Consider the following 57,671-nt stretch of genomic DNA (forward strand, 5'->3'; position numbering starts at 1 on the left):
AACCTGCAAATCATTGTTAGCCAGCTGTATGCAGACGTGTCCCAGGGTAGCGTGCGCTATAACATCGCCACCAAGGCAGACATCGCCATCATTGCGACTGCTGCTAACGGCAACAAGATGACCAAAAACTACCGCGCAAGCTATTCTGTTGAAGGCGCATTGCAGGCCTCTAACAAAAATATCGCTGACGCCGTTAACAGCGTGCTGACCGATACCATCGCTGATATGTCTCAGGACACCAGCGTTCACGATTTCATCAAGCAGAACGCTCGTTAATTTCTGCCCATATGGCCCGGCGTTCGTCGGGCCTATAGAAGCCCATGTCCAGTCATTACTTACGTATTTTTCAGCAGCCACGTTCAGCTATCCTGCTCATACTGGGATTCGCCTCCGGTTTACCGCTCGCATTGACCTCGGGTACGCTTCAGGCATGGATGACGGTCGAGAATATCGATCTTAAAACCATCGGTTTCTTTTCTCTGGTCGGTCAGGCCTACGTGTTTAAGTTCCTCTGGTCTCCGCTAATGGACCGCTACACGCCGCCGTTTTTAGGTCGACGCCGTGGTTGGTTGCTGGCAACTCAGGTGCTGTTACTGATTTCTATCGCCGCGATGGGCTTTCTGGAGCCAGGCACGCAGCTACGCTGGATGGCCGCGCTTGCGGTGGTGATCGCGTTTTGCTCGGCATCGCAGGATATCGTCTTTGACGCATGGAAAACCGACGTGCTACCCGCCGAAGAACGCGGCACCGGCGCGGCTATCAGCGTGCTGGGCTATCGTTTAGGGATGCTGGTTTCCGGTGGGCTGGCTCTGTGGATGGCCGACCGCTGGCTGGGCTGGCAAGGAATGTACTGGCTGATGGCGGCGCTGCTGATACCTTGCATCATCGCTACCCTGCTAGCGCCCGAACCGACTGATGCCATTCCGGTGCCCAAAACGCTGGAGCAAGCGGTTGTGGCCCCGCTGCGCGATTTCTTTGGTCGTAACAACGCCTGGCTAATTCTGCTGCTTATCGTTCTGTATAAGCTCGGGGATGCCTTTGCCATGAGCCTGACTACAACCTTTTTAATCCGCGGCGTCGGATTTGATGCGGGTGAAGTTGGCGTGGTGAATAAAACGCTTGGACTGCTGGCAACCATCGTTGGCGCGCTGTACGGCGGGATCCTGATGCAACGCCTTTCGCTGTTTCGCGCATTGCTGATTTTCGGCATCCTGCAGGGGGCGTCGAATGCGGGCTACTGGTTATTGTCCATCACTGACAAACACATGTTCAGTATGGCCGCCGCCGTCTTCTTTGAAAACCTGTGTGGTGGTATGGGTACGGCAGCGTTTGTCGCCTTATTAATGACGCTGTGCAATAAGTCCTTTTCAGCGACCCAGTTCGCTCTGCTCTCCGCGCTTTCAGCCGTTGGTCGCGTTTACGTTGGCCCGGTAGCAGGTTGGTTTGTTGAAGCGCACGGGTGGCCAACGTTTTATTTGTTCTCTGTGTTTGCCGCTATCCCCGGCCTCATACTGCTGCTGGTTTGTCGTCAGACTCTGGAACATAGCTGGCAAAATGAGAGCTTCATTCCGCGCACGGAATTTCGTGGCGCGTACAGCCTGGCATTAATGACGTTGGTTGCGGGCTGCTGTCTGCTGGTAGTTTGGCTGCTGCTGTTAACCATGAACGCGCTGGATTACACCCACTTCTCCTTCCTGCCGGAACTGCTGGAAATCTCGGTGGTGGTCGCGGTCTGCGGGGTCGTTTTTGGTGGATTGCTGGATTACCTGGCACTGCGCAAAACCCGCCTGGCGTAAAAACCCACATTAATATCGCCGTTGTAATCACCCTGCGTAATTATAACGGCTAAATAAACAACAATTATTAAAAATATTATTTGTTATTTTGTGCGCCAAAGAATTTGGAAATTATTGACGCCTTTTATATATACTATTTCCCTTACTCGATTCAGCCACTACAGATTTATTTTTTGTTCTGCAATTGTCTTTTTATTGATAATCAATTGTTAAACAATTGTTTTATTTTCGTATTGGTTATACCAATTGCCCTCAGCACGTCTCCCGCTTGCCCGCTTTCGTTATAACGTGATGTTGCAACAGGTTCTTAAAGTCAAAACGACATATATTGCAACATATGTGACATGCACGGCAGAACCCAGTAACACAGATCCAAGGATGTTTACAGTAATGTAACCTTCCCGTAAAATGCCCTCACACTTTAAACGCCACCCGGTCCCGTGGAATTGAGGTCGTTAAATGAGACTCAGGAAATACAATAAAAGTTTGGGATGGTTGTCATTAATTGCAGGCACTGCATTACTCAGTGGCTGTAATTCTGCGCTGCTTGACCCTAAAGGACAGATTGGACTGGAACAACGTTCTCTGATACTGACGGCATTTGGCCTGATGTTGATTGTCGTTATTCCTGCCATCTTGATGGCTGTTGGTTTCGCCTGGAAGTATCGTGCAAGCAATAAAGATGCGAAGTACAGCCCGAACTGGTCACACTCCAATAAAGTGGAAGCTGTGGTCTGGACGGTGCCGATCTTAATCATCATTTTCCTTGCCGTACTGACCTGGAAAACCACTCACGCTCTTGAGCCAAGCAAACCGCTGGCGCATGACGAGAAGCCCATTACCATTGAAGTGGTTTCCATGGACTGGAAATGGTTCTTCATCTATCCGGAACAAGGTATCGCTACCGTGAATGAAATCGCCTTCCCGGCGAATACTCCGGTTGAGTTCAAAGTGACGTCCAACTCCGTGATGAACTCCTTCTTTATCCCGCGTCTGGGTAGCCAGATTTATGCCATGGCCGGTATGCAGACTCGACTGCATCTGATCGCCAACGAAGTCGGTACTTATGATGGTATCTCCGCAAGCTATAGCGGACCAGGCTTCTCCGGTATGAAGTTCAAGGCTATCGCAACAAAGGACCGCGCCGAATTCGACCAATGGGTTGCTAAAGCTAAACAGTCCACGAACACCATGAGCGACATGGCTGCGTTCGAAAAAGTGGCTGTGCCAAGCGAATACAACCAGGTGGAATACTTCTCCAACGTGAAACCAGATTTGTTTAAAGACGTTATTAACAAATTTATGGCTCACGGTAAGAGCATGGACATGACCCAACCCGAAGGTGAGCACAGCGCACACGAAGGAATGGAAGGCATGGACATGAGCCACGCGGAATCCGCTCACTAAGGGGCCGAGGAAGAATACGATGTTCGGAAAATTGACGCTGGATGCAGTGCCGTTCCATGAACCAATTGTCATGGTTACGATCGCTGCCATTATCATCGGTGGTGCGGCCTTACTGGGCCTAATCACTTACTTCGGTAAGTGGACCTACCTGTGGAAAGAGTGGCTAACTTCGGTTGACCACAAACGCCTTGGCATTATGTATGTCATTGTCGCAATCGTCATGTTGATTCGTGGCTTTGCCGACGCCATCATGATGCGTAGTCAGCAAGCGCTGGCTTCTGCAGGTGAAGCGGGCTTCCTGCCACCTCACCACTACGACCAGATCTTCACGGCTCACGGCGTGATTATGATCTTCTTCGTGGCAATGCCATTTGTTATCGGTCTGATGAACCTGGTGGTTCCGCTGCAGATCGGCGCACGTGACGTTGCATTCCCGTTCCTGAACAACCTGAGCTTCTGGTTCACCGTTGTCGGCGTAATCCTGGTTAACCTGTCTCTGGGCGTGGGTGAATTCGCACAGACCGGTTGGCTGGCGTACCCGCCACTCTCGGGAATAGAGTACAGTCCAAGCGTCGGGGTCGATTATTGGATATGGGCAGTCCAGTTGTCCGGTATTGGTACAACCCTAACCGGGATCAACTTCTTTGTGACCATCATTAAGATGCGTGCGCCAGGAATGACCATGTTCAAGATGCCGGTATTTAGCTGGGCATCGCTGTGTGCGAACATCCTGATTATCGCGTCTTTCCCAATCCTGACGGTTACCGTCGCGTTGCTGACCCTGGATCGCTATCTGGGCACCCATTTCTTTACCAACGATATGGGCGGCAACATGATGATGTACATCAACCTGATTTGGGCCTGGGGCCATCCGGAAGTGTACATTCTGGTTCTGCCGGTCTTCGGTGTGTTCTCCGAAATCGCTGCAACCTTCTCACGTAAACGTCTGTTTGGTTACACCTCACTGGTGTGGGCAACCGTGTGTATCACCGTTCTGTCGTTCGTTGTTTGGCTGCACCACTTCTTCACCATGGGTGCAGGCGCTAACGTAAACGCCTTCTTCGGTATTACCACCATGATTATCGCCATCCCGACCGGGGTGAAGATCTTCAACTGGCTGTTCACCATGTACCAGGGTCGTATCGTATTCCACTCAGCGATGCTGTGGACGATTGGCTTTATCGTTACCTTCTCAGTCGGCGGCATGACCGGCGTACTGCTGGCGGTTCCGGGTGCGGACTTCGTGCTGCACAACAGTCTGTTCCTGATTGCGCACTTCCATAACGTTATCATCGGCGGCGTCGTATTTGGATGCTTCGCAGGTATGACCTACTGGTGGCCAAAAGCGTTTGGCTTCACGCTGAACGAAACCTGGGGTAAACGCGCATTCTGGTTCTGGATCATCGGCTTCTTCGTGGCGTTTATGCCGCTGTATGTGCTGGGCTTTATGGGGATGACCCGTCGCCTCAGCCAGCAGATTGACCCGCAGTTCCATCCGATGCTGGTCGTTGCCGCCTGCGGTGCCGCGCTGATTGCATTGGGTATCCTGTGCCAGCTGATTCAGATCTTCGTTTCTATTCGCGACCGCGAGCAGAACCGCGACCTGACCGGTGACCCATGGGGTGGTCGTACGCTGGAGTGGGCAACCTCTTCCCCGCCTCCGTTCTACAACTTTGCCGTTGTGCCGCACGTTCACGAGCGTGATGCCTTCTGGGAAATGAAAGAAAAAGGTGAAGCGTACAAGCAGCCTGCGCACTATGAAGAAATTCATATGCCGAAAAACAGCGGTGCCGGTATCGTCATTACCGCTTTCGCAACACTGTTTGGTTTCGCCATGATCTGGCATATCTGGTGGCTGGCGATTGCAAGCTTCGCAGGCATGATCATCAGCTGGATTGTGAAAAGCTTTGATGAAGACGTGGATTACTACGTGCCGGTCCCGGAAGTCGAAAAACTGGAAAACCAGCATTTCGATGAGATTACTAAGGCAGGGCTGAAAAATGGCAACTGATACTTTAACGCACGCGACTGCCCACGCGCACGAACACGGGCACCACGATGCAGGCCAGACCAAGATCTTCGGATTTTGGGTCTACCTGATGAGCGACTGCATTCTGTTCTCTATTCTGTTTGCAACCTATGCCGTTCTGGTGAACGGCACCGCAGGTGGCCCAACAGGTAAGGACATTTTTGAACTGCCGTTCGTTCTGGTTGAAACATTCCTGCTGTTATTCAGCTCTATTACTTACGGCATGGCCGCGATCGCCATGTACAAGAACAACAAGAGCCAGGTTATCTCCTGGCTGGCGTTGACCTTCTTGTTCGGTGCCGGATTCATCGGGATGGAACTCTATGAATTCCATCACCTGATTGTTAACGGTATGGGTCCGGATCGCAGCGGCTTCCTGTCTGCGTTCTTCGCGCTGGTCGGCACGCACGGTCTGCACGTCACCTCCGGTCTTATCTGGATGGCGGTGCTGATGGTGCAAGTTGCTCGTCGCGGCCTGACCAGTACTAACCGTACCCGCATCATGTGCCTGAGCCTGTTCTGGCACTTCCTGGATGTGGTGTGGATCTGTGTGTTCACTGTTGTTTATCTGATGGGGGCGATGTAATGAGTCATTCTAACGAGAGCGGCGGCGCATCCCATGGCAGCGTAAAAACCTACATGACAGGTTTTATCCTGTCGATAATCCTGACGGTTATTCCGTTCTGGATGGTCATGACAGGTTCTGCCTCTCCTGCCGTCATTCTGGGAACTATTCTGGCAATGGCAGTGGTACAGATTCTGGTGCACCTGGTGTGCTTCCTGCACATGAATAGCAAATCTGATGAAGGTTGGAACATGACAGCCTTTGTCTTTACTGTGCTAATCATCGCCATCCTGGTTGTGGGCTCCATCTGGATTATGTGGAACCTTAACTACAACATGATGATGCACTAAGAGCGGCGATTATGATGTTTAAGCAATACCTGCAAGTAACAAAACCAGGCATCATCTTTGGCAACCTGATCTCGGTGATTGGGGGATTCCTGCTGGCCTCGAAAGGCAGCATTGATTATCCCCTGTTTATCTACACGTTGGTTGGGGTGTCACTGGTTGTGGCGTCGGGTTGTGTATTTAACAACTACATCGACAGGGATATCGACAGGAAGATGGAGAGGACCAAAAACCGCGTGCTGGTTAAAGGTCTGATTTCCCCTGCGGTCTCGCTGGTATACGCCACCCTGCTGGGTATTGCTGGCTTTATGCTGCTGTGGTTTGGCGCGAACCCTCTGGCCTGCTGGCTGGGGGTAATGGGCTTCGTGGTCTATGTGGGCGTCTATAGCCTGTACATGAAGCGCCATTCCGTTTATGGCACGCTGATTGGCTCACTCTCCGGCGCTGCGCCGCCGGTGATTGGCTACTGCGCCGTAACCGGTGAGTTCGATAGCGGTGCGCTGATTCTGCTGGCTATTTTCAGTCTGTGGCAGATGCCGCACTCTTACGCGATTGCGATTTTCCGCTTTAAGGATTATCAGGCAGCCAACATCCCGGTACTGCCGGTGGTGAAAGGTATTTCGGTCGCGAAGAACCATATCACGCTGTACATCGTGGCGTTTGCTATCGCCACGCTGATGCTAACCCTGGGCGGCTATGCTGGTTATAAATACCTGATTGTTGCTGCGGCGGTGAGTGTCTGGTGGTTGGGCATGGCGCTGCGCGGTTATAAAGTGGAAGATGACAGGGTCTGGGCGCGCAAGCTCTTCGGTTTCTCCATCATCGCCATTACCGCGCTTTCCGTGATGATGTCCGTTGACTTTATGGTGCCAAACTCGCAGAACCTGCTGACTTACGTCTGGTAACGATCTGCTGATACGAAAAGGGTGCCTCCGGCACCCTTTTTTATTGGCAGGGATGTTATTCAGTCATAAAGCCATTTCCCCGCTTCAGCCGACTCAGCAAACATCCTTACGGTTAGCGGTATGCGTGTTGCTTCCACTTCTTCCCGGTTAGCTTTGAACCATCTAGTGAATAGTGGCAGATTGTGCCATGGATAATAAGGTTTCCAGTTCACACATGATAAATCGACTTTGAACTCTTTCTCATATCGATCCAGAGCACTGTGAAGATCATCACCGGGGGCATCAAACAAATCTGAGTCGAGTTCTAAAGGAACCTCTTTCCAGTTTTCATCCAAATACCCAGGTATTTCTTCCCTGAAAAGCTTTAACACATCGTCTTGAATACTCATTAGAATGATGTCCACTGAATGCGATCTTTAGAGCGAGCAATTAAGTTGTATTTTATCTGAGTCTTTCTGGATACTTGCACAAGTGCATTTACAAGACCAATCCACCCAAGCCAGGGTACATAACGAGCAATCACAGCAGCGAGTTTGTTAGTGCTTTGTATCCTTAACCCCACCGGAGTGGGGACTTTAATACCAAATGGTACCCGCGCATCTTTCAGAAGCATTCTCCCGTATTTGGAAACAACACTTGTTCCTTCAATAGCCCCGGAAGGTTTTTGTCTCGTCTTCAACCAGGGTTGACCAGCCAGAATAGCGGCTCCCGATTCAATACCAATACCTAACTCATCACAAAACTGTTCCAGAAAGATGAGATCGAACAATTCGCCAGCGGACAGATTGCTGTGACCATGATACCAATAGGTTCCATTCGCCTCTTCAGTTGTGTCCATTCAATCCCCCATTATGCCGTCTGCCGGTCATTCCATGCGTCGGTATAGATAATGTTCCCGTCGCAATGCTTCCAGGTGATTTTTTCGTAGCGTAATTCTATGGTTTCAAGATGGTTATTATTCATGTCTTCTGGACCAGCCATCGAGGGAGAAACGGAGACAATCCGCACCCCTTCCAGAAACATATTGAAGTATTCAACTTCCTGACCGGCATCATTGATTTTGTACCAACGAATCTCTGCAGACTTAAGATTCTGACCAGAAGCGACAGCTTTGTATAAATACGGGCTAGAGTAGTCAAACTCTTTGACGATCATCATCGGTGAATGTTGGCGTGTGCCAGTTGGCTTGCCTGTACCGTTATCAGTGGGAATAGACAAATTGTGATGAAAGCCTTTAAATTCAATACTTTATTATCTTCCCTCTACATCACACCCGCCCTTAATCAGCGCACCACCATCGTCATAAATCCACATATTGCCCGGAATCGCCATTTTCCTTTTCCCTCTTTCCATTAGAAATAACCACAAAAAGACTACACCTGTAATTATCGCAAGTAAATTAGTTGCAGTTGTAATTATTTCAATTTTCCCACTACACAATTCCACATATCGTAGAGGTTTACCGCACTCCTTCCCCGCTTTACACTAGGCGCGAAATTAATACAGAGGTGGGAATGAACGATTACAAAATGACGCCCGGTGAGTTGCGCGCCACCTGGGGTTTAGGGACCGTATTCTCGTTGCGCATGCTTGGCATGTTTATGGTTCTGCCGGTTCTGACCACGTACGGTATGGCGCTACAGGGTGCCAGTGAAGCGCTGATTGGCCTTGCCATTGGCATTTATGGTCTGGCGCAAGCCGTTTTCCAGATCCCCTTTGGTCTGCTTTCAGACCGCATCGGTCGTAAGCCGCTTATCGTCGGCGGGCTGGCGGTATTCGTTCTCGGCAGCGTGATTGCCGCCCTCTCCGATTCAATCTGGGGCATTATTCTCGGTCGCGCTTTGCAAGGCTCTGGCGCGATTGCCGCCGCCGTGATGGCGCTGCTTTCCGACTTAACCCGTGAGCAAAACCGTACTAAAGCGATGGCGTTTATCGGCGTCAGCTTTGGTATCACCTTCGCCATTGCGATGGTGCTAGGACCGATCGTTACCCATGCGCTGGGACTACACGCGCTGTTCTGGATGATTGCAGCTCTTGCAACCACCGGCATCGTGCTAACCATTTGGGTCGTTCCCAATAGCACCAGCCACGTGCTGAACCGCGAATCTGGCATGGTAAAAGGCAGCTTCAGCAAGGTGCTGGCGGAGCCCAAACTGCTCAAGCTCAACTTTGGCATCATGTGTTTGCACATTTTGTTGATGTCCACTTTCGTCGCCTTACCGGGCCAACTGGCGAAAGCCGGTTTCCCCGCCGCAGAGCACTGGAAAATTTATCTGGTGACGATGCTGCTGTCTTTTGTTTCCGTGGTGCCGTTCATCATCTACGCAGAAGTGAAGCGGCGGATGAAGCGCGTATTCCTCGCCTGCGTGTTACTGATCCTTATCGCAGAGATTGTATTATGGAGCGCTAACGTGCGTTTTTGGGGGCTGATTGCGGGCGTTCAGATATTCTTCCTCGCCTTCAACCTGATGGAGGCCCTCCTCCCCTCGCTTATCAGCAAAGAGTCTCCGGCTGGCTATAAAGGCACGGCGATGGGCGTTTACTCCACCAGCCAGTTTCTTGGCGTGGCGATTGGCGGTTCGCTCGGCGGTTGGGTGGTCGAAATGTTTGATGGTCAGGCGGTATTCCTGGCCGGCGCGCTTCTGGCGGCAGTTTGGTTGTTGGTGGCAAGCACAATGAAAGAGCCGCCATATGTCAGTAGCCTGCGAGTGGAAATCCCACCTGAGATTGCCGCAGATGACACCCTTAAGCAGCGTCTGCTGGCTAAAGAAGGGATAAGCGAAGTGTTAATTGTAGCGAAAGAGCATTCGGCTTACGTGAAAATCGACAGCAAAGTGACGAATCGATTTGAGGTTGAACAGGCCATCAGCCAGGCGTGAAGAGTGCCAGATGGCGACTATCGTTTGACCCGGCCTACAAATAGCGTGTGAAACCTGTAGGCCGGATAAGCGTAGCGCCATCAGGCATTACGACTTAATCGCGGAAGTTCTTAAACTGGAACGGCTGGCCGAGATCGCCGCCGCGAACCAGCGCCATAACGGATTGCAGATCGTCACGCGCCTTGCCGGTCACGCGGATTTCTTCGCCCTGAATCTGCGCCTGCACCTTCAGTTTGCTGTCTTTGATCAGCTTAACGATTTTCTTTTGCACCGCGCTTTCAATACCCTGTTTCAGCTTAGCTTCAACAAACCAGGTTTTACCGCTGTGCACGAAGGTTTCTGGTACGTCCAACGAAGTGCCTTCAATACCACGTTTCAGCAGCTTGGCACGTAAAATATCCAGCAACTGATTGACCTGGAAATCAGACTCGCTTAGCACCTTAATCGTCTTATTCGACTCGTTCAGCTCAAAAGTCGCTTCAACGCCACGAAAATCAAAGCGTGACTCCACTTCGCGGCTGGCGTTATCTACCGCGTTACGGGCTTCCTGAAGATCAACTTCAGAAACAATATCGAAAGATGGCATCTTTTCCTCTCCCTTCATTTTTGATGCGAAGCATAATACCTGCAAAGTTACACAACAGACAGCGCTATACTAGGCTGTATCCTTTAATTGTACGTGGTACTGATACCTGCGAACAATAATGGGGTACGGCCGATATGGATTAACACCTGGTGATGTTGCAGGTGAGGAGGAAGAATGAAAATTACCGTACTGGGATGTGGAGCGTTAGGACAGCTTTGGCTAACCACGCTGTGCAAACATGGACATGAGGTTCAGGGGTGGCTACGCGTACCGCAACCCTATTGCAGCGTTAACCTGATCGACACGGATGGGTCAGTATTCAATGAATCCCTGACGGCAAACGACCCCGATTTTTTGGCGAAAAGCGACCTGCTGCTTGTCACTCTGAAAGCCTGGCAGGTTTCTGATGCGGTCAAAGGCCTGGCCGCCATTCTGCCTGACACCACTCCCATTCTGCTGATTCACAACGGTATGGGGACGATTGAAGAGTTGCATAACATTAAGCAACCTCTATTGATGGGCACCACAACCCACGCGGCACGCCGTGACGGGAACGTGATCATTCATGTCGCTCAGGGAACAACAAGGATTGGTCCGGCGCGTGAACAAGACGGTGATTTCAGTTATCTGGCTGAAGTCCTGCAAGAGGTGCTGCCGGACGTCGCCTGGCACAACAATATTCGCGCTGAGTTGTGGCGCAAGCTGGCCGTCAACTGCGTCATTAACCCGCTGACCGCATTATGGGATTGCTCGAATGGAGAGTTACGCCATCATCCTGAAAAAATAGCGCTCATCTGCGAGGAGGTGGCGGCGGTCATTGAACGCGAAGGCCACCACACATCAGCAGATGATTTACGCTATTATGTTGAGCAAGTGATTGACAGTACGGCGGAAAATATCTCATCAATGCTGCAAGACATACATGCCCTGCGCCATACTGAGATCGACTACATTACTGGTTATTTGTTAAAACGCGCCCGCGCGCACGGCATCGCCGTACCGGAAAATGCCCGCCTGTTTGAAATGGTTAAGAGAAAGGAAAGTGAGTATGAGCGCTCAAGCACTGGTATGTCTCGCCCCTGGTAGTGAAGAGACCGAAGCGGTCACCACTATCGATCTGCTGGTTCGCGGCGGAATTAAGGTCACGACCGCAAGCGTTGCCAGCGATGGCGGCCTGACGATCGTGTGCTCACGCGGAGTAAAACTACTGGCGGATGCACCATTAGTGGAAGTTGCTGACGGGGATTTCGACATTATCGTGCTGCCCGGCGGTATTAAAGGCGCCGAGTGTTTTCGCGACAGCCCTCTGCTTGTCGAAACCGTGAAACAGTTTCATCGCTCCGGGCGCATTGTCGCGGCAATTTGCGCCGCTGCCGCCACAGTCCTCGTCCCACACGATATTTTTCCCATCGGTAACATGACCGGTTTTCCGGCGCTGAAAGACAATATTCCCACTGACCAGTGGCAGGATAAGCGCGTCGTATGGGATCCGCGCGTCAATCTGTTAACCAGCCAGGGCCCGGGAACCTCAATCGATTTCGGTTTAAAAATCATTGATCTCCTGGTGAGTCGCGAAAAAGCTTACGAAGTGGCATCACAACTGGTGATGGCTGCGGGTATTTATAACTACTACGAGTAATCTTCAGGCCACTCGCATTCAAGGAATTATGATGAAAGGATATCTGAGCGGAGTGGCTTTACTGCTCCTTTCCGGCTACGCCAGTGCGACTCAACTTGAAATTGAGAGCCTTGAGTATCGCTATCCCGCAAGCACTGAGATGCAATATCGCGTGCCGTGGTTTACCTCAACGGATAACCCACAGGTTGCAAAACGCATTAACGATTATATTTTCACAAGCTTTATCAATCAGCTACCGGGAAATAATCCACGAGCGACCGTGAATCAGTTTGCGAAATCAGAGATGAATCCCACCGCAAACCTTGACTACACGGTTGAGTATCGCGACGCCAAAGTGTTGACCCTCAACATGTTTGTCGAAGGCTGCGGGGCGTATTGCGAGTCGTACAATGTACCGATCAGCTTCGATTTAGCCAACGGCGCGACAATTACCCTTAACGACCTCTTTTCCCGCTCCACGATGACCGAATTAAACACCCGCATCAGAAAAGATATCCGCAGCCAAATTGATACCTTTGTTGCCGCACAGAAATCACAAAAGCCGGAGCAAATAAAAGAAGACGGTGGAGATTCTGGCTTTGCCGAATTCTACGCATCATGTGCAACCTACACCGACGGTCTGTACTACATCGACAAATTCTCCCTGCAAAAAGACCATCTGGCTTTCCTGAATGGACGTTGTAGCAACCACGCCAATCGCGCGGGTGACGAACTGGGCGATTTCACCACGAAAATCCCGACCGTTGAACTGCATGATCAGCTCACGCCTTACGGCCAGTATCTGACTACCGCAAAGAGATCTACACCGGTTTCGCCAGCGCCCGGCATTGACGGCAAGGTCATGTACGGCACGTTGGGAAAAAGCATGCGTATTGTGTTGAAGGTCGACTGCAAATACGGTGATTTTTTTGAAGGGGCTTACTTTTACCAGAAGTTTGGCGCACCGATTGAATTAAACGGTAAATGCGACACAGCCGACAATCAACATTATGTACTGAAGACCTCTGCCGCTGAACAATCGGAAGAGAAGATAACGCTGGAGTTAAAAGACGGCGTCTATCAGGGTGTCTGGGAGTCGAACGGGAAAAAGCTCCCCATCCGTTTTGAATAATATTGTTATATTGCCGGATGGCAGCGTAAACAATTTATCAGGCCTACAAAACATACCGCTTGCAGGCCTGATAAGCGCAGCACCCTCAGGCAAAAGTCACTACGGGCGATATACCTTCACGTTTTCAAAGCCCTGCTCGCGCAGATACAGCGCCTGCAGACGGCTCATCACCCCGCGTTCACACCACAGCAGCCAGGTTTTACTCTGGTCCAGATCGCCGAATTTGGTGCTCAGTTTGTAGAACGGCAGAGAAACGACGTCCACACCGTCAACTTTCAGCGGTTTGTCATCCTGTTCATCCACAGAGCGGATATCCAGAATCACATCGTTCGGGCCGAAGCCGCTCACGGTTTCCACTTCCACCACGGTCTGCTGCGTCTGCTGGGCGATATCACGAATATCGATATTGTTCGCTTCTTCAACCACTTTATCGAGGATAGAGAAATCGAAGTTTTCTTCTTCGGCCTCAATCTTCGCTTTAATCGCTTTCACCGTCGGGCTTTTTGAAATCACACCGCAGTATTCCGGCATGGTACGGGCAAAGTCCTCAGTACCAATTTCACGCGCCAGATTAATGATGTGCTCCTTATCATGGGAGATAAGCGGGCGCAGGATCAGGGTGTCAGAAACGTTATCGATCAGGCGCAGGTTGGTCAGCGTCTGGCTGGACACCTGGCCCAGCGCTTCACCGGTTACCAGCGCCTGTACGCCGTAGCGCTCAGCGACTTTCGACGCTGCACGAACCATCATACGTTTAAGGACCACGCCCATCTGACCGTCGTCGACTTTCTCCAGGATCTCGCCAACCACCGGCTCAAAGTTGATCGCGACAAAACGCACGCGATGCGAGCTACCAAAGCGGTTCCACAGATAATGCGCCACCTGACGAACGCCGATTTCATGCGCTGCGCCGCCGAGATTAAAGAAGCAGTAGTGCACACGGCAGCCACGACGCATCAGCATATAGCTGGACACGCCGGAGTCGAAACCACCGGAAATCAGCGACAGTACATCTTCCTGCGTCCCGATCGGGAAACCGCCAATACCTTCATAGCGGCCTTTAACCAGCAGCAGACGGTCGTTTTCGATTTCAAGATTAACCGTCACGTCCGGCTTCGTCAGCTTCACGCGCGCGGATTCAATATGCTGGTTCAGTCCACCGCCAACATAGCGTTCCACCTCAATAGAGCTAAACTCATGCTTACCGCGACGCTTAACGCGTACGCAGAAGGTTTTGCCTTCCAGTTGATCGCGATACTGCACCAGCGCTTTCTCGAAAATATCGTGCATATCGGTAAACGGCACGTCTTCAACTTCGAGAATATGGTGGATCCCCGGAATACGGGTCAGCGCGTCGCGAATATCCAGGCGCTGGCTTTCATCTTTAGCGCGAACCTCAACGTGATCCCAGTGGCGGACAACGGCAAGGTCTTCATCATAGTGCTTTAAAACGTTACGAATGTTCCCTGTCAGAATTTTTATAAAGCGCAAACGCACAGATTGGCTTTTGATGGTGATTTCTGGGAACAATTTAATGATAAACTTCATGGCGGCAATGGTTCTTTGGCAAGTCTGAATGACTTGTAATGGAAAAAAATACAGCAGCCCATACCCTGCGGCTGCATCCAGGCGCGCAAGTATACCACCATCATGGTCATCCTGTGCACATCGCCTTACCATTGTGCGTTATTTGCTTATCAGTGCGAGTCCGTTACCATAGCCTTGTGCTGCCAATACAGAGAGTCAGACATTCATTATGCCGAAGAAAAATGAAGCGCCAGCCAGTTTTGAAACAGCGCTGAGCGACCTGGAACAGATTGTTACCCGTCTGGAAAGCGGCGACCTGCCGCTGGAAGAAGCGTTGAACGAATTTGAACGTGGCGTACAGTTAGCACGTCAGGGACAGGTCAAGTTGCAACAGGCTGAACAGCGCGTACAAATCCTGCTGTCAGATACTGAAGACGCCGCCCTTACGCCTTTCACACCGGATAATGAGTAAATGGATTTTACGCAGCAGCTACAGGCTTGCGTTGAGCAGGCCAACCAGGCACTGAGCCGTTTTATCGCGCCATTGCCCTTTCAGAACACTCCCGTGGTCGAAACCATGCAATATGGCGCATTATTAGGCGGTAAACGTCTGCGCCCGTTTCTGGTGTATGCGACCGGTCAGATGTTTGGCGTCAGCCTGAGTACGCTTGATGCTCCCGCTGCCGCCGTCGAGTGTATCCATGCCTATTCGCTGATGCACGATGACTTACCCGCGATGGACGACGATGACCTGCGCCGCGGTCTGCCGACCTGCCACGTAAAATTTGGCGAGGCTAATGCGATCCTGGCTGGAGATGCGCTACAGACGCTGGCGTTCTCCATTATCAGCGACGCCCCGATGCCGGAAGTTTCTGATCGTGACCGCATCGCGATGATCTCTGAACTGGCCCAGGCCAGCGGTATCGCCGGTATGTGCGGCGGTCAGGCGTTGGATCTGGACGCTGAAGGCCATCAGGTAGAATTGGATGCGCTGGAGCGTATTCACCGCCATAAAACCGGGGCATTGATTCGCGCCGCCGTGCGTCTGGGTGCGTTAAGCGCAGGCGATAAAGGGCGAGAATGCCTGGCAATACTCGACAAGTACGCAGAAAGCATCGGTCTGGCCTTCCAGGTTCAGGATGACATCCTGGATGTGGTAGGCGATACTGCAACATTGGGTAAACGTCAGGGTGCTGACCAGCAGCTTGGCAAAAGTACCTATCCTGCACTTCTGGGTCTTGAGCAAGCCCAGAATAAAGCCCGGGATTTAATTGAGGATGCCCGCCAGTCGCTAAGTTTGCTGGCCGCACAGTCACTCGATACCTCGGCACTGGAAGCGCTAGCGGACTACATAATCCAGCGTGATAAATAAACCAACATATCCCATGAGCTTGCGATGAGTTTTGATATAGCCAAATACCCGACCCTGGCGCTGGTCGACTCCACTCAGGAGTTACGCCTGCTGCCAAAAGAGAGCCTGCCAAAGCTTTGCGACGAACTGCGCCGCTATTTGCTCGACAGCGTAAGCCGTTCCAGCGGGCACTTCGCCTCTGGTCTGGGCACGGTGGAACTCACCGTAGCGCTGCACTACGTCTACAACACCCCGTTTGACCAGTTAATCTGGGATGTGGGACATCAGGCTTACCCGCACAAAATTCTGACCGGCCGCCGCGATAAAATCGGCACCATTCGGCAGAAAGGCGGTTTGCATCCATTCCCATGGCGCGGTGAGAGCGAATATGACGTACTGAGCGTTGGGCACTCCTCAACCTCCATCAGCGCAGGTATCGGTATTGCGGTTGCCGCCGAGAAAGAAGGCAAGGAACGCCGTACCGTTTGTGTGATTGGGGACGGTGCAATCACCGCAGGCATGGCATTTGAAGCGATGAACCACGCGGGTGATATTAAGCCCGACATGCTGGTTATCCTCAACGACAACGAAATGTCGATTTCAGAGAACGTCGGCGCGCTGAACAATCACCTGGCGCAACTGCTCTCTGGCAAACTCTACTCCTCGCTGCGCGAAGGCGGGAAGAAAGTGTTCTCCGGTGTACCACCGATTAAAGAACTGCTCAAACGTACCGAAGAGCACATCAAAGGCATGGTTGTGCCGGGTACGCTGTTTGAAGAGCTGGGCTTTAACTATATTGGTCCGGTGGACGGTCACGACGTGCTGGGGCTTATCACCACGCTTAAGAACATGCGCGATCTCAAAGGTCCACAGTTCCTGCACATCATGACCAAAAAAGGTCGTGGCTACGAGCCTGCGGAAAAAGATCCGATTACGTTCCACGCGGTACCCAAATTCGATCCATCCAGCGGATGCCTGCCGAAAAGCAGCGGCGGCCTGCCGAGCTATTCAAAGATCTTCGGTGACTGGCTGTGCGAGACCGCGGCGAAAGACAATAAGCTGATGGCGATCACCCCGGCGATGCGCGAAGGCTCCGGTATGGTGGAGTTCTCACGTAAGTTCCCGGATCGCTACTTTGATGTGGCGATTGCCGAGCAGCACGCGGTGACGTTTGCGGCCGGTCTGGCGATTGGCGGTTATAAGCCGGTCGTGGCTATTTACTCCACCTTCCTGCAACGCGCTTACGATCAGGTACTGCATGATGTCGCCATCCAGAAACTGCCGGTCCTGTTCGCCGTCGACCGGGCAGGTATCGTTGGCGCAGATGGACAAACCCACCAAGGGGCGTTCGACCTCTCTTTCCTGCGCTGTATCCCGGAAATGGTCATTATGACCCCAAGCGATGAGAACGAATGTCGCCAGATGCTGTTCACCGGCTATCACTACAACGACGGTCCAACGGTCGTACGTTATCCGCGCGGTAACGCGGTGGGCGTTGAGCTGGCGCCGCTGGAACATCTGCCAATCGGCAAAGGCATCGTGAAGCGTCACGGTGAGAAAGTGGCGATCCTCAACTTCGGCACCCTAATGCCGGAAGCCGATCAGGTCGCAGAATCACTGAACGCCACGCTGGTTGATATGCGCTTTGTGAAACCGTTGGATGAAACGTTGATCCTCGAAATGGCAGCCCAACACGAGGTGCTGGTCACCCTCGAAGAGAATGCCATTATGGGCGGCGCTGGTAGCGGCGTAAACGAAGTGCTGATGGCCCATCGCAAGCCTGTTCCGGTGCTGAACATTGGCCTGCCTGACTTCTTCATCCCGCAGGGGACTCAGGACGAGGCTCGCGCCGAACTGGGACTTAATGCCGCCGGAATTGAGGCCAAAATCAAGGCATGGCTGGCATAATCCCCTCCCCGCTCCTGCTATGCTTAACTCATCACGAGCATAGCAGGAGTGGATTAATGAAATATAACACCTTAGGAAAAACCGACCTACGGGTCTCCCGCCTTTGCCTGGGTTGCATGACGTTTGGCGAGCCCAATCGCGGCAATCACGCCTGGACGCTACCTGAAGAAAGCAGCCGCCCGATAATCAAACACGCTCTTGAAGGCGGCATTAACTTTTTTGATACCGCCAACAGCTACTCCGCTGGCAGCAGCGAAGAGATTGTCGGCCGCGCGCTGCGTGATTTCGCCCGCCGCGAAGATGTCGTGGTCGCCACCAAGGTTTTTCACCAGGTTGATGATTTAGCGGAAGGATTATCCCGCGCACAAATCTTGCGCTCAATCGACGATAGCCTCAGACGCCTGGGTATGGACTATGTGGACATCCTGCAAATTCACCGCTGGGATTACAATACGCCTATCGAAGAAACGCTGGAAGCCCTTAACGACGTAGTGAAAGCCGGTAAAGCTCGCTATATTGGCGCCTCATCCATGCACGCATCTCAGTTTGCTCAGGCGCTGGCCTTACAGAAACAACACGGCTGGGCGCAGTTCGTTAGCATGCAGGATCACTACAACCTGATCTACCGTGAGGAAGAACGCGAAATGCTGCCGCTTTGCTATCAGGAAGGCGTCGCGGTGATCCCATGGAGTCCGCTAGCGCGTGGTCGCCTGACGCGCCCCTGGGGAGAAACGACCGCACGTCTGGTTTCTGATGAAGTCGGTAAAAATTTATACTCTGAGAGCGATGAAAACGACGCGCAAATTGCCGCGCGGCTGACCGGTGTCAGTGAGGAATTAGGCGTAACGCGTGCGCAGGTTGCGCTGGCCTGGCTGCTAAGCAAACCGGGTGTGGCAGCGCCGATTATCGGCACTTCGCGCGAGGAACAGCTGGATGAGTTACTTAATGCGGTGGATTTGACGCTGAAGCCGGAGCAGATTGCCGAGCTGGAAACGCCGTACAAACAGCATCCGGTGGTCGGATTTAAATAATCTGGCATTGCCCGATGGCGCTGCGCTTATCGGGCCTACGAAACCGCCATCGTGTTTCCAGGCCGGATAAGGCGTTTACGCTGCCATCCGGCAAACCTATTTAAATGATCCCTACCGGCCAGTGATGGCCGATAAAATACAAAATTCCGGCGGAGAGTATTCCGGCCACAATATCATCAATCATGATCCCCGTACCGCCATGCACGTTGCGATCGAACCAACGGATCGGCCACGGCTTCCACATATCCAGAATACGGAAAATCACAAATCCGGCGGCGACCCACTGCCAGTCGTGGGTCGGCAGCGCCATCAGGGTTATCCACATCCCGACAAACTCGTCCCAGACAATGCTACCGTGATCGTGCACGCCCATATCTTTCGCCGTTTGATGGCACAGATAAACGCCGATACAGATAGACAACATGACCACCAGTGAATACAGCTGCCACGGCAGAAACGTCATTAAATACCAAAAAGGGATCGCCGCCAGCGATCCCATCGTGCCTGGAACAATTGGGCTCAGCCCGCTGCCAAAACCGGTGGCCAACAGGTGCCACGGATTGCGCATACTCAGGCGGCTTTTGGCGACATCTTTTTTAAGGCGCGGCAAAATGGTCATATCCTTTCCAGTCGAACGTGACGGGTTTTCCGTCGCGCGTAAAGTGAATGCCTTCCACGTCCGCGCTCATCTGCCCAATGCAGGTAAACGATGCGCCGAGATTTCCCAGCGCCACGTCCAGTGCGCCACGGTTAATTTCCGGTACGGTAAAGCATAACTCATAATCTTCACCACCCGAGAGCGCCCAGCGCAGGGCTTGTTCCGGCTCAACGTGTTGGGCAAATGCCGTGGAGTATGGCAACGCATCGACGTTAACCCGCGCCCCACAGCCGCAGGCATTGACGATATGCCCCAGATCGGAAATCAGGCCGTCGGAAATATCGATAGCCGCACTGGCCAGATCGCGCAGGGCTTGTCCCTGCAAAATACGCGGCGTTGGACGCAGATGACGTTTAAGCAGATAGTCTGCGTCTTTTGCATCTGCCACCTGCAAGCGATCCTGCAAAATCGCCAGCCCGGCCGCGCTGTCGCCCGGCGTACCGGTCACATAAATCCAGTCCCCCGGTTTCGCACCGGAGCGTTTTAAGGCCCGTCCAACAGGGACGTAGCCGTGGATACCCAGCGTCATCGACAGTGGCCCACGCGTGGTGTCACCACCTATCAGCTGCATATCATAGTAATTGAGGAGTTCAAACAGGCCATCGCTGAAGGCTTCAAGCCAGACTTCATCGACGTCAGGCAGTGTGAGCGCCAGCGTCAGCCACGCAGGATCGGCTCCCATCGCCGCCAGATCGCTCAAATTCACCGCCAGCGCTTTCCAGGCGAGATCGGTGGGATCAATGTCGGGGAGGAAGTGGTTGCCTGCCACCAGCGTATCGGTGCTGATCGCCAGCGTCTGTTTTTCAGGGATGTTCAGAAGTGCGCAATCGTCACCAATACCGGTTTCGACATCAAGACGAGACGTTCTTACGCGGTCAAAATAACGGGCAATCAGGGAAAATTCGCCGCATGCCATACGTTATGCCTCAGCAGAAAAAAAAGAAAAAGCCGGGGGCAGCGGAAACAAGTTCCACCATCCAGCCGGCCTCGGGATTACTTTTTGTTGGGGCGAATCACAGGTGCTGCTTTATCCAGTACGCCGTTCACGAATTTATGGCTGTCTTCAGCGCCGAAGGTTTTCGCCAGTTCAATCGCTTCGTTGATGGCCACTTTGTACGGCACATCACTACGTTTAGACAGTTCAAACAGCGCAATACGCAGCACGGCTTTTTCTACCTGACCCAGCTCTTCCAACAGACGAGACAGATAAGGCTTCATTAATCCATCCAGGTACGCGCTGTTAGTCGCCACCCCGGACAGCAGTTCACGGAAATACAGAACGTCGACATCTTTTACGTCCTGTTCCGCCAGGAACTGGTATTCAACATCAGCGATGTCGTTCTGGGACAACTGCCAGGAGTAGAGCGCCTGGACGGCACACTCACGGGCGCGGCGACGAGCAGCAGGTTTCACGGATTTCCCCTTACAAAAATCAGGCCTTGATGGCTTTCAATACATTAATCATTTCAAGTGCAGTCAGTGCAGCTTCTGCGCCTTTGTTGCCAGCTTTAGTGCCAGCACGTTCGATGGCTTGTTCAATACTTTCGGTGGTCAGAACACCGAAGGCTACCGGAATGCCACTGTCCTGAGCGACATGCGCCAGGCCATTGCTTGCACCGCCAGCCACATATTCGAAGTGCGCGGTACCACCACGAATCACCGTACCTAACGCAATCACCGCGTCGTATTTACCGGATTTTGCAAGTACTGAGGCTGCCAACGGCAGCTCATACGCGCCCGGAACCCAAACGACGGTAATGTTTTCATCTTTAACCTGACCAATACGTTTCAGGGCGTCGATCGCACCTTCCAGCAGGCTGTCATTGATAAAGTTGTTGAAACGCGCAATGGTGATGGCGACGCGAGCGTCCGGGGTAGCAACGTTAGCTTCAATAATGTTCATATTCTTCCTTCGGATTCACTAGACCCCGCAGGGGGGCGGATTTTATCATAATAATCTGTGCGCTGCTTCCCTTTCGAACCGGGAGATCATGCGCCCACTAAATGCAGGCAAAGGTCCGGACCTACATGGCGTATTTCGTTGAATTTGAAATGGGGGGCGTCAGCCAGTTTCTCAAGGCCAGGAAGCACACATAATCCTCGTGCATCGCTGCCTAACAGTTTAGGCGCAACATACACGATTAGCTCATCGACCAGACCGGCCTGTAATAACGCGCCCGCAAGCGTTGGACCTGCTTCAACCCAAATGCTGTTAATTTGCTGCTTGCCCAGTTGCATCATCAGCACCACCAGATCCAGATGCCCGTTATGTTCCGGCACCTTCAGGCTGCATACCGTCTCCGGCCAACTACGAGGATCATCTTTTGTCCGGGCAATCCAGGTTTCTCCAGGCTGTTGCACAATACGGTGTTCCGGCGTGACCTGATTCTGGCTATCAACAACAATGCGGATAGGCTGGCGCAGATTTTCCTGCGGGTAACTCGCCTGGGTTGACTCCCCAAGTTCCGACCAACGCACGGTAAGCTGAGGGTCGTCAGCCAACACCGTAGCGCTGCTGGTTAAGATGGCGTGGCTTTGCGCCCGTAATCGTTGCACATCGCGACGCGCCTGTGGCGAGGTTATCCACTGGCTTTCACCACTGGCCATCGCCGTACGCCCATCAAGCGACGCACCAAGTTTAAGCTGCACGTAGGGGAATCCCGTACGCATACGCTTGAGAAAGCCTTTATTAAGCTGCTCAACCTCGCTCATCATCAGCCCGTGACTGACGTCAATGCCCGCCTGCTGCAAACGGTAGAGACCACGACCTGCTACCTGCGGATTGGGATCCTGCATCGCTGCAACCACACGTGACACGCCTGCAGCAATCAGCGCATCGCAGCACGGGGGAGTACGACCATGATGGCTGCAGGGTTCAAGCGTTACATAGGCAGTCGCCCCTTGCGCTTTTTCTCCAGCCATGCGCAGAGCGTGGACTTCGGCATGCGGTTCGCCCGCGCGGTGATGATACCCTTCACCGACGATCTCCCCATCTTTGACAATCACGCAGCCCACGTTGGGATTGGGGTGAGTGGTAAAACGTCCGCGCGCAGCAAGCTTCAGCGCGCGCGCCATGTACAATTCATCCTGCATGGCTTAGTCCTGTAGGCGAGCAATCTCTTCGCCAAATTCTTTGATATCTTCGAAACTCCGGTAAACCGAGGCAAAGCGGATGTAGGCGACTTTATCGAGTTTTTTCAACTGCTCCATCACCAGGTTGCCGATCATTTTGCTCGGCACCTCACGCTCGCCAGTCGCACGCAGTTGTGATTTGATATGGTTCAACGCCATTTCGACGTCATCTGAGCTGACCGGACGTTTCTCAAGCGCTCTGAGCATGCCGCTGCGCAGCTTATCTTCATTAAAGGGTTCACGCACATCGTTGCTTTTCACAACGCGCGGCATGACAAGTTCAGCCACTTCAAAAGTGGTGAAACGTTCGTTACAGACCAGACACTGCCGACGGCGGCGTACTGAGGAGCCCTCGCCTACAAGACGAGAGTCAATTACCTTAGTGTCTACGGCGAAACAGAATGGGCAATGCATACGGCGTCCTGTCCTCAGTGGTTAACAGAAATCTATTTTACCCTGAACTGGCGTGACAACAAAGGCGCAGCGCTTTTGAGACAAAGGATCGATGCCTTCGTGCTCGGTGCGCACTACCATTATGCTATCGCGACAATGAAGGAAGTAATCACAATGACAAGACGTTACCTAAGAATTCTCCTGGTGGGAAGTCTCTTTAGTCTTAGCGCATGCGCACAGCAAAGCGAAGTACGCCAGATGCATCAAAGCGTTAGCACGTTGAATAAAGAGATGACACAGCTAAATCAGGAAACGGTAAAAATTACACAACAAAATATGTTGAATGCCAAATCAACCAGCGGAGCCTATCTGCTGCCGGGTTCCAATACACCAGCCCGACTGGACAGCCAGATTGGCATGTTACGGATGTCACTTGTCAATATTGCGCCGAACGCCGACGGCACGCGGCTTACATTACGTATTCAGGGTGAATCCACTACGCCTTTACCCGCCTTTAGCGCCACCGTCGAGTATGGACAAATTCAGGGCACCACGGATAACTATCAGGAAACGAACGTTCAGAACCAATTGGTAACGGCCCCGGCAAGTATCCTTGCTCCCAGCGACGTAGACATTCCGCTGCAGATAAATGGCCTCTCTCCGGACCAGTTAGGATTTGTTCGTATCCACGACATCCAGCCTGTTAATCAATAAACTTTTTTGCGGGACGTTTTGTGCGTTCCGCAACATCACTCCGGCCCGTTTTGTTACTCACCTGACATAACCGATATTTCTGGTAAAACTTGGCAACATTCATGGGAGCCAGTACAATTCGCCGCCTAAAGTAAGCAAACGTGAACGCAATCGATTACGTAAATGATAGAACTGTGAAACAACACATATTTTTGTGAACAATGATTTTTATAATAGGCTCCGAAGAAACACGAAATATTTAGAAACGCAATTTGCGCCTTTTTCACTCCCGAAAGGGATTTCAAACAGTGGCATACATATGAAAAAAACATTACTTGCAGCCGGTGCAGTGCTGGCGCTCTCCTCGTCTTTTACTGCCAACGCTGCAGAAAATGACAAACCGCAATATCTGTCCGACTGGTGGCACCAGAGCGTCAACGTAGTGGGAAGCTACCACACCCGTTTCTCCCCGAAACTGAACAACGACGTTTATCTGGAATACGAAGCGTTTGCCAAAAAAGACTGGTTTGACTTCTATGGCTACATCGATATTCCGAAAACCTTCGACTGGGGTAACGGCAACGATAAAGGCATCTGGTCTGACGGTTCCCCGCTGTTTATGGAAATCGAACCGCGTTTCTCCATCGATAAACTGACCGGTGCTGACCTGAGCTTTGGTCCGTTCAAAGAGTGGTATTTCGCCAACAACTACATCTACGATATGGGTGATAACAAAGCCAGCCGCCAGAGCACCTGGTATATGGGTCTGGGTACCGATATCGATACCGGTCTGCCGATGGGTCTGTCCCTGAACGTGTATGCTAAATACCAGTGGCAGAACTATGGCGCATCCAACGAAAACGAGTGGGATGGCTACCGTTTCAAAGTGAAATACTTCGTGCCGATCACCCAGGTTTGGGGCGGCCAACTGACCTACATCGGCTTCACCAACTTCGACTGGGGCTCCGATTTGGGTGATGATCCGAACCGCACCAGCAACTCTATCGCTTCCAGCCACGTCCTGGCGCTGAACTACGATCACTGGCACTACTCCGTAGTAGCGCGTTACTTCCATAACGGCGGCCAGTGGAAAGGTGGAGATACTCTGAACTGGGGCGAAGGCGACTTCAGCGCGAAATCTACCGGTTGGGGTGGTTACCTGGTCGTAGGTTACAACTTCTAATCCTGCCAATTTATCGCAGACAAGCCAGCTTAACCGCTGGCTTTTTTATGGCTGGTCTTCACAGCGTACTTTACGTAAAAAGTCACTTAGCGAGCGATCTGCAGATTCACGAAAATGCCTGTCGAGCGGCGTGATCTTCAGACACCGATCAACGCGAAAGCAGCGATAATCGTCACGTTTCTCGCACCAGGCAACCAGCAACCAGTGCTCACCCCAGAAAAATAACCCCAGCGGCTGAACGTCGCGCCAGGAGAGATTCCCGGACTCGTCGCGATAATGCAGCGCCAACACATGCTGCGCCGAAACCGCGCGATGTATGAGATCAAAAGCACTGCGTGAATGCGGCTGATTGCCAAAATCTGGCGCGAAAACCCGCGTTTGCTCGGCTCTGCGCCGACACTCTGGCGGCAATATCGCCAGCACTTTTTCCTGCGCGGATTCCAGCGCCTGTGAGAGTGAATCCCCGCCCCATGTTTTCAGCAACCGAATCGCTACCATTAACGCTTCTGATTCGCGATGCGTTAACATCAACGGCGGCAGATCAAACCCCGCCATTAAGCGGTATCCACTGCCCACTTCTCCTTCAATGGGCACGCCGGATAAAGAGAGATCACGGATATCGCGATAAATCGTCCGTTCAGAAACCTCAAGACGTTCTGCCAGCAGCGCCGCCGTTGTCACTCGCCTGCCACGCAGGATTTGTACAATCTGAAACAAGCGGTCGGCGCGTCTGGTCATTTTAATCCTCAGTCCTGAAAATATTACGCGGGTTGATGTAAACCAACGCGATTGCCTTCGCTGTCAGTAAACAGCGCAATAGTGCCAATATCCTGCCCCAGTTCGAGCGGACCAAACACGCACTGACCGCCAGCGGTGGCGACGCGTTTAAGCGTTGCAGCCAAATCATCCGTATGCAGATAAATAATAGCGCCCTGCGCTGAAGGCGTAATACCGTCAAATTTAGCCAGCGCCCCGCCGGGAGCGGGATCCTGATGTGGAAATACGGCCAGCTCCGCGCTGTCCATATTCTCACGACGCAAAGAAACCTGCATCACTGGCTCATAAAAAGCAATGGCGCGCTCCATTTGTGCCACGGGGATTTCAAACCAGCTAATTACGTTATTCATACTTCCTCCTGCCTGTGTGGGTAATCTCAGAAGGACTATAAGACAGGGCTACTGACAGCATACTGTCAGTAGTATGGCGACCGGAAAAGATAATGGACTGCTAGCAAATCGCAGGCAAAAAAAATCCCGACCTTGCGATCGGGATTCCAGTGTCTTCACTCTTAATAGTTTAAGGCAGAATTGACGGTTGATCCGCCCCTTCTTTCTCAACCTTCTGCTGCAGCATGTGCTCACGCTTCATACCCAGCTTCAGCGCCAGCGCCGATGCTACGTAGATAGAAGATGCAGTACCGATGGAAACACCGATCAGCATCGTCAGCGAGAAGCCTTCCAGTACCGGACCACCGAACAGGAACAGCATCAGAATAACCATCAACGTCGTACCGGACGTAATCAACGTACGGTGCAGCGTCTGAGTCAATGACACGTTAAAGATTTCGTAAGGCGTCCCGCGACGAATTTTGCGGAAGTTTTCACGAATACGGTCAGATACGACGATACTGTCGTTCAGCGAGTAACCGATTACCGACATCAACGATGCGACGATAGTCAGATCAATCTCGATATGGAACAACGACAGGATCCCAAGTGTGATAATCACGTCGTGCGCCAGAGCGATAACTACCCCTGCCGCCAGTCGCCACTCAAAGCGGAAACCGACGTACACCAGGATAGATATCAACGCTGCCATCAGCGCCATTGCACCGGTTTGCGCCAGGTCTGCCCCCACGCTCGGACCTACGAATTCAATTCGCTTCACCGCGGCGTTTTGGTTGGTGGATTCGTTAATCACACTCAACACTTTGCTGCCCAGTACCTGACCGCCGTCTGCGCCTTCAGTTGGCGGCATACGCACCATAATGTCGTGGCTGCTGCCGAAGTTCTGCAGAAGCGGATCAACAAAGCCCGCTTTCTCCAGCGCATCGCGCATCACGTCCATATCGGCCGGTTTTTCCAGCGTGATTTCAATTACCGTACCACCGGTGAAATCGAGACCCCAGTTAAATCCGCGTACGCCCATCACCACGATGGCCGCAATCAGCAGGAAACCTGAAATGCCGAAAGCCCAGTAGTCCCAGCGCATAAAGTCCCAGACTTTACGGCCGTGGTTCAATTGTTCAACAGTATATTCCTGTGCCACTTCGCACTCCTCAGATTGACAGCTTTTTGACGCGCTTGCCGCCATACAACAGGTTTACGATGGCACGTGTACCGACAATCGCGGTAAACATCGACGTCGCCACACCAATACCGGTAGTAATCGCGAACCCTTTAATTGCCCCGGTGCCAACTGCGTACAGGATAATGACCTTAATCAGCGTCGTAATGTTCGCATCAAAGATGGAGCTAAATGCACCCGCATAACCTTCATTGATGGCCTGCTGCACCGAACGCCCGTTACTCAACTCTTCTTTGATACGTTCGTTAATCAGTACGTTCGCATCGACCGCGACGGCAAGGGTTAAGACGATCCCCGCAATCCCTGGCATACTCAGCGTAGCGCCCGGCAGCAGCGACATAATACCGACAATCAGTACCAGGTTAGCAATCAGCGCACTGGTCGCGATCAGACCGAACTTCTTATAGAAGAAGATCATGAACAGGATAGACACCACCAGACCGGCCAGACACGCTTCCAGACCCTGTTTAATGTTCTGCATACCCAGGGTAGGACCGATGGTACGTTCTTCAACAATCTGAATCGGCGCAATCAACGCACCGGCACGTAACAGCAGAGAAAGCTGACGCGCTTCGTTCGGGTTGTTAATACCGGTGATACGGAAGCTGTTGCCCAGGCGAGACTGGATGTTGGCGATGTTAATCACCTCTTCCTGTTTCACCAGCACTGCGCGACCATTGGCATCTTTTTTACCGCTGTCTTTGTACTCCACGAACAGGGTCGCCATCGGCTTACCGATGTTGTCCTTGGTGAAGTTGGACATGATGTTACCACCCGCGCTATCCAGCGAGATGTTAACCTGCGGCTGATTGTATTCGTCCTGGCTGGAAGTGGAGTCGGTGATATGATCACCGGTCAGGATCACGCGTTTGTACAGCACAACCGGCTGACCTTCACGAGACTGTTTCACTTCCGAATCACCCGGTACACGCCCGGATGCCGCAGCAGACTGGTCAACGTTGGTATTCACCAGACGGAATTCCAGCGTCGCGGTAGCGCCCAGAATTTCTTTCGCACGCGCGGTATCCTGAATGCCTGGCAGTTCGACCACAATGCGGTCAGCACCCTGACGTTGGACCACCGGCTCAGCAACACCCAGTTGGTTAACACGATTACGCAGAATGTTGATGTTCTGCTGTACCGCGTATTCACGGGCTTCGCTCAGGCGCGCATCGGTCATCACCGCACGCAGAGCATTGCTGCCCTGGCTGGAAATAACCAGATCCTGGTGACGCTTGCTCAGGTAAGAGATAGCTTCATCACGGGCGCTGCTATCACGGAAGGTGATGCTCAGACCGTAGTTATCTTCTTTGCGAACGGTAGTATAAGGAATGCCTTTTTCACGCAGATCGCTGCGCAGGCTATCGATATTTTGTTCCTGCAACTTACTCAGCGCGGTGTCCATATCCACTTCCATCAGGAAGTGAACGCCGCCACGCAGGTCAAGACCGAGTTTCATCGGTTCTGCGTGAATGGCTGCCAGCCAGCGTGGAGTTGCCGGTGCAAGGTTAAGCGCCACGACGTATTGATCGCCCAATACGCCCATTAACACTTCACGTGCGCGCAGTTGGGTATCAGTGGAGTCGAAGCGCGCAAGAATAGCACCCTCTTCCAGAGCCACAGACTTAGGTGTGATTTTATCTTCTTGTAACGTTTTCTGGACCTGGATCAGCGTTTGCTCACTGGCGGCGGCACCGCGCACGCCAGTGATTTGAACAGCCGGATCCTCACCATACAGGTTGGGAAGCGCATAGAGCAGACCGACGACAATAACGACGATCAGCATGACATACTTCCACAAAGGATAACGGTTTAACACGGCAGTTCCCTTTGGGAAAACAATAAATTACAGCGCCTTCATGGTGCCTTTCGGCAGAACGGCAGCTACGAAATCACGTTTAATAACCACTTCAGTGGTGTCGTTCAGCGCGATAGCGATGTAGCCAGATTCTGCTACTTTGGTCACGCGACCCACCAGACCACCGTTAGTCAGCACTTCATCGCCTTTCGCAATGGAGTTCATCAGATTTTTGTGTTCTTTGGTGCGCTTTTGCTGCGGGCGCAGGATCATGAAGTAGAAAATCAGACCAAACACCACCAGCATCAGAATCAGAGACATCGGGCTGCCCTGCGCCGGAGCACCTGTTGCCGCTACCGCATCAGAAATAAAAAAGCTCATTCAAATTCCCTCATTATTAAAATTAATCAACGTTCACAGGTGGAACTGGTCTACCCTGACGTTGGTAAAAATCGGTCACGAAGCTCTCTAATTTACCCTCTTCAATAGCCTTGCGTAAACCCGCCATCAAACGCTGGTAGTAGCGAAGGTTATGAATCGTGTTGAGTCGCGCGCCCAATATTTCGTTGCAACGGTCGAGATGATGCAAGTAAGCGCGCGAATAATTGCGACAGGTGTAGCAATCACACTCAGCATCGAGCGGACTGGTGTCGCTTTTATGTTTCGCGTTACGAATTTTTACCACGCCGTCAGTCACAAACAAATGACCATTACGGGCATTTCGCGTTGGCATCACGCAGTCAAACATATCGATACCGCGACGTACGCCTTCAACCAGATCTTCTGGTTTGCCGACGCCCATCAGGTAACGAGGTTTATCTGCCGGAATCTGTGGGCATACATGCTCCAGGATGCGGTGCATATCTTCCTTCGGCTCACCGACAGCCAAACCGCCGACAGCGTAGCCATCAAAACCGATGTCTACCAGACCTTTAACGGAGATATCACGTAAATCTTCGTAAACACTGCCCTGAATGATGCCAAAAAGCGCATTTTTGTTGCCGAGGCTATCAAAACGATCCCGACTGCGCTTCGCCCAACGCAGAGACATCTCCATCGAGCGTTTAGCATAGTCCCAGTCGGCCGGATACGGTGTACATTCGTCGAAGATCATGACGATATCGGAACCGAGATCGTATTGAATCTCCATCGACTTCTCGGGATCGAGGAAAATCGGATCGCCGTTGATTGGGTTACGGAAATGCACGCCCTGCTCGGTAATCTTACGGATATCACCCAGGCTGAAAACCTGGAAGCCGCCGGAATCGGTGAGGATTGGCCCTTTCCACTGCATAAAATCGTGCAGATCGCCATGCAGTTTCATGATTTCCTGCCCCGGGCGCAGCCACAGGTGGAAGGTGTTACCGAGGATAATCTGCGCGCCAGTTGCTTCAACTTCTTCCGGCGTCATGCCTTTCACGGTGCCGTAAGTACCGACCGGCATAAAAGCAGGTGTTTCTACTACGCCACGATCAAAAACCAGGCGGCCGCGGCGAGCGCGACCGTCTGTGGTATCCAGTTCAAATTTCATCTTAACTCCTGCGTCAGAAAAACAGTCCGACGTTTTAAATACTCATATCGCGGATTTATTCCCCGACACGCTCAGAAATAGCCTGCGGATTGTACGTGATAAACATCGCATCACCGTAACTAAAAAAGCGATATTCCGCTTTTACCGCTTCATGATAGGCGTGCATGGTGTTTTTATAACCAGCAAACGCGGAAACCAGCATGATCAGCGTTGATTCCGGCAGGTGGAAGTTGGTTACCAGGGCATCAATCACCTGATATTTATAGCCAGGATAAATGAATATTTGCGTATCGCCGAAAAACGGCTCGATAAGGTCGTTTTTGGCCGCCTGCGCCGCGCTTTCCAGTGAACGTACGGAGGTCGTGCCCACCGCAATCACGCGGTTGCCGCGCGCTTTCGCCGCCAGCACAGCATCAACGACATCCTGCGGCACTTCCGCATATTCGGAGTGCATGATGTGATCTTCGATGGTGTCTACGCGCACCGGCTGGAAAGTCCCCGCGCCCACGTGCAGCGTGACGAACGCCATTTCAATGCCTTTATCGCGCAGCTTAGCCAGCAGCGGATCGTCAAAGTGCAGACCCGCAGTCGGCGCGGCGACCGCACCGGGTTTTTCGCTATACACGGTCTGATACAGCTCGCGATCGGCGTCTTCATCCGGACGGTCAATATACGGTGGCAGCGGCATATGGCCGATGGCGTTAAGGATATCCAGCACGCTGCGCTCGTCGTTAAACTCGACTTCAAACAGCGCGTCATGGCGTGCCACCATCGTTGCTTTAATACTTTCGTCATCGCCCAGCAGCAGCTCGGCCCCCGGCTTCGGCGCTTTCGAGGCGCGAATATGCGCCAGAATACGTTTGTCATCCAGCATACGCTCGACCAGCACTTCAATCTTGCCGCCGCTGGCTTTACGGCCAAACAGACGCGCCGGAATAACGCGGGTGTTGTTAAAGACCAGCAAATCGCCAGGGTTGAGCTTATCGAGCAAATCGGTGAAAGTACCGTGCGTCAGCGCGCCCGTCGGCCCGTCCAAAGACAGCAAGCGGCAACTACTGCGCTCAGCTTGCGGATAGTGGGCAATCAGGGATTCGGGTAGTTCAAAGGTGAAATCGGTAACGCGCATGACACTGACTCAGACTAAAATAAGAGGCGGGTAGTCTAGTGCCGGGGCGTCCTCCCTGCAACCTTTACCCCTCAAGTTAAAAGACATAATCTATACACAAAATCATTCAAGATGCATCGAGGCGGCAACTGAATGAGTCCCCGGGAGCTTACTCAAGTAAGTGACTGGGGTGAGTGAAGGCAGCCAACAAAGAGGCAGTTTGAAGGATGAAGTGGATATGAATTTTCTTGCACATTTGCATCTGGCTCACCTCGCCGACAGCTCGCTTTCCGGCAATTTGTTGGCCGACTTTGTCCGGGGCAATCCGGAAACGCACTATTCGCCTGACGTGGTGGAAGGCATCTTCATGCACCGTCGTATCGACGTGATGACCGATAACCTGCCGCAGGTGCGTGAAGCCAAAGAGTGGTTTCGCAACGAAACGCGCCGTGTCGCGCCGATTACGCTGGACGTAATGTGGGATCATTTTCTGTCGCGCCACTGGTCGGAAATATCCCCCGACTTCCCGCTGGCGGACTTTGTCCGCTATGCTCGCACCCAGGTGACCACTATTTTGCCTGAATCGCCACCGCGCTTTATCAATTTAAACAACTATATATGGTCAGAGAAATGGCTTGAGCGCTATCGGGACATGGATTTTATCCAGAACGTCCTGAATGGCATGGCCAGCCGCCGCCCACGACTCGATGCCTTGCGTGACTCATGGTATGACCTGGATACGCATTACGATGCGTTAGAGGAACGGTTCTGGCAGTTTTATCCGCAAATGATGGAACAGGCGCAGCGTAAAACCCTTTGACTACAGCCCGTATTAGCCGCCGGATAAGCAGTAGCCGCCATCCGGCAAAAGATTGATAGACAAAACCTGTCTCATTGATTGCCAGCGCCTCTTTGTCTTATTCGCGAACACTCTCTATACTGGCCCGCGTTGCGTTCCAAAAACCCCTTAACATTGCAGGAGAATTATATGGTACTGGTAACTCGTCAGGCTCCGGATTTCACAGCAGCTGCGGTACTGGGTAGCGGTGAGATCGTTGAAAACTTCAACTTCAAACAGCATACCAACGGTAAAACTACCGTTCTGTTCTTCTGGCCGATGGACTTCACCTTCGTTTGCCCGTCTGAACTGATCGCTTTCGACAAACGTTACGAAGAATTCCAGAAGCGCGGCGTGGAAGTTGTTGGCGTTTCCTTCGACTCTGAATTTGTCCACAACGCATGGCGTAACACCCCTGTCGACAAAGGCGGCATCGGTGCAGTGAAATACGCAATGGTTGCTGACATCAAACGCGAAATCCAGAAAGCCTACGGCATCGAGCACCCGGAAGCGGGCGTTGCTCTGCGCGGTTCTTTCCTGATCGACGCTAACGGCGTTGTTCGCCACCAGGTGGTTAACGATCTGCCGCTGGGTCGTAACATCGACGAAATGCTGCGCATGGTTGACGCGCTGCAGTTCCACGAAGAGCACGGCGACGTTTGCCCGGCACAGTGGGAAAAAGGTAAAGAAGGTATGAACGCGTCTCCGGACGGCGTGGCAAAATACCTGACCGAGAACGTTTCCAGCCTGTAATTGGCATGAATCGTAAGAGGCCCGCAAATGCGGGCCTTTTTTATTGGTTTATGTCGGATTACCCTTTTTCACTTCACGCCAGATTCGCCACGCCATAAGCGCCAGTACGGCGACCCCAAGAATTAACGCCCCCCACACCAACAGCGTTTTCCACTGGCTTTGTTGCTCAGCTACTGACGTTGCCGTCAATCGCGCTTCACCACCAAGCGCCACGCTCTCCTGAAGAGTCGCCCACGGTAGATAATCTATCTCCTGCGATTTACGCAGCGACGCCGGGATCAGCATATCGAGACCAACATCAGCCTTTTTCGCCGCCCGGTTTCCCCACGCCAGCATATAAGGCCCTTTGCCCTGCGTATTAAACACCAGTTGATAACTGTCGCGCATGCCGCTCAACTCAGGCAGCCTCTCTGGCAACCGGGCGTTAATGGTCGTCATCCGGACGGCCTCAACCAACTGACCGGAAAGACGAATATCTTCCGCACTCCTCCAGTCCAGATTGTAAAGCATGGTTTTTGTCAGCGGCTGCCAGGGCTCTTTTTCAGCGCTGCGCCAGGCCAGTTCCACCGGTAAAACACCTTCACTTTCCAGATCGATGCGAAGCGAGGTCAGCGGCTGGGGCTGCGCCCATCGCCAGACGGCTTCGTCATCCGAAACCTTAATCCCCTGGGCTTCAATCACGATACGCTCGGATTCCGGCTCGCTGCTGGCCGCTATCGCGCTCACGCTGTTTAACGTCAGCGCCGGACTTTGCGAGTCGAGGATCACAAGCAGGTAGCGAGTCGCCTCCACAGAAAGCGTGAGGCTGGCGCTGATGGTGTCCATTTTCAGGCGATCGTTATCACGCGTCAGATCCATTAACGGCGCATCTTCCTGCACGGGTCGCCAGTAGCGCAAATCACTGCTTGCATAAACCGAGGCTTTCCCCTGCCAGTTGCCCGCCTGCGAGTCCCAGTTCAGGCGTAACTGCGCCAGTGAAAAGGCACCTTTCGTCTCTTCCGGGAGCGTCAGTAAATAGCTCTGGCCGAGCGCTTTGACATCATCACTTTGCAAATGAATTTCAATGCCGCTCTTCGAGCGTAAAACAATAGCGTCTCCGCCTCGTTGCCCCTCCTCACGCGGCGTAACCGGTGACATATCAAGCGGGAAAAAACGCAGCGCCACTGCCTCTGGCGTAACGGGCTGGGTTTTCTGCGCCACCAGAGTAAACGGCACCGTCTCCCCCAGATGGTTAAAGACCCGGACATCGCGCAAATCCGCCCAGGCGGTACCCGGATACACCGCCGGAGGTAGCGAAAGGCGATACCACGGCGATGTGCCCGTAGTTTCCAGCGTCACCCCCGTTACGTAGTCCGCCGGAGACTCTTTCACTTCATCGCTGCTTACCGCCGCGCCTGTCACGCCCAGCAGTACGCTGCATAACACCGCTTTCATCCATTTCATTTTTCTTCTCCAGCTTTGGGCGGTAATGGTGAAAAATACCCGATAATCAACACCAGAATGGCCACACCGATAAACGCAACCGCGCGCGCCAGGCCGCCTCCTCCTGCGCTGTCCACCAGCATCAGTTTCACAATGACTATCCCCAGCAATACCGCGCCACACAGCCATTCCCGACGCGAGCGGCGCCGGGTCGCCCGCAGCATCACCACCAATGCCGCCAGCATCCAGAACAGAGCAAAACAGGTTTGAATCAGCCGTGAATCCCATAGTGTGTCTACACGCCACGCAACCTCGCCATACCAGGACAATGCGCGCAGCAGCACACCATTGAGCCACCAAAAGCTGAGCGCCATCAGCGCCACAACCGGCCATGGGCGACATACCGAAAGCTGCGCCGGGAAATAGCGTTCAGACGCGCGATAAAACACCACCAAGCCCAGCAGGGCAAAAGCTGCGCCCTCTTCCAGCGGGTTGAGCAACGGCAGATAAGTCTGACGATAAACCACGCCATCTTGTAAATTGGTCAGCACGAGCAGACCGACCAGCACCAGCACAACGGGAACCATCGCCTGAACAGAATAGAGGGTAGGCCAGATGCGAAACGGCCAGATTTGTCGATGAACAGACTGATAAATCAGGAAAATAAGCAGCCCGCCAGCCGCCATCATCAGGCCGCTACCCCACGCGGCCCTTCCCCACGGCAGCCCCTGCGCGAACCAGAACAGCTCAACCGCGAGCGCCAGTAAAATCATCCAGAAGAACGATAAATGCGCCAGTCTGGAAAGCATTGGCGGTAATATTTGTGCGTCACGCCAGAGCAGCGCTACCGCAACAATTAGCGCCGCGCACCAGGCCAGATTCAGCCAGCCCGCCGCAAAAATCTGCTGTACAGCGATCTGATACATCAGCATCACCAGCATCATCGGCCACAGCAGCCATTTACTGGCATCCAGCTCCCGCCACGCCAGGCGACCCGCAATACTCCGCCAGCCCCAGCTCGATACCGCCATTAACGCCAGCACGCCAGACAGTACCCACCGCTCCTGTTTCAGAACGAGTTGCGATGCCGCAACGAGCGCAACAATCCAGAAAACCAAACCACCAGCGAGTAGCGCCCAACTGCCCGGCATCCAAATGTTGCGCCATAGCCATGCAGCAACCAGCCAACTGAGGCTGAGCACGGCAAAAATCAGGATGACTGAGAGCGCGGTTGTTCCGTTCGCCAGCGCCCATAGCGCGCTGCCCACGGCCAACACGAGCAGCGCCGAACCGCTATAACTCATGCGTCGTTGCTGTTGTTGCACGCCCAGCCAGAGGATCCCAAGCCCCTCCAGCGACCAGGCCATCGACGTCCAACGGGCTGAAAGCGCCAACGGGATAGCAAGAGTGGTAAACGCACCACCGAGCGCCAGGGCGGACAATACCAAAGGTCTCCCCAGAGAAGAGGAACGGCGCAACGCAAACTTTGCTAACACCAGATAGAAACCACCGTAGCCCAGCGCACTAAGCGCCGGACCATAAGCCATATGCCGCGCAATGGCATACTGCATTCCAAAACCGATCAGCGGTGGGGCAAACAGCAGTACGCCGTCAATAATCTGTTTGCCTTTTTCCTGCGCCCGGAGCGACAACGCCACGCTCAGCACGCCAAAAATAATCGTGTTGGCGATCAGGAACAGTTGGCAACTCAGGTAATACTCTGGTCGATAGCCCTCCAGGCCCCACACCCCGCCAACGCCGAAGGTGAACAACAGGCCGAGCAGATTAAGCTCCCGCCAGTGCTGCCAGATGCTGATGGCGAGAATACCGACCGAGAGCAGAAGATAGAATGAGAAGAGCGCGACATGACTGCCGCCGCCTGTGGAAAGCAACAGCGGCGCGAGATAACCGCCAAGACTTGCCAGCATCGCCAGGCTGAGCGCCTTTTGCAGAATAGCCAGCCCCACACTCGCCGCACAAATCGCCACCAGCAGCGCAAATGCCAGCGTCATTGGCAGCATTTGCCACAGCCGGAACGCGCCAAAGACGGTGAGATAGAGTGCTCCGGTAGCTCCCCCCTGTAATATCAGCGCATAGATCGGTTGCTTATGCCGCAACCGCCAGCCCAACGCCAACAGCACAATAGCGAACAGCGCGGCCGCCACCAGACGCAGCTCCAGCGGAAACAGAGAATGTTCGACCGTATAACGCAGCAGGAAAGAAAGCCCCAAAAACAGGAGCAAAATACCGAGCTTTGCCAACGGGTTACCCTGCATAAACCAGCGCACCAGCGATGACATTACCCCGCCAAAAGTAGAAGGCCGCTCGACGTCGGGCGTAGATACCGCCGCATTATCCGGCTTCGGCTGTGAAGCCCACGGGTTAACGGGCTCTGGCGGCGGCTCAGTTACAGGCTCCGGCGATACGCTGCTCATCGCAGCCGTTGGCGCATCGGCAGGAACAATATCTTTTGCTGCCGTTGGCTCAACGGCGCTGGTCTGCGCCACACCGCGCAGCTCCAGCTCCTCTACCCGACGGCGCAAGACCATCAGCTCAGAACGTACAGCCGCACTGCGTCTGAATGCCACAATCGCGAGGCCAGGAACCACTACCAGCGCGAAGAATAATACAATGCAGCCAAGGGTTAGCAGCTCATCCATGTTTCCACCTTCACTGTATAAAGACAGACCAGAATGACACAAATTGTTGCAGTTGCGCCATATCGGTTAACACGATGAACCGCTTTTCAGAATAGACAATCAGCCCCTGGGTTTGGCCAGGGGCTGTGATCAGGGATTAAAACGCGAAGCAGGAGCAGCCAAGCGCGCCCCAGAAAGCCCGGTCATCTGACACCGGAATTGCCGATTTACGCGCTATATCATGCTGATGACCGTGTACGCCGCAGCTGCCGCAGCACTGGTGCATCTGCACCATTGCGCCAATTTTCGCCGCAGCAGGCGGCGCTGAGCGATAGTGCCCCGGCACTTTTACCACCGGCGACCAGTCAGGTACAACTGGGATGGCTGGCGGCGCCAGCGGAGTGAAATGCCCGGCCGCATACACCACTTTGCCATCGACAATGGTCATCACCGACTCTATGCCTTTGATCTCCTCTTCCGGCACACTGAAGTAATCTTTAGACAGCACCACCAGGTCGGCCAGTTGGTCTTTCTCGATGCGCCCTTTCTTACCCTGTTCGCTGGAGAACCAGGCGCTACCGGCCGTCCACAGTTCCAGCGCCACATCGCGCGGCAGGCGATTGTTATCATCGTACATCGCCATCCCTCCCACAGTACGGCCCGAAACCAGCCAGTAGAGCGCTGTCCACGGGTTGTAGCTGGCCACGCGGGTGGCATCAGTCCCCAGCCCTACCGGAACTTCAGCCGCCAGCATTTTCGCCACCGGCGGGGTATGTTTGACCGCATCTTTGCCGTAGCGATCGACAAAATATTCGCCCTGGAACGCCATACGGTGCTGAACAGCGATCCCGCCCCCCAGCGCTTTTACGCGCTCGATATTCCGTTCGGTAATCGTTTCAGCGTGATCGAAGAACCAGTGCAGGCCATTGAACGGGATATCGCGATTCACCTTCTCGAATACGTCGAGCATTCGGCTGATGGATTCATCGTAGGTGGCGTGCAGGCGGAACGGCCAGCGGTGCTCCACGAGGTGACGCACCACGCGCTCCAGCTCATCTTCCATACCTTCCGGCAGATCCGGGCGTGGCTGGAGGAAGTCTTCAAAATCCGCGGCCGAGAAGACCAGCATTTCCCCTGCCCCATTGGCACGGTAGAAGTCGGTCCCCTGCCCTGGTTTGAGCATATCGGTCCAGCGTTCAAAGTCTTCCAGTTCCTGCTGCGGACGCTGGGTAAACAAGTTGTAGGCGATGCGCACCGTCATCTGTTTGTTGGCGTGTAGCTGCTCAATTATCTCGTAATCTTCCGGGTAGTTCTGAAAACCACCGCCTGCATCGATGGCGCTGGTCAGCCCGAGACGGTTCAGCTCGCGCATAAACTGCCGGGTCGAGTTGACCTGCATTTCCAGCGGCAGTTTTGGTCCTTTTGCCAGCGTCGAATAAAGGATCATGGCGTTGGGTTTGGCGATCAGCATCCCGGTTGGGTTACCGTTGCTATCACGCACAATCTCACCACCCGCCGGGTCCGGCGTCGCTTTGGTGTAGCCGACTGCTTTCAATGCGGCACGGTTCAGCAAAGCTCTGTCGTAGAGGTGCAGAACAAAAACTGGGGTATCCGGGGCAGCTTCATTCAGTTCTTCGAGGGTTGGCATGCGACGTTCGGCAAACTGGAATTCGCTCCAGCCGCCCACCACGCGCACCCATTGCGGCGATGGCGTTCTGTCAGCCTGCTCTTTGAGCATGCGCAGCGCGTCCGCCAGCGACGGAACGCCTTCCCAACGCAATTCCAGGTTGTAATTCAGACCGCCGCGAATGAGGTGCAGGTGCGAATCGTTCAGGCCCGGGATCACCGTATGCCCTTGCAGATCGACAACCTGCGTCCCGTCGGTGGCAAAACTCATGATGCGATCGTGGCTACCGGTCGCCAGGATCTTACCATTGGCGATCGCCACCGCCTCGACCTGCGGGTTTTGTCTTTCGAGAGTATGAATTTTTCCGTGAGTCAGAATCAGTGTGGCAGTTTGAGACATAACAATCTCCTGAGAAACCGGTCAGGCTTTTTTCAGCCATCCGGCAAACAGACCGGTTACGATGGGCATCCAGAACCAGACCACCAGCGCAACCACACAGGCATCATTGATCAGATGCAGGAGTAACGAGCCCTTCATGGCAGGCAGCACAATGCCGGTCAACCACGGCACCAAATTGGTGCTGGGAAAAATCACCAGCAGAGTTATCAGAAACTGTTTCCAGCGCCTGGGCTGACGTACATGGGGCGCGGGCGGCGTAAACCAGAACGCTGCTTCGGTGCGGATTTCGGTTTTATCCCCCTCCGCCAGCAGCGGGGCAATCTCTTCGACCAGCACGCGGCGCGTATCGGACTGGGTCCAGTTATACAGATGCTCCAGCGTGTCGAAGCGGATAATGATGTTCCACAAGTTGTTGCCATCTGCAGGACGAATCACATTCGCCCCCAGATGACCGGGAAACTCGGCCGCCACCGGCATGATTTTCCCCAGCCACTGCTCATACCGCTGCGCTTGTTCAGGCAGCAGGGTGTGGGAAATCACCAACGTCACATGTTTGTTCTGCGCCATAAAGGGTTCCTTGTTGAGAGGAAACAGGCCCGCTTAGGCCACGGAAGCAATACACAAAATCATTCATGGCGCATCGAAGCGGCAAGATTGTGTATCCCCGGAAGCTGACAAAGTGAGTGACCGGGGTACGCAAACGAAGCCTACAAAGAGGCAACATGAAGGATGAGGTGTATTTAGGCTTTACGTTCCGGCGCGCCATGCACCATGGTGTAGGCGTAATCCACGCCCATACCGTAGGCGCCGCTGTGCTCACGTACCAGATCCATGACGGCGTCGTAGGTTTCTTTGCGGGACCAGTCGCGCTGGTACTCGAGAAGAACCTGTTGCCAGGTCATAGGTACGGCACCCGCCTGTACCATGCGGTCGATAGAACGCTCATGGGCATCCACGGACGTGCCGCCGGAAGTGTCAGTTACCACATAAACTTCGTAACCCGCTTCCAGCGCCATCAGCGCCGGGAAAGTCAGGCATACTTCGGTCCACAGCGCGGAGATAATCAATTTTTTACGCCCGGTCGCTTCCACGGCTTTCACAAACGCCGCATCTTCCCAGGAGTTCATCGAGGTGCGTTCAATTGGTTTCACATCAGGATGAACCGCTAACAATTCCGGCCAGATATAGCCGCTAAAACTTTTCGTTTCCACAGAAGTATAAATCACCGGAACATTAAATATTTTCCCGGCCTTCGCTAATGCCACGGTATTATTTTTCAAAGTCTGGCGGTCAATATTCGCCACACCAAATGACATTTGCGGCTGATGATCAATAAAAATAAGCGTTGAGTTTTGAGGGTCAATCAGTTCCCGAATAGACATAGCACACCTTCTTAATCAATAAGTTAAAAGGCAACGGTCTGTATCTGCCGTCAGCAGCAGGATCCTGAATCAGAAAGCTTGTTGAGTATAGCGGGAAATTTCTAACGAGTTATTAAAGAAAACTTACCATCCAGTGAAACTATTAATTTTGTGTTGCGATATATCCTAAACAACATCAAAAAAATGCGCATGACTCATCTAATTTATTCACTGGCATTGTTTTTCTCCATTCGGTACAACAGAGGGGTTTAATTTTCAGGATATTTTCTGCTTATGCGCATCAATCTGGATGTTTTGCTAATTCTCGACGCACTCGATAAACAGGGTTCATTTGCCGCGGCGGCCGAATCGCTGTTTAAAACCCCTGCAGCACTCAGCTATATGATTCAAAAGCTGGAAAGTGATTTGAATATCGAGTTGCTTGACCGTTCCGGTCACCGAGCAAAATTTACCGACACCGGTCAGATGATGCTGGAAAAGGGACGTTTGCTGCTGAGTGCGGCAAAAGATCTCGAAAAGCAGGCGGTGCAGCTGAGTTCAGGCTGGGAAAAAGAGCTGGCGATTGCGCTGGACGACTCCTTCCCTTTCGCCTCGCTGTTGCCCATTATCGATGAATTTCACGCGCTGAATAAGCAAACCCGCCTTAACTTCACCCACCATACGCTGGCGGGCTCCTGGGAGGAACTGACGCATAATGGAGCAGATATTATTTTGGGGGCGATTAATGAACCGCCTACGTCAGCGGCCTGGTCCTACAAAATGCTTGGCACGCTGGACAATGTGTTTGTCGTTGCGCCTGAGCATCCGCTGGCCGCAGCACCGGATGGCCTGACTAACGAACAGCTGTGCCTGCACCGGGCGATTGTCATTAGCGACAGCGCCCGCTTTTGTCATCCGTTACAAACCAATCTGATGGAGGAGCAGGCGCAGATTCGCGTTGATGATTTCCACAGTAAGGTGATGCTACTGCGGGCCGGCTTGGGCTGCGGATTTCTCCCCCGCCATATTGCTAACCCGTGGCTTGCCACGGGCGAGCTGGTGGAAAAAACGGTCATCTCATTTCGCCAAAAAGACGTGGCCTATATGGCCTGGCGCAATAACCGCGATGGACTGGCGCAGCGCTGGTGGCGGGAAACGCTGCTGGCAAGCCCGGATGTTACGCACTTATATCAATGACCCATCCACACCGAGGCGGAAATCGCCGGCAGCGTCAGGATATCCTCGGCAAGCACGCCTTTGCCCTCCTGGTGCTGCCATTGGCTGACGCTCAGTAATGGCGAGGCTGGCAGGACCACTTCACAGGCGTGGCCACGGTTAATCGCCACCAATACGCGCTGGCGGTTTAGCACGCGTACAAACACCACCACGTTATCCTCGGCGTAAATCACCTGACAACCACCATGGCGCAGCGCCTGGCTCTGGTGGCGTAATGTTGCCAGCCGCTGATACAACGCCAGCAGGTTAGCGTCCTGTTTTTCAGGCTGCCACGGGAATGGTTTGCGACAAAACGGATCGTTGTTCCCATCCAATCCCACTTCGTCACCGTAGTAAATACAGGGCACGCCAGGCCAGGTAAACAGCCACACCACCGCCAACGGTAAACGTGCGACGTCTTTACCGAGCAGAGATTTAAAACGGGCGGTATCGTGGCTGTCGAGCTGGTTGAACATCCGCAACTGCTGCTGATGCGACAAACCCGCGCGATAGTTATCCATCCACGCCATACAGGTCTGGGCGTCAATGAATTGCGGATCGTATGAGATATCGGTATTGGCGAGAAATCCCCATACAGGGAAGGTAAAACCGCGATAGTTCATGGCGGCATCTTCCGCGTCGGCCTGCAACCATTGGCGCGCGTCGCCAAAATGCTCGCCCACCACATACGCCTCTGACTGGGTCTCTTTCGCCGCCTGCGTAATTCCGGCCACGTGCTGCAGGTTGTTGTGCGCACCACCGGCCTCTCCCAGCATATGCACCACGTCAAGACGCCAGCCGTCCATACTCCACGGCGCTTTCAGCCAGTGGCGAACGATACTGTCTTCGCCGCGATAAATTTCATTCACCAGGCTTTCAGAGGAAAAGTCCAGCTTGGGCAGGCTGGAATACCCCAGCCAGTCGAGCGCGACGCCGTCGGCTGAGAAATGATACCAGTCGCGCCAGGGGGATTGCGGATTATGGCACGCGCCATCCGTTCCCCGATTATGTCGGTCAAACCAGGCGTGTGAATCGCCGCTATGGTTAAAAACACCGTCGAGAATCAGGCGCATCCCCTGCTGTTGGGTGGTGTGACGCAGACGCAGCAGCGCCCTGTCGCCGCCAAACTGCGGATCAACATGACGGTAATCTTCGGTATCGTATTTATGCACGCTCGGCGCGGTAAATACCGGATTCAGGTACAGCGCCGTGACGCCTAACGTTTTCAGATACGGCAGCTTTTCGCTGATGCCGTCCAAATCGCCGCCATAAAACGTGGAGCCACCGGCCTGGGCCGTAAGCGGTTCATCCCACTCGCGCCGCACAATATCGTGTCCGGCAGCGTGGTGATAATAGACGTTATCCTGAGTCGCTTCACGCGACTGGCTGCGGGCAAAACGGTCCGGGAAAATTTGGTAAAAAATCTGATCGGCGACCCACTGCGGACCGTTATCCGGCACATCAACAGCAAACTGCTCCAGACGCGCAGGGGGAAAAAGGCTGAATCCCTGCGGGGTAAACCACAGCTGACGATCGAGCCAAAGTAATTTAAAACTATAGCGTCGACGAGGCTGTCCGCTGGAGAGATCGATCGCCGCTCTCCACGCGGTCACGCCCGGCTGCGGCTGGCTGCGTTGCTTGTGCATACCCAGCGAAATCTCTTCGTTATCGTTTTCTGCGCGTAGCGTCACCCGCTGGGGTGGATTTTCCCCCGCCAGCCATAATGTAATCGTCAGTTGATCTTTGTTTTGCTTAACAAATGGGGCAACCGGAAGGTGCCAGGCGTTCAACATCACGTATCCCCTTTGATGATAATGACGTCACCTTGCCATAGCGAAGTGCAGGATCACTCATCATCTTAACGTTTATTGGGGGAGGAGTGCGGGGGAGGAGAAAATTGCCGGGTAACATTAAGCTACCCGGCAAAAATATTACTGCGCTTCAGCCAGTTGGCGCTCGCGACGGCGCTTGAAAACCCAGCCGGCAAGCAGCAGGATAATCCACGCAAAGCCGACGTATAGCGAAATGCGGGTATCCGGATGATAGCCGATAAGCGCGATGATAAAGACCAGGAAAATCAGGCCAATAACGGTCGTCACAACCCCACCCGGCACTTTAAACTTCAGCGCCTTAACCTCTTCCGGCGGCAGACGACGACGGAAGGCAATTTGTGACAGCAGGATCATAATCCACACCCATACCGTTGCGAAGGTCGCCAGAGAGGCGATCACCAGGAAGACGTTTTCCGGCATGATGTAGTTAAGATACACCGCAAACAGCAGCGCGATGGTCATCACCATCACCGTCACCCATGGCACGCCACGACGCGACGTCTTGGCGAACATTTTCGGCGCGCTGCCCTGCTCCGCCATACCGTGCAGCATACGCCCCACGCCAAAGACGTCAGAGTTGATGGCCGACAGCGACGCGGTCAGGACTACGAAGTTGAGGATCCCGGCGGCAAAGGTAATCCCCATATGCTGGAACGTCAGAACGAACGGGCTACCGTCAGTGCCGACCTGGTTCCACGGGTAAATAGACATGATGACGAACAGCGTCCCCACGTAAAACACGAGGATACGCATCGGTACGGAATTGATGGCGCGCGGAATAGATTTTTCCGGGTCTTTGGCTTCGCCAGCGGTAATCCCGATAATCTCAATCCCGCCGTAGGCGAACATCACCATTTGTAGCGACATCACCATGCCGAGCCAGCCGTTGCTGAAGAAACCGCCGTTGCTCCACAGATTATGGATACCGGTAGGCTGTCCGCCGTTACCAATCCCCCAAATGATGATGCCAAAACCGGCGACAATCATGATGATAATGGTGGCGACTTTAAAGAACGAGAACCAAAATTCCAGCTCGCCAAACACCTTCACGCTCATCAGATTGATGGCGCAGATAATCAATACCACGCTGAGTACCCAAATCCAGTGCGGTACGGCCGGGAACCAGACGCCCATGTAAATACCAAAGGCAGTCACATCGGCAATGGCGACAATCAGGATTTCAAAACAGTAGGTCCAGCCGGTTATGTAGCCTGCCAGCGGTCCGAGGTTTTCCTGCGCATAGCGCGAGAAGGAGCTGGCTGCAGGGTTATGAACGGACATTTCGCCCAGCGCGCGCATAATGATATACGCCGCTACGCCGCCGATAATATAGGCCAGCAACACGCTTGGCCCCGCCATTTTGATGGCATCGGCCGAGCCGTAGAACAGCCCGGTACCAATTGCTGAACCTAATGCCATAAAGCGAATGTGCCGGGTGCTCAGCCCACGCTTTAGCTTGTTATTACTTTCCATCGATTCCTAACCTGTTAACACAATAAAAAACCACGGGGCCATGTTAATAGCCCCGTGGTTAAAACTTATTGTCAGTGATATTAGTGTGCGCTGGAGGTCACTTGTCGACCCGCTGCACGATCCCAGATAACTGCCAGGACCACCATCACGACTGTTGGCATCAACCACGCCAGCCCCTGCTCCGCCAGCGGTAAACGCTGGGTCCAGGCCGGTAACACGTCGCCAATTGCAGAAGCTTTAATGCCATCAAGGATACCAAAAATCAGGCTGATAAACATCGCAGGTGCAATGACGCGGGAAGAATTATGCCACCATGAGCGGGTAAAACTTAATACAACCAGTGCGATACATGGCGGATAGATAGCCGTCAGCACCGGAATAGAGATCTGAATCAGATGGCTCAGACCCAGGTTAGAGACCACCATCGAGAAGCCGCCGAGGATAAATACCAGCGTACGATAAGACAGTGGAACGTACTGGGCAAAGAACTCTGCGCACGCGCAGGTCAGGCCAACCGCGGTGACCAGACAGGCGATGAAAATCAACGCCGCCAGCAGGAAGCTCCCTGCGCCACCAAAGGTGTGCTGAACATACGCATGCAGAATTGCCGCGCCGTTAGCAGACTGATCGACCAGAATTGCACTATCTGAACCCAGACGGAACAACGCGAGATACAGCAGCGTTAAGCCCACACCCGCCATCAAACCCGCCCAAACGGTATAACGGGTCAGCAGACGCGCTTCAGTAACGCCACGCGAGCGAGCGGCGTTGACGATAACAATACCAAATACCATCGCGCCCAGCGTATCCATGGTCAGATACCCGTTCACGAAGCCATTAGAAAACGCCGCAGTTTGATAGGCTTCCATCGCATTGCTGATTGGGCCTGCTGGCCAGACGATTGCAGCGACAGACAGGACCACCAGCGCCAGGATTTTCAGCGGAGCCAGGAAATTACCAACTGTATCCAGCAGTTTGCCCGGATACAGCGAAACCAGAATCACAATCGCGAAATAGACCACGCTGTAGATAAGCAGTGGCAGCGCGGAGTCACCGGTCAGCGGTGCAATCCCGACTTCGAAAGAGACTGTCGCGGTACGCGGCGTAGCAAATAACGGTCCAACAGCCAGGTAGCACACGGTCGCCAGCAGCAAACCAGCGACTTTACCGATAGGCGTGCTCAGTCGGTCCACACCACCACCGACTTTCGCCAGCGCGACAACGGTAAGTACCGGCAGGCCAACGGCGGTAATCAAAAAGCCAAAAGCCGCAGTCCAGACGTGTTCACCTGCCTGCAAACCAACCATTGGGGGGAAGATGATGTTACCTGCACCAACGAACAGTGCAAATGTCATAAATCCCAAAGCGATAATATCGCGCGATTTTAACTGATGGGTCATAAAGTCTTACTGCCTGTGGATGTGGTGTTGAAAATAATAAATTTTTGCCTTTCCCTGGGGGACAATACAGCGGCATTTTTGCTCAATTCCAGCGGGAAACACTCCCAGACTGGCGCGGCGAAGAATAGTTTTTCGATTTACCGCGTAAATGCAGTCGGTATGACAGCACATGGAGCGCAATTTAAACGCTTATAACGTTTTAAAGCAAGGTGGGATCCCAAAACCAGAACAATATAGCGATATGAAAAATGGGGTTAGCACAAAACACCATTTCATGGAAAAAGGTATGGGTAATAGTTCGAACAAAAAACAACCAAACGTCGTAAAATTCAGGATGGTTATATTGACCGCATAGAAAAAGCCAGCTTGCGCTGGCTTTTGGAAAGATTATCTTACGAATGCGCCTTAACCGTTAATTTTGGCAATTAAACGTTCCGGGATCACGAAACTAAATCGCGTCCCAACGCCTGGTTCGCTTTCGATATTCAAGCGACTGTCGTGATGATGCAGCGCATGCTTAACGATGGCCAGACCAAGTCCGCTACCGCCCGTTTGCCGCGATCGCGCCTTATCCACACGATAAAAACGTTCGGTTAAGCGTGGAATATGCTCGGCGGCAATGCCTGGACCGTTGTCTTCCACGCAAAACTCCGCCCCCGACGCCACATGCTGCCAGCGTACGGTAATGTGCGTTCCCGCTGGCGTATGGTTCACCGCGTTGTAGACGAGATTCGAGATAGCGCTACGCAGCTGCTCCTCGTTACCCCGCACATTCAGGCTGTTATCAACATCAAAGGTAAACGTATGTTTTTGCTGGCTCAGCGTTTGCGCTTCGTGTTCAAGCACGCGCAGCATCATGGGCACATCGACCTTCTCATTCAGCAGTAGCGTCGGCGCAGCCTCAATTTTTGACAGCGTCAGCAGCTGTTTCACCAGCCCTTCCATGCGATACGTTTGTTCGCGCATGGTATGCAGCGCTTTTTCACGCGTCGTCCCTTCCAGCGGATGCTCCTGCATCATTTCCAGGTACCCCTGTAACACCGTCAGCGGCGTACGCAGTTCATGGCTGGCGTTGGCGAAAAAGTTACGTCGTGAACCTTCCAGTTGATGCATCTGGGTAACGTCGCGCGCCACCATCAGCAGTTGCTTATCGGTATAGGGCATCACGCGAATTTCCAGATGCCGTCCGGTATTGAGTACCAGATTGATCGGTCGGCTAAAATCGCGCGTTTTCAGATATTGTGTAAATTCCGGGTAGCGCAACAGGTTAAGAATATTTTGCCCGCTATCGTCCGGCCAGCGCAGTCCCAGAACCTGCTGGGCCAGTCCGTTACACCAGAAGATACCGCCTTCTTCAGTGGTCAGCACCACCGCGTCGGGTAGCGATTCCGCCCCGCTGCGAAAACGTTTAATCAGATTACCCAGTTCACGACGGCGCTTTTTGTTGCGCAGTTGCATTTGATGCAGCCCGTACAACAACGGCTCCCAACTGCCTCGCCCCGGCGGCGGCGTCATGCTTCTGTCGACCCATAGCCACCAGGACAAACGTAATAAATTCCAGAAATGCCAGATAAGCAGGCCCGTTACCGACGCCAGTAAAAACCAGGGCAGGTAACCGAAAAAAGCGCTAAGGATAAATGCCGGTATGCAGCACAGGATCAGCTCCAGTACCAACCTTTTCCATGACAATCGTTCTAGCAAACGTCTTACTCCCTATACGGCCTATTCCTTCAGGCCTTGATTCTTGTCAGTCAGAAGCGGGTTGAAAAACGATATCCCGTCCCGCGAACCGTCTGCACCATACGATCGTGTCCGCTGTGCTCCAGCGCCTTACGTAAGCGGCGGATGTGCACATCCACTGTCCGGTCTTCCACGTACACATTGGTTCCCCAGACATGATTAAGGAGTTGCTCGCGACTGTAGACACGCTCGGGATGAGTCATAAAGAAGTGCAACAGTTTGAATTCGGTCGGCCCCATATCCAGCGGATCCTCGCCGGTCATCACGCGATGCGAGGTGGGATCAAGGCTTAGCCCCTGCATCTCTATAACCTCTTCCACCGCCATCGGTGAAATACGACGCAGAACTGCTTTAATACGCGCCACCAGCTCCTTGGGAGAAAAGGGCTTGGTAATATAATCATCCGCGCCGGTTTCCAGCCCCCGGACGCGATCTTCCTCTTCCCCCCTCGCCGTCAGCATCATCACCGGGATATCCCGCGTCATCGCTTCGCGCTTAAGATGTTTAATAAACTGTAGACCCGAGCCGCCTGGAAGCATCCAGTCAAGCAGGACGAGATCCGGCCAGGGTTCATTGAGTTGGTTCACAGCACTGTCATAGTCTTCGGCTTCAACGGGTTGAAATCCGTTTTGCTCGAGCACGAAGCAGACCATTTCACGAATTGGAGCTTCATCTTCTACGACCAGAATACGTCTCGCCATGATTTGCCCTGTTTGTAATTAAATCGTTTGCCATCAATACAGTGCCATTATGCGTCAGTTTTATGACAGATTTATGAAAAGATAGTCCAGGTTTAACGCAGCCCGGCGAATTATGACAGCCCGGAGACAAGATATTCCCACTCGTGAAGGGTTATAATCCCCGCCATTGTTTTATCGTCATGGAACTCTTATGCGCATCCTTCACACGTCTGACTGGCATCTGGGCCAAAACTTCTACAGCAAGAGCCGCGCCGCCGAGCATCAGGCCTTTCTCGACTGGCTGCTGGAAACGGCACAATCCCAGCAGGTGGATGCCATTATTGTGGCAGGCGATATTTTCGATACCGGCTCACCGCCTAGCTATGCCCGTGAGCTGTATAACCGTTTTGTCGTCAAACTGCAGCAAACCGGCTGTCATCTGGTGGTGCTGGCAGGCAACCACGACTCCGTCGCCACGCTCAATGAATCCCGCGATATTCTGGCGTTTCTCAACACCACGGTGGTTGCCAGCGCTGGTCATGGGCCGCAGATACTGCCGCTACGCGACGGTACGCCGGGGGCGATCCTGTGTCCGGTGCCTTTTTTACGTCCGCGCGACATCATCACCAGCCAGGCCGGGCTGACAGGACAAGAAAAACAGCAGCATTTACTGGGCGCAATCACCGACTATTATCAGCAGCAGTATCAGGATGCCTGCACGCTGCGCGGCGACCACAATCTTCCCATCATTGCGACCGGGCATTTGACCACCGTCGGAGCCAGTAAAAGCGACGCCGTACGTGACATTTATATCGGTACGCTGGACGCCTTCCCGGCGCAAAACTTCCCACCGGCAGACTACATCGCGCTGGGACATATTCACCGGGCGCAGGTTATCGGCGGCACGGAACATATTCGCTACTGCGGCTCGCCGATTGCCCTCAGTTTTGACGAGTGTGGCAAAAGCAAATGTGTACATCTGGTGAGCTTTGACGCGGGGAAACTCAGCGCCGTTGAAAATCTCACCGTGCCGGTTACGCAGCAGCTTGCGGTACTGAAAGGCGATTTAGCCGCCATTACTACCCAGCTTGAGCAGTGGCGCGGCGTGCAGCAAGAGCCACCGGTGTGGCTGGATATTGAAATCACCACCGACGACTACCTGCATGATATGCAACGTAAGATCCAGGCCTTAACCGAAGATTTACCGGTAGAGGTGCTACTGGTGCGCCGCAGTCGTGAACAGCGCGAACGCATTATGGCCAATGAACGACGTGAAACGTTAAGCGAGCTGAGCGTGGCAGAGGTTTTTGACCGCCGCCTGGCGCTGGAAGAACTCGAAGAACCGCAGCGTGAGCGGCTTAACCAGCTGTTTAGCGCAACCTTACAAACGCTTGCCGGGGAGGCTGAAGCATGAAAATTCTCAGCCTGCGCCTGAAAAACCTCAACTCCCTGAAGGGAGAATGGAAAGTCGATTTTACGGCAGAACCGTTTGCCAGCAACGGGTTGTTCGCCATCACCGGACCAACGGGTGCGGGGAAAACGACCCTGCTGGACGCAATTTGCCTTGCGCTGTACCACGAAACGCCGCGCCTGAATACCGTGTCACAGTCGCAAAACGACCTGATGACCCGCGACACCGCGGAGTGTCTGGCCGAGGTCGAGTTTGAGGTGCGGGGCGAAGCCTACCGCGCATTCTGGAGCCAGAACCGGGCACGCAATCAGCCGGAGGGCAATCTGCAGGTCCCTCGCGTAGAGCTGGCCCGCTGCTCCGACGGTAAAATCCTCGCCGATAAGGTCAAAGATAAGCTGGAGATGACCGCCGAGCTTACCGGGCTGGATTACGGACGTTTTACCCGTTCGATGCTGCTGTCTCAGGGGCAGTTTGCCGCATTTCTCAATGCCAAACCGAAAGAACGCGCCGAGCTGCTGGAAGAGCTGACCGGCACTGAGATCTACGGCCAAATCTCCGCCATGGTATTTGAAAAGCACAAATCAGCGCGTACGGAACTGGAAAAACTGCAGGCCCAGGCCAGCGGTGTTGCGCTGTTAACGCCAGAACAGCTGCAATCCCTGACAGAAAGTTTGCAGGTACTTACTGACGAAGAAAAACAATACCTTACCAGCCAACAAGCCCAGCAGCAGCACCTCAACTGGCTCATGCGGCAAAATGAGCTACAGGCGGAGATAAACCGCCACCAGCAGGCATTACAGGCTGCACTTCAGGCGCAGGAAGAGGCGCAGCCGCAACTGGCGGCGCTGAGTCTGGCACTCCCAGCCAGAGCGTTACGCCCACACTGGGAGCGAATCCAGGAACAAACGGCTACGATTGACCGTACGCGACAGAAGATTCAGGAAGTGAATGCTCGCTTACAAAGCAGCTTAGCGCTGCGCGGACGTATTCGTCAGCAGGCACAAACGCAGTCAGCCGCTATGCTCGCCGGACAGCAAACGTTAACCGACTGGCTGAAAGAACATGACCGCTTCCGCTTGTGGAGTAGCGAACTGGCAGGATGGAAAGCGCTGCTGGCCCAACAGTCCGACGCTAGCGCCCAACTGCGCCAGTGGCAGCAGTTGCGGGAGAACGACACGCGCAAGCTTGATGCGCTGGCGCTTCCCACGCTGACCCTTTCGGCACAACAGGTAACGGAAGCGCTGGCGCAACATGTGCAGCTTCGTCCGTTACGCCAGCGGCTGAGTAATCTGCACGGGCAAATCGCCCCGAAGCAAAAGCAACTGGCGCAGCTACGCGCCACGCTTGTGCAGCGTCAGCAGGAGCTGGCCCAGCGCAATGCGGTGCTTACAGAAAAGCGTCAGCGCTATAAAGATAAAAATCAGCAGCTTGCCGATGTGAGAATCATTTGCGAGCAGGAAGCCCGGATCAAAGATCTGGAAAGCCAGCGGGCACTATTGCAATCCGGCATGCCTTGCCCACTTTGCGGCTCCACCACGCACCCGGCGATTGAGCGCTATCAAACGCTCGAACTGAGTGTGAATCAGACACGGCGTGGAGCGCTGGAAAAAGAGGTCAAAACGCTAGCCGATGAGGGGTCAACGCTACGCGGTCAACTTGAGGCGATAACCCAGCAACTTCAGCGCGATGAACGCGAAGTACAAACGCTTTCTCAGGAAGAGCAAGCACTTACTCAAGAGTGGCAGACCGTCACCGCCAGCCTCAACGTGATGCTGCAACCGCAGGATGACATCGCCCCGTGGCTTACCGCCCAGGAAGAGCACGAGCAGCAGCTTCACCAGCTGAGTCTGCGTCATACCCTGCAAGCGCAAATCACCGCACACACAGAGCAGATTACTCAGCTCCAGCAGCATATTGACCAGCGCCAGGCAACGTTAACCGCCGAGCTGGCCCGTCATGGTCTGTCCCTTCCGACCGAGGCTGAAGTCGCCTCATGGCTGAGCGAGCGGGCGAACGAAGCGCAAATGTGGCAGTTGCGCCAGAACGAACTGACTGAATTACAGGCTCGAATCGCCCAGCTTGCGCCGGTGCTGGAAACGCTGCCTGAAACCGATGCGCTTGGTGAAAACATTGAGAATCTGTCGCTGGAAAACTGGCGGCAGGTGCACGACGATTGCCTCTCTTTACAGGGGCAGTGGCAAACCTTACAGCAGCAGGAGGCGCAGGAGGTTCAGCGCGCAGCAGAAATTCAGGCGCAGTTTGATACCGCATTGCAGGCCAGCATCTTTGCCGACCGCGACGCCTTTGTTGCCGCTCTGCTGGATGAAGAGACCTTTAACCGCCTTGAACAATTGAAGCAATCACTGGAAGGCCAGCGACAGCAGGCGCAAACGCTGCTTAATCAGGCGCAGCAGGCGCTGGCGACTCATCAACAACAGCTACCAACCGGGGTGGATCTCACGCTCACCGTGCAACATCTTCACGACGCGCTGGCGCAACTCACCCAGCAGCTACGGGAGAACACCACTCGTCAGGGCGAAATTCGCCAGCAGCTCAAGCAGGATGGTGAAAACCGCCAGCAGCAGCAGGCGCTGATGCTGGAGATTGCGAAAGTCGCACAGCAGGTCGAAGACTGGGGCTATCTGAACGCGCTGATCGGCTCGAAAGAGGGAGATAAATTCCGCAAGTTTGCCCAGGGGCTGACGCTGGATAATCTGGTCTGGCTTGCCAACAACCAGTTGACCCGTCTGCACGGTCGCTATCTGTTGCAGCGCAAGGCCAGCGAAGCGCTGGAGCTGGAAGTGGTTGATACCTGGCAGGCCGATGCCGTGCGTGACACGCGTACGCTTTCCGGCGGCGAGAGCTTCCTCGTGAGTCTGGCGCTGGCGCTGGCGTTGTCCGATCTGGTCAGCCACAAAACGCGAATTGACTCCCTGTTCCTCGACGAAGGTTTCGGCACGTTGGACAGCGAAACGCTGGATACCGCCCTGGATGCGCTCGATGCGCTCAACGCCACTGGCAAAACCATTGGTGTCATCAGCCACGTTGAAGCGATGAAAGAACGCATTCCGGTGCAGATCAAGGTCAAAAAAATCAACGGACTGGGCTACAGTAAACTCGATAAAATGTTTGCAGTTGATGCCTGATAGCAGCTCAGCACCTGGAGGCCGGATATGCGCCAGCGCTATCCGGCACAGCACATAGCACGATCGTGAATACACAAAGACGGATATGAAATGGCATTCCACTTCGCTTATCTGCAAGCTATCTCTATTGGCGGCGAACGTTCGCCGCTATGGCGCATATCGTGCGTCTTTCTTGTTGGCAGGTGGTATGAAAAAAGTCATTTTCTCTTTAGCTCTGGGGACATTTGGGCTGGGCATGGCCGAGTTTGGCATCATGGGTGTACTCACCGAGCTGGCGCGGGACGTGGGAATTTCCATCCCTGCCGCTGGCCATATGATTTCGTTTTACGCTTTTGGCGTGGTGCTGGGCGCGCCTATTATTGCGCTCTTTTCCAACCGCTTTTCTCTCAAGCATATTCTGCTGTTTCTGGTCACGCTGTGCGTGATCGGCAACGCCATCTTCACCCTCTCCTCCTCATATTTAATGCTGGCGGTGGGCAGGCTGGTTTCCGGCTTTCCACACGGCGCGTTTTTTGGCGTTGGCGCGATTATCCTGTCGAAGCTGGCCCGTCCGGGAAAAGTCACCGCCGCCGTCGCGGGCATGGTTTCGGGTATGACCGTTGCTAATCTGGTTGGCATTCCCATCGGTACCTGGCTGAGTCAGGAATTTAGCTGGCGCTACACGTTTCTGCTGATAGCCGTCTTTAATATCGCCGTGATGGTCTCGATAACTTTTTGGATACCCAACATCAGCGATGAAGCAAAAGGGAAACTGCGCGAACAATTTCACTTTTTGAAAACCCCCGCCCCGTGGCTCATCTTTTCCGCCACCATGTTTGGTAACGCCGGGGTTTTCGCCTGGTTCAGCTACGTCAAACCGTACATGATGTTCATCTCCGGCTTTTCCGAAGCGCTGATGACCTTCATCATGATGCTGGTAGGATTGGGGATGGTGTTGGGAAATCTGCTGAGCGGTCGCCTTTCTGGCCGCTATACGCCGCTGCGTATTGCGGTAATAACCGACTTTGTAATTGTGCTGGCTCTGCTGCTGCTCTTTGCCTTTGGCGGGATCAAAGCCGCGTCGCTGATCTTCGCCTTTATTTGCTGCGCGGGCCTGTTTGCCCTGTCGGCGCCGCTGCAAATTTTGCTGCTGCAAAATGCTAAAGGGGGTGAGCTGCTGGGTGCGGCTGGGGGGCAAATTGCCTTTAATCTCGGCAGCGCGATTGGCGCCTGGTGCGGTGGTATGATGCTGACGCTGGGCTTTGCCTACAACTACGTGACGTTACCGGCGGCGCTGCTGTCGTTTTCTGCAATGTCGTCGCTGCTGCTCTACGGTCGCCTGAAGCGCAGCGTATCCCAGATGACTCCCGTTGCCGGATAGCCTCTGCGCTACCCGGCAACGCGAACATTACTCCTGCGGCCACAACCAGGCCGCGCCGCGCACGCCGCTGGAGTCACCGTGCAGCGCCTTGCGTAGAGGCGTTTCGCACTCGCCGCCAAAGACAAACTGTTTAATCAACGTTGGCACGTTTTGATACAGTCGATCGACATTGCTCATTCCACCGCCCAGCACGATTACATCCGGATCGAGAATATTCACCACATGTGCCAGTGATTTCGCCAGACGCAGCTCGTACCGACTCAACGCCTGTTCCGCCAGGGTATCCCGGGCATTAACAAGACTGATAATTTCACTGCCCTTGAGCGACTTACTGCTCAGACGCTGGTAGTCGGTGGCAAAACCGGTTCCGGAAATGAAGGTTTCAATGCAGCCTTGCTTGCCGCAATAGCAGGGCACTTCCTGCCGATAACGCAGTTCGTCTTCGTCCATCCACGGCAGCGGATTATGCCCCCACTCGCCCGCAGTACCGTTGCCGCCCGTGTGCGCCCGGCCGTTCAGCGCCACTCCAGCGCCACATCCTGTACCGATAATCACCGCAAACACGGTTTGCGCCCCCGCCGCTGCACCATCAACGGCTTCAGAAACCGCCAGGCAGTTGGCATCATTTGCCAGCCGCACTTCGCGATTCAGACGCGTACTCAGGTCTTTGTCAAAAGGTTGCCCGTTAAGCCAGGTCGAGTTGGCATTCTTCACCACTCCGGTGTAGGGCGAAATTGAACCGGGAATGCCCATCCCGACGGTTCCCGACTGCCCGGTGGCCTTTTCCGCCATCTCCACCAGCGCGGCGATGGTTTCTATCGTTTGCCGATAATCATCACGCGGCGTGGGCAGGCGATGGCGAAAAAGCTGTTCGCCTGCATCGCCAAGCGCGATAACTTCCGTTTTCGTACCGCCTAAATCGATACCTATACGCACTGTTTGCTCCTCTTCCCGATTAACAATGCAAGCATAGCGACAATTCGCTATCATGCCCGCTGGATTTAACGACAAGGCCGTGGAAATTATCATGCTGTGGTTCAAAAATTTAATGGTTTACCGTCTTAGCCGCGATGTTTCTTTGCGTGCCGAAGAGATGGAAAAACAGCTGGCATCAATGACGTTCACCCCTTGCGGTAGCCAGGATATGGCAAAAATGGGCTGGGTTCCGCCGATGGGATCGCACAGCGATGCATTAACGCATACCGCCAATGGCCAAATTATTATCTGCGCCCGCAAAGAAGAAAAAATTCTGCCGTCGCCGGTTATCAAACAGGCGCTGGAAGCCAAAATTTTCAAACTGGAAGCTGAGCAAGGTCGCAAACTCAAGAAGACCGAAAAAGACTCGCTGAAAGATGAAGTTCTGCACTCATTGCTGCCGCGCGCCTTTAGCCGTTTCAGCCAGACGATGATGTGGATCGATACCGTCAACGATCTGATCATGGTTGATTGCGCGAGTGCGAAGAAAGCCGAAGATACGCTGGCGCTGCTGCGTAAGAGTCTCGGTTCGCTGCCGGTCGTTCCGCTGACGATGGAAAACCCCATTGAGCTGACGCTGACCGAATGGGTTCGCTCCGGCACAACGGCACAGGGATTCCAGTTATTGGATGAAGCCGAACTAAAAGCGATCCTTGAAGACGGCGGCGTGATCCGCGCGAAAAAGCAGGATCTGGTCTGCGACGAAATCGCCGTGCATATCGAAGCGGGCAAACTGGTCACCAAGCTGGCCCTCGACTGGCAGCAGCGCATTCAGTTCGTGATGTGTGACGACGGCTCTATTAAGCGTTTGAAGTTTAGCGACGAGCTGCGCGATCAGAACGAAGATATTGACCGCGAAGATTATGCTCAGCGTTTTGATGCCGATTTCATCCTGATGACGGGTGAACTGGCGGCGCTGATTAAAAGTCTGGTGGAAGGATTAGGCGGCGAAGCGCAACGTTAAGCCGTACTTACCGAATGGCGGCATAATGTCGCCATTCGTCATTTCTATGCTTACAGATAGCGGCAAAGATAGGATGTTGGCTCTGCCACCTGCAGATGAAACTCACTGTTGCCCGGTACGTTGAATACGTCCCCTGCGGCATACACCTTCCACTCGGTTTCCCCCGGCAGCAGCACGTTCAGTGCGCCGCTAACGACAGTCATCTCTTCAGGCGCCGCAGTACTAAAGGTATATTCGCCTTCAGCCATCACGCCAACACTGGCGCGGCCAGTACTGCTGCTGGTAAAACCGATCGATTTTACTTTGCCGGAAAAGTATTCATTACTTTGAAGCATACAACTGGCCCTATCTCGTGATTAAGTTGAGAACCAATATAGGGGGCTGACGTTCCACCTGTCACGTAAAATTACGCCAACAGCTCCGAAGCCAGTCGGGCAATCAACACATTAGACAGAAGAACCGGGACATCCAGCGATTTTTGCAGTAAATCACGATGGCGTTGATTGAACCCCAGACAATCCAGCATGATCACATCCGCGCCTTGCTCCAGTAGTT

Annotated in this window: 54 protein-coding genes and 1 pseudogene (2 of these 55 cut by a window edge); 24 read left to right on the forward strand and 31 right to left on the reverse strand. The window is 53.6% G+C overall.

What is annotated here, in order from left to right; translation table 11 throughout:
- The 7 genes from HV237_RS18115 to cyoE all read left to right on the forward strand — a co-directional run.
- Positions 1 to 276, forward strand: partial view of a lipoprotein gene (locus HV237_RS18115; RefSeq protein WP_016152050.1) — the final stretch only. 303 nt of this gene lie to the left of the window's left edge; the window shows 276 of its 579 coding nt (coding positions 304–579); the start codon falls outside the window, past its left edge; the stop codon is at positions 274 to 276.
- Positions 277 to 320: 44 nt separating this feature from the next.
- Positions 321 to 1,796, forward strand: a complete 1,476-nt coding sequence (gene ampG / locus HV237_RS18120) for a muropeptide MFS transporter AmpG (protein ID WP_047357698.1) — start codon at positions 321 to 323, stop codon at positions 1,794 to 1,796.
- Between the two features lie 459 nt (positions 1,797 to 2,255).
- Positions 2,256 to 3,203 (forward strand): cytochrome o ubiquinol oxidase subunit II, encoded by a 948-nt coding sequence (gene cyoA / locus HV237_RS18125; protein WP_003847580.1) that lies wholly within the window; start codon positions 2,256 to 2,258, stop codon positions 3,201 to 3,203.
- 19 nt (positions 3,204 to 3,222) lie between these two features.
- Entirely contained in the window at positions 3,223 to 5,214 is a 1,992-nt protein-coding gene (gene cyoB / locus HV237_RS18130) for a cytochrome o ubiquinol oxidase subunit I (protein ID WP_003831008.1), read from the forward strand.
- Entirely contained in the window at positions 5,204 to 5,818 is a 615-nt protein-coding gene (locus HV237_RS18135; RefSeq protein WP_003831007.1) for a cytochrome o ubiquinol oxidase subunit III, read from the forward strand. Before cyoB ends, HV237_RS18135 begins: the two co-directional genes overlap by 11 nt.
- Entirely contained in the window at positions 5,818 to 6,147 is a 330-nt protein-coding gene (locus HV237_RS18140) for a cytochrome o ubiquinol oxidase subunit IV (RefSeq protein ID WP_003831006.1), read from the forward strand. Before HV237_RS18135 ends, HV237_RS18140 begins: the two co-directional genes overlap by 1 nt.
- 11 nt (positions 6,148 to 6,158) lie before the next feature.
- A complete protein-coding gene (cyoE, locus tag HV237_RS18145) occupies positions 6,159 to 7,049 on the forward strand; it encodes a heme o synthase (RefSeq protein WP_003831005.1) in 891 nt (296 codons plus the stop codon).
- Positions 7,050 to 7,108: 59 nt separating this feature from the next.
- On the opposite strand, the gene HV237_RS18150 is transcribed toward cyoE, so the two are convergent.
- From HV237_RS18150 to tssD, 3 genes and pseudogenes are all read right to left on the reverse strand, one after another.
- Entirely contained in the window at positions 7,109 to 7,438 is a 330-nt protein-coding gene (locus HV237_RS18150) for a DUF1493 family protein (RefSeq protein ID WP_047357697.1), read from the reverse strand.
- On the reverse strand, positions 7,438 to 7,887 hold the full coding sequence (locus HV237_RS18155; protein WP_047357696.1) for an STM2901 family protein: 450 nt from the start codon (positions 7,885 to 7,887) through the stop codon (positions 7,438 to 7,440). Before HV237_RS18155 ends, HV237_RS18150 begins: the two co-directional genes overlap by 1 nt.
- An 11-nt stretch (positions 7,888 to 7,898) precedes the next feature.
- Positions 7,899 to 8,381 (reverse strand): annotated as a pseudogene (tssD, locus tag HV237_RS18160) (type VI secretion system tube protein TssD).
- Positions 8,382 to 8,563: 182 nt separating this feature from the next.
- On the opposite strand from tssD, the gene HV237_RS18165 reads away from it, so the two are divergent.
- The gene (locus HV237_RS18165) at positions 8,564 to 9,928 is read left to right on the forward strand and encodes an MFS transporter (protein ID WP_016152045.1); all 1,365 of its coding nucleotides are present in this window, start codon (positions 8,564 to 8,566) and stop codon (positions 9,926 to 9,928) included.
- Between the two features lie 94 nt (positions 9,929 to 10,022).
- Here HV237_RS18165 and HV237_RS18170 read toward each other — a convergent pair whose 3' ends face one another.
- Complete coding sequence (locus HV237_RS18170) at positions 10,023 to 10,514, reverse strand: YajQ family cyclic di-GMP-binding protein (protein ID WP_003831002.1); 492 nt, start codon at positions 10,512 to 10,514, stop codon at positions 10,023 to 10,025.
- Between the two features lie 174 nt (positions 10,515 to 10,688).
- On the opposite strand from HV237_RS18170, the gene panE reads away from it, so the two are divergent.
- Genes panE through HV237_RS18185 form a run of 3 tightly spaced genes read left to right on the forward strand, consistent with a single transcriptional unit; the run spans position 10,689 to position 13,264 of the window.
- Positions 10,689 to 11,600, forward strand: a complete 912-nt coding sequence (panE, locus tag HV237_RS18175; protein ID WP_016155860.1) for a 2-dehydropantoate 2-reductase — start codon at positions 10,689 to 10,691, stop codon at positions 11,598 to 11,600.
- The gene (yajL, locus tag HV237_RS18180) at positions 11,563 to 12,153 is read left to right on the forward strand and encodes a protein deglycase YajL (protein ID WP_016152043.1); all 591 of its coding nucleotides are present in this window, start codon (positions 11,563 to 11,565) and stop codon (positions 12,151 to 12,153) included. Before panE ends, yajL begins: the two co-directional genes overlap by 38 nt.
- 31 nt (positions 12,154 to 12,184) lie before the next feature.
- Positions 12,185 to 13,264 (forward strand): hypothetical protein, encoded by a 1,080-nt coding sequence (locus HV237_RS18185; protein WP_047357695.1) that lies wholly within the window; start codon positions 12,185 to 12,187, stop codon positions 13,262 to 13,264.
- A gap of 99 nt (positions 13,265 to 13,363) precedes the next feature.
- Here the strand turns inward: HV237_RS18185 and thiI are convergent, their stop codons facing one another.
- Positions 13,364 to 14,812 (reverse strand): tRNA uracil 4-sulfurtransferase ThiI, encoded by a 1,449-nt coding sequence (thiI, locus tag HV237_RS18190; protein WP_005125147.1) that lies wholly within the window; start codon positions 14,810 to 14,812, stop codon positions 13,364 to 13,366.
- A gap of 208 nt (positions 14,813 to 15,020) precedes the next feature.
- On the opposite strand from thiI, the gene xseB reads away from it, so the two are divergent.
- The 4 genes from xseB to yajO are packed head-to-tail and all read left to right on the forward strand — an operon-like array spanning position 15,021 to position 19,081.
- Positions 15,021 to 15,263, forward strand: coding sequence for an exodeoxyribonuclease VII small subunit (gene xseB, locus HV237_RS18195; RefSeq protein ID WP_016152040.1), 243 nt, complete (start codon positions 15,021 to 15,023; stop codon positions 15,261 to 15,263).
- Positions 15,264 to 16,163: a (2E,6E)-farnesyl diphosphate synthase gene (gene ispA / locus HV237_RS18200; protein ID WP_016152039.1), complete on the forward strand. Its 900-nt coding sequence runs from the start codon at positions 15,264 to 15,266 to the stop codon at positions 16,161 to 16,163. It abuts the gene before it with no gap.
- 24 nt (positions 16,164 to 16,187) lie between these two features.
- The gene (dxs, locus tag HV237_RS18205) at positions 16,188 to 18,050 is read left to right on the forward strand and encodes a 1-deoxy-D-xylulose-5-phosphate synthase (protein WP_047357694.1); all 1,863 of its coding nucleotides are present in this window, start codon (positions 16,188 to 16,190) and stop codon (positions 18,048 to 18,050) included.
- 56 nt (positions 18,051 to 18,106) lie between these two features.
- A complete protein-coding gene (yajO, locus tag HV237_RS18210; RefSeq protein WP_047357693.1) occupies positions 18,107 to 19,081 on the forward strand; it encodes a 1-deoxyxylulose-5-phosphate synthase YajO in 975 nt (324 codons plus the stop codon).
- Positions 19,082 to 19,181: 100 nt separating this feature from the next.
- Here the strand turns inward: yajO and pgpA are convergent, their stop codons facing one another.
- From pgpA to nrdR, 6 genes are all read right to left on the reverse strand, one after another.
- Positions 19,182 to 19,700 (reverse strand): phosphatidylglycerophosphatase A, encoded by a 519-nt coding sequence (gene pgpA, locus HV237_RS18215; RefSeq protein ID WP_016152036.1) that lies wholly within the window; start codon positions 19,698 to 19,700, stop codon positions 19,182 to 19,184.
- Positions 19,678 to 20,655 (reverse strand): thiamine-phosphate kinase, encoded by a 978-nt coding sequence (gene thiL / locus HV237_RS18220; protein ID WP_016152035.1) that lies wholly within the window; start codon positions 20,653 to 20,655, stop codon positions 19,678 to 19,680. Before thiL ends, pgpA begins: the two co-directional genes overlap by 23 nt.
- Positions 20,656 to 20,732: 77 nt before the next feature.
- On the reverse strand, positions 20,733 to 21,152 hold the full coding sequence (gene nusB, locus HV237_RS18225) for a transcription antitermination factor NusB (protein ID WP_000801129.1): 420 nt from the start codon (positions 21,150 to 21,152) through the stop codon (positions 20,733 to 20,735).
- Positions 21,153 to 21,171: 19 nt separating this feature from the next.
- On the reverse strand, positions 21,172 to 21,642 hold the full coding sequence (gene ribE / locus HV237_RS18230; protein WP_016152034.1) for a 6,7-dimethyl-8-ribityllumazine synthase: 471 nt from the start codon (positions 21,640 to 21,642) through the stop codon (positions 21,172 to 21,174).
- Between the two features lie 86 nt (positions 21,643 to 21,728).
- Complete coding sequence (ribD, locus tag HV237_RS18235) at positions 21,729 to 22,832, reverse strand: bifunctional diaminohydroxyphosphoribosylaminopyrimidine deaminase/5-amino-6-(5-phosphoribosylamino)uracil reductase RibD (protein ID WP_047357692.1); 1,104 nt, start codon at positions 22,830 to 22,832, stop codon at positions 21,729 to 21,731.
- A gap of 3 nt (positions 22,833 to 22,835) precedes the next feature.
- On the reverse strand, positions 22,836 to 23,285 hold the full coding sequence (nrdR, locus tag HV237_RS18240; protein ID WP_016152032.1) for a transcriptional regulator NrdR: 450 nt from the start codon (positions 23,283 to 23,285) through the stop codon (positions 22,836 to 22,838).
- Between the two features lie 153 nt (positions 23,286 to 23,438).
- Here nrdR and HV237_RS18245 point away from each other — a divergent pair, with 153 nt between their 5' ends.
- Both HV237_RS18245 and HV237_RS18250 read left to right on the forward strand, forming a co-directional pair.
- On the forward strand, positions 23,439 to 23,978 hold the full coding sequence (locus HV237_RS18245; RefSeq protein WP_016155853.1) for a DUF3251 domain-containing protein: 540 nt from the start codon (positions 23,439 to 23,441) through the stop codon (positions 23,976 to 23,978).
- Between the two features lie 298 nt (positions 23,979 to 24,276).
- Positions 24,277 to 25,140 (forward strand): nucleoside-specific channel-forming protein Tsx, encoded by an 864-nt coding sequence (locus HV237_RS18250; RefSeq protein WP_003021561.1) that lies wholly within the window; start codon positions 24,277 to 24,279, stop codon positions 25,138 to 25,140.
- A gap of 45 nt (positions 25,141 to 25,185) precedes the next feature.
- Here the strand turns inward: HV237_RS18250 and HV237_RS18255 are convergent, their stop codons facing one another.
- The 7 genes from HV237_RS18255 to queA form a co-directional block, all read right to left on the reverse strand.
- Positions 25,186 to 25,878: a YafY family protein gene (locus tag HV237_RS18255; RefSeq protein WP_047357691.1), complete on the reverse strand. Its 693-nt coding sequence runs from the start codon at positions 25,876 to 25,878 to the stop codon at positions 25,186 to 25,188.
- A 23-nt stretch (positions 25,879 to 25,901) separates the two neighbouring features.
- Complete coding sequence (locus HV237_RS18260; protein WP_016152028.1) at positions 25,902 to 26,267, reverse strand: VOC family protein; 366 nt, start codon at positions 26,265 to 26,267, stop codon at positions 25,902 to 25,904.
- 169 nt (positions 26,268 to 26,436) lie between these two features.
- On the reverse strand, positions 26,437 to 27,408 hold the full coding sequence (gene secF / locus HV237_RS18265; protein ID WP_003021550.1) for a protein translocase subunit SecF: 972 nt from the start codon (positions 27,406 to 27,408) through the stop codon (positions 26,437 to 26,439).
- 10 nt (positions 27,409 to 27,418) lie between these two features.
- Positions 27,419 to 29,266 (reverse strand): protein translocase subunit SecD, encoded by a 1,848-nt coding sequence (gene secD, locus HV237_RS18270; RefSeq protein WP_003021547.1) that lies wholly within the window; start codon positions 29,264 to 29,266, stop codon positions 27,419 to 27,421.
- Positions 29,267 to 29,293: 27 nt separating this feature from the next.
- The gene (yajC, locus tag HV237_RS18275) at positions 29,294 to 29,626 is read right to left on the reverse strand and encodes a preprotein translocase subunit YajC (protein ID WP_003021544.1); all 333 of its coding nucleotides are present in this window, start codon (positions 29,624 to 29,626) and stop codon (positions 29,294 to 29,296) included.
- A gap of 22 nt (positions 29,627 to 29,648) precedes the next feature.
- Positions 29,649 to 30,776, reverse strand: coding sequence for a tRNA guanosine(34) transglycosylase Tgt (gene tgt / locus HV237_RS18280; protein WP_003021535.1), 1,128 nt, complete (start codon positions 30,774 to 30,776; stop codon positions 29,649 to 29,651).
- A 55-nt stretch (positions 30,777 to 30,831) separates the two neighbouring features.
- Entirely contained in the window at positions 30,832 to 31,902 is a 1,071-nt protein-coding gene (queA, locus tag HV237_RS18285) for a tRNA preQ1(34) S-adenosylmethionine ribosyltransferase-isomerase QueA (RefSeq protein ID WP_003021529.1), read from the reverse strand.
- Positions 31,903 to 32,119: 217 nt separating this feature from the next.
- Between queA and acpH the strand changes: the two genes are divergently transcribed.
- The gene (acpH, locus tag HV237_RS18290; protein WP_047357690.1) at positions 32,120 to 32,701 is read left to right on the forward strand and encodes an ACP phosphodiesterase; all 582 of its coding nucleotides are present in this window, start codon (positions 32,120 to 32,122) and stop codon (positions 32,699 to 32,701) included.
- 168 nt (positions 32,702 to 32,869) lie between these two features.
- Positions 32,870 to 33,472 (forward strand): peroxiredoxin, encoded by a 603-nt coding sequence (locus HV237_RS18295; RefSeq protein WP_003021524.1) that lies wholly within the window; start codon positions 32,870 to 32,872, stop codon positions 33,470 to 33,472.
- Between the two features lie 48 nt (positions 33,473 to 33,520).
- On the opposite strand, the gene HV237_RS18300 is transcribed toward HV237_RS18295, so the two are convergent.
- From HV237_RS18300 to HV237_RS18320, 5 genes are all read right to left on the reverse strand, one after another.
- Complete coding sequence (locus HV237_RS18300; RefSeq protein ID WP_047357689.1) at positions 33,521 to 34,915, reverse strand: DUF3999 domain-containing protein; 1,395 nt, start codon at positions 34,913 to 34,915, stop codon at positions 33,521 to 33,523.
- Positions 34,912 to 37,554 carry a DUF2339 domain-containing protein gene (locus HV237_RS18305; RefSeq protein ID WP_047357688.1) on the reverse strand — a complete coding sequence of 881 codons (2,643 nt, stop codon included), beginning with the start codon at positions 37,552 to 37,554 and terminating at the stop codon, positions 34,912 to 34,914. The genes HV237_RS18300 and HV237_RS18305 overlap by 4 nt, the downstream gene beginning before the upstream one ends.
- Before the next feature lie 136 nt (positions 37,555 to 37,690).
- Positions 37,691 to 39,559, reverse strand: a complete 1,869-nt coding sequence (locus tag HV237_RS18310; RefSeq protein ID WP_047357687.1) for an amidohydrolase — start codon at positions 39,557 to 39,559, stop codon at positions 37,691 to 37,693.
- Positions 39,560 to 39,580: 21 nt separating this feature from the next.
- Positions 39,581 to 40,126 carry an antibiotic biosynthesis monooxygenase gene (locus HV237_RS18315; protein ID WP_047357686.1) on the reverse strand — a complete coding sequence of 182 codons (546 nt, stop codon included), beginning with the start codon at positions 40,124 to 40,126 and terminating at the stop codon, positions 39,581 to 39,583.
- Between the two features lie 173 nt (positions 40,127 to 40,299).
- Complete coding sequence (locus HV237_RS18320; RefSeq protein ID WP_047357685.1) at positions 40,300 to 40,941, reverse strand: hydrolase; 642 nt, start codon at positions 40,939 to 40,941, stop codon at positions 40,300 to 40,302.
- Positions 40,942 to 41,214: 273 nt separating this feature from the next.
- Between HV237_RS18320 and HV237_RS18325 the strand changes: the two genes are divergently transcribed.
- Entirely contained in the window at positions 41,215 to 42,117 is a 903-nt protein-coding gene (locus HV237_RS18325; RefSeq protein WP_047357684.1) for a LysR family transcriptional regulator, read from the forward strand.
- Here the strand turns inward: HV237_RS18325 and malZ are convergent.
- From malZ to phoB, 5 genes are all read right to left on the reverse strand, one after another.
- The gene (gene malZ / locus HV237_RS18330; RefSeq protein WP_047357683.1) at positions 42,111 to 43,928 is read right to left on the reverse strand and encodes a maltodextrin glucosidase; all 1,818 of its coding nucleotides are present in this window, start codon (positions 43,926 to 43,928) and stop codon (positions 42,111 to 42,113) included. The two genes, HV237_RS18325 and malZ, sit on opposite strands and share 7 nt — an antisense overlap.
- A 138-nt stretch (positions 43,929 to 44,066) precedes the next feature.
- A complete protein-coding gene (proY, locus tag HV237_RS18335; protein ID WP_016152018.1) occupies positions 44,067 to 45,440 on the reverse strand; it encodes a proline-specific permease ProY in 1,374 nt (457 codons plus the stop codon).
- Positions 45,441 to 45,520: 80 nt separating this feature from the next.
- The gene (brnQ, locus tag HV237_RS18340; protein WP_016152017.1) at positions 45,521 to 46,840 is read right to left on the reverse strand and encodes a branched-chain amino acid transporter carrier protein BrnQ; all 1,320 of its coding nucleotides are present in this window, start codon (positions 46,838 to 46,840) and stop codon (positions 45,521 to 45,523) included.
- A 405-nt stretch (positions 46,841 to 47,245) separates the two neighbouring features.
- Positions 47,246 to 48,541: a phosphate regulon sensor histidine kinase PhoR gene (gene phoR, locus HV237_RS18345; RefSeq protein ID WP_047357682.1), complete on the reverse strand. Its 1,296-nt coding sequence runs from the start codon at positions 48,539 to 48,541 to the stop codon at positions 47,246 to 47,248.
- Between the two features lie 50 nt (positions 48,542 to 48,591).
- On the reverse strand, positions 48,592 to 49,281 hold the full coding sequence (phoB, locus tag HV237_RS18350) for a phosphate response regulator transcription factor PhoB (protein ID WP_003021496.1): 690 nt from the start codon (positions 49,279 to 49,281) through the stop codon (positions 48,592 to 48,594).
- A 190-nt stretch (positions 49,282 to 49,471) separates the two neighbouring features.
- On the opposite strand from phoB, the gene sbcD reads away from it, so the two are divergent.
- The 3 genes from sbcD to araJ all read left to right on the forward strand — a co-directional run bounded on the left by sbcD (position 49,472) and on the right by araJ (position 55,177).
- Positions 49,472 to 50,674, forward strand: coding sequence for an exonuclease subunit SbcD (gene sbcD, locus HV237_RS18355; RefSeq protein WP_047357681.1), 1,203 nt, complete (start codon positions 49,472 to 49,474; stop codon positions 50,672 to 50,674).
- Complete coding sequence (gene sbcC / locus HV237_RS18360) at positions 50,671 to 53,817, forward strand: exonuclease subunit SbcC (RefSeq protein ID WP_047357680.1); 3,147 nt, start codon at positions 50,671 to 50,673, stop codon at positions 53,815 to 53,817. Before sbcD ends, sbcC begins: the two co-directional genes overlap by 4 nt.
- 187 nt (positions 53,818 to 54,004) lie before the next feature.
- Positions 54,005 to 55,177, forward strand: coding sequence for an MFS transporter AraJ (gene araJ / locus HV237_RS18365; RefSeq protein WP_047357679.1), 1,173 nt, complete (start codon positions 54,005 to 54,007; stop codon positions 55,175 to 55,177).
- A gap of 27 nt (positions 55,178 to 55,204) precedes the next feature.
- Here araJ and mak read toward each other — a convergent pair whose 3' ends face one another.
- On the reverse strand, positions 55,205 to 56,113 hold the full coding sequence (gene mak, locus HV237_RS18370) for a fructokinase (protein WP_047357678.1): 909 nt from the start codon (positions 56,111 to 56,113) through the stop codon (positions 55,205 to 55,207).
- Positions 56,114 to 56,204: 91 nt separating this feature from the next.
- Here mak and rdgC point away from each other — a divergent pair, with 91 nt between their 5' ends.
- Entirely contained in the window at positions 56,205 to 57,116 is a 912-nt protein-coding gene (rdgC, locus tag HV237_RS18375) for a recombination-associated protein RdgC (RefSeq protein ID WP_003021479.1), read from the forward strand.
- Positions 57,117 to 57,166: 50 nt separating this feature from the next.
- Here the strand turns inward: rdgC and ppnP are convergent, their stop codons facing one another.
- Together ppnP and HV237_RS18385 are read right to left on the reverse strand one after the other, a co-directional pair.
- Positions 57,167 to 57,451, reverse strand: a complete 285-nt coding sequence (ppnP, locus tag HV237_RS18380; RefSeq protein ID WP_016152010.1) for a pyrimidine/purine nucleoside phosphorylase — start codon at positions 57,449 to 57,451, stop codon at positions 57,167 to 57,169.
- A 71-nt stretch (positions 57,452 to 57,522) separates the two neighbouring features.
- Positions 57,523 to 57,671, reverse strand: partial view of an AroM family protein gene (locus tag HV237_RS18385; protein ID WP_016155840.1) — the 3' end only. 529 nt of this gene lie beyond the right edge of the window; the window shows 149 of its 678 coding nt (coding positions 530–678); its start codon lies beyond the right edge, outside the window; it ends in the stop codon at positions 57,523 to 57,525.

It is taken from the genome of Citrobacter sp. RHBSTW-00570 (assembly GCF_013739755.1).
Taxonomy (GTDB): Bacteria; Pseudomonadota; Gammaproteobacteria; order Enterobacterales; family Enterobacteriaceae; genus Citrobacter; species Citrobacter braakii.

Excerpts from the sequence above, each read along its gene's own strand:
- ampG (WP_047357698.1), top strand. The coding sequence starts at position 321 with ATGTCCAGTCATTACTTACGTATTTTTCAGCAGCCACGTTCAGCTATC.
- cyoA (WP_003847580.1), top strand. The coding sequence starts at position 2,256 with ATGAGACTCAGGAAATACAATAAAAGTTTGGGATGGTTGTCATTAATT.
- cyoB (WP_003831008.1), top strand. The coding sequence starts at position 3,223 with ATGTTCGGAAAATTGACGCTGGATGCAGTGCCGTTCCATGAACCAATT.
- HV237_RS18135 (WP_003831007.1), top strand. The coding sequence starts at position 5,204 with ATGGCAACTGATACTTTAACGCACGCGACTGCCCACGCGCACGAACAC.
- HV237_RS18140 (WP_003831006.1), top strand. The coding sequence starts at position 5,818 with ATGAGTCATTCTAACGAGAGCGGCGGCGCATCCCATGGCAGCGTAAAA.
- cyoE (WP_003831005.1), top strand. The coding sequence starts at position 6,159 with ATGATGTTTAAGCAATACCTGCAAGTAACAAAACCAGGCATCATCTTT.
- HV237_RS18150 (WP_047357697.1), bottom strand. The coding sequence starts at position 7,438 with ATGAGTATTCAAGACGATGTGTTAAAGCTTTTCAGGGAAGAAATACCT.
- HV237_RS18155 (WP_047357696.1), bottom strand. The coding sequence starts at position 7,887 with ATGGACACAACTGAAGAGGCGAATGGAACCTATTGGTATCATGGTCAC.
- HV237_RS18165 (WP_016152045.1), top strand. The coding sequence starts at position 8,564 with ATGAACGATTACAAAATGACGCCCGGTGAGTTGCGCGCCACCTGGGGT.
- HV237_RS18170 (WP_003831002.1), bottom strand. The coding sequence starts at position 10,514 with ATGCCATCTTTCGATATTGTTTCTGAAGTTGATCTTCAGGAAGCCCGT.
- panE (WP_016155860.1), top strand. The coding sequence starts at position 10,689 with ATGAAAATTACCGTACTGGGATGTGGAGCGTTAGGACAGCTTTGGCTA.
- yajL (WP_016152043.1), top strand. The coding sequence starts at position 11,563 with ATGAGCGCTCAAGCACTGGTATGTCTCGCCCCTGGTAGTGAAGAGACC.
- HV237_RS18185 (WP_047357695.1), top strand. The coding sequence starts at position 12,185 with ATGAAAGGATATCTGAGCGGAGTGGCTTTACTGCTCCTTTCCGGCTAC.
- thiI (WP_005125147.1), bottom strand. The coding sequence starts at position 14,812 with ATGAAGTTTATCATTAAATTGTTCCCAGAAATCACCATCAAAAGCCAA.
- xseB (WP_016152040.1), top strand. The coding sequence starts at position 15,021 with ATGCCGAAGAAAAATGAAGCGCCAGCCAGTTTTGAAACAGCGCTGAGC.
- ispA (WP_016152039.1), top strand. The coding sequence starts at position 15,264 with ATGGATTTTACGCAGCAGCTACAGGCTTGCGTTGAGCAGGCCAACCAG.
- dxs (WP_047357694.1), top strand. The coding sequence starts at position 16,188 with ATGAGTTTTGATATAGCCAAATACCCGACCCTGGCGCTGGTCGACTCC.
- yajO (WP_047357693.1), top strand. The coding sequence starts at position 18,107 with ATGAAATATAACACCTTAGGAAAAACCGACCTACGGGTCTCCCGCCTT.
- pgpA (WP_016152036.1), bottom strand. The coding sequence starts at position 19,700 with ATGACCATTTTGCCGCGCCTTAAAAAAGATGTCGCCAAAAGCCGCCTG.
- thiL (WP_016152035.1), bottom strand. The coding sequence starts at position 20,655 with ATGGCATGCGGCGAATTTTCCCTGATTGCCCGTTATTTTGACCGCGTA.
- ribE (WP_016152034.1), bottom strand. The coding sequence starts at position 21,642 with ATGAACATTATTGAAGCTAACGTTGCTACCCCGGACGCTCGCGTCGCC.
- ribD (WP_047357692.1), bottom strand. The coding sequence starts at position 22,832 with ATGCAGGATGAATTGTACATGGCGCGCGCGCTGAAGCTTGCTGCGCGC.
- nrdR (WP_016152032.1), bottom strand. The coding sequence starts at position 23,285 with ATGCATTGCCCATTCTGTTTCGCCGTAGACACTAAGGTAATTGACTCT.
- HV237_RS18245 (WP_016155853.1), top strand. The coding sequence starts at position 23,439 with ATGACAAGACGTTACCTAAGAATTCTCCTGGTGGGAAGTCTCTTTAGT.
- HV237_RS18250 (WP_003021561.1), top strand. The coding sequence starts at position 24,277 with ATGAAAAAAACATTACTTGCAGCCGGTGCAGTGCTGGCGCTCTCCTCG.
- HV237_RS18255 (WP_047357691.1), bottom strand. The coding sequence starts at position 25,878 with ATGACCAGACGCGCCGACCGCTTGTTTCAGATTGTACAAATCCTGCGT.
- HV237_RS18260 (WP_016152028.1), bottom strand. The coding sequence starts at position 26,267 with ATGAATAACGTAATTAGCTGGTTTGAAATCCCCGTGGCACAAATGGAG.
- yajC (WP_003021544.1), bottom strand. The coding sequence starts at position 29,626 with ATGAGCTTTTTTATTTCTGATGCGGTAGCGGCAACAGGTGCTCCGGCG.
- tgt (WP_003021535.1), bottom strand. The coding sequence starts at position 30,776 with ATGAAATTTGAACTGGATACCACAGACGGTCGCGCTCGCCGCGGCCGC.
- queA (WP_003021529.1), bottom strand. The coding sequence starts at position 31,902 with ATGCGCGTTACCGATTTCACCTTTGAACTACCCGAATCCCTGATTGCC.
- acpH (WP_047357690.1), top strand. The coding sequence starts at position 32,120 with ATGAATTTTCTTGCACATTTGCATCTGGCTCACCTCGCCGACAGCTCG.
- HV237_RS18295 (WP_003021524.1), top strand. The coding sequence starts at position 32,870 with ATGGTACTGGTAACTCGTCAGGCTCCGGATTTCACAGCAGCTGCGGTA.
- HV237_RS18300 (WP_047357689.1), bottom strand. The coding sequence starts at position 34,915 with ATGAAATGGATGAAAGCGGTGTTATGCAGCGTACTGCTGGGCGTGACA.
- HV237_RS18305 (WP_047357688.1), bottom strand. The coding sequence starts at position 37,554 with ATGGATGAGCTGCTAACCCTTGGCTGCATTGTATTATTCTTCGCGCTG.
- HV237_RS18310 (WP_047357687.1), bottom strand. The coding sequence starts at position 39,559 with ATGTCTCAAACTGCCACACTGATTCTGACTCACGGAAAAATTCATACT.
- HV237_RS18315 (WP_047357686.1), bottom strand. The coding sequence starts at position 40,126 with ATGGCGCAGAACAAACATGTGACGTTGGTGATTTCCCACACCCTGCTG.
- HV237_RS18320 (WP_047357685.1), bottom strand. The coding sequence starts at position 40,941 with ATGTCTATTCGGGAACTGATTGACCCTCAAAACTCAACGCTTATTTTT.
- HV237_RS18325 (WP_047357684.1), top strand. The coding sequence starts at position 41,215 with ATGCGCATCAATCTGGATGTTTTGCTAATTCTCGACGCACTCGATAAA.
- malZ (WP_047357683.1), bottom strand. The coding sequence starts at position 43,928 with ATGTTGAACGCCTGGCACCTTCCGGTTGCCCCATTTGTTAAGCAAAAC.
- proY (WP_016152018.1), bottom strand. The coding sequence starts at position 45,440 with ATGGAAAGTAATAACAAGCTAAAGCGTGGGCTGAGCACCCGGCACATT.
- brnQ (WP_016152017.1), bottom strand. The coding sequence starts at position 46,840 with ATGACCCATCAGTTAAAATCGCGCGATATTATCGCTTTGGGATTTATG.
- phoB (WP_003021496.1), bottom strand. The coding sequence starts at position 49,281 with ATGGCGAGACGTATTCTGGTCGTAGAAGATGAAGCTCCAATTCGTGAA.
- sbcD (WP_047357681.1), top strand. The coding sequence starts at position 49,472 with ATGCGCATCCTTCACACGTCTGACTGGCATCTGGGCCAAAACTTCTAC.
- sbcC (WP_047357680.1), top strand. The coding sequence starts at position 50,671 with ATGAAAATTCTCAGCCTGCGCCTGAAAAACCTCAACTCCCTGAAGGGA.
- araJ (WP_047357679.1), top strand. The coding sequence starts at position 54,005 with ATGAAAAAAGTCATTTTCTCTTTAGCTCTGGGGACATTTGGGCTGGGC.
- rdgC (WP_003021479.1), top strand. The coding sequence starts at position 56,205 with ATGCTGTGGTTCAAAAATTTAATGGTTTACCGTCTTAGCCGCGATGTT.
- ppnP (WP_016152010.1), bottom strand. The coding sequence starts at position 57,451 with ATGCTTCAAAGTAATGAATACTTTTCCGGCAAAGTAAAATCGATCGGT.